General features: G+C 65.6%; 32 protein-coding genes and 1 tRNA gene. 18 read left to right on the forward strand and 15 right to left on the reverse strand.

Translation table 11 applies throughout. The features are described 5' to 3' along the window. Nucleotides 1-56 precede the first annotated feature (56 nt). Nucleotides 57-2,132: a polyphosphate kinase 1 gene (gene ppk1 / locus EA346_RS07065; protein WP_296757028.1), complete on the forward strand. Its 2,076-nt coding sequence runs from the start codon at nucleotides 57-59 to the stop codon at nucleotides 2,130-2,132. 32 nt (nucleotides 2,133-2,164) lie between these two features. On the opposite strand, the gene EA346_RS07070 is transcribed toward ppk1, so the two are convergent. Together EA346_RS07070 and EA346_RS07075 are read right to left on the reverse strand one after the other, a co-directional pair. Further along, nucleotides 2,165-3,691, reverse strand: coding sequence for a Ppx/GppA phosphatase family protein (locus EA346_RS07070; RefSeq protein ID WP_296757031.1), 1,527 nt, complete (start codon nucleotides 3,689-3,691; stop codon nucleotides 2,165-2,167). 8 nt (nucleotides 3,692-3,699) lie between these two features. After that, the gene (locus EA346_RS07075; RefSeq protein WP_296757033.1) at nucleotides 3,700-4,227 is read right to left on the reverse strand and encodes a histidine phosphatase family protein; all 528 of its coding nucleotides are present in this window, start codon (nucleotides 4,225-4,227) and stop codon (nucleotides 3,700-3,702) included. Nucleotides 4,228-4,388: 161 nt separating this feature from the next. Between EA346_RS07075 and egtC the strand changes: the two genes are divergently transcribed. Together egtC and EA346_RS07085 are read left to right on the forward strand one after the other, a co-directional pair. Further along, a complete protein-coding gene (egtC, locus tag EA346_RS07080; protein ID WP_296757034.1) occupies nucleotides 4,389-5,171 on the forward strand; it encodes an ergothioneine biosynthesis protein EgtC in 783 nt (260 codons plus the stop codon). A gap of 123 nt (nucleotides 5,172-5,294) precedes the next feature. Continuing rightward, nucleotides 5,295-6,023 carry an SIMPL domain-containing protein gene (locus EA346_RS07085; RefSeq protein ID WP_296757036.1) on the forward strand — a complete coding sequence of 243 codons (729 nt, stop codon included), beginning with the start codon at nucleotides 5,295-5,297 and terminating at the stop codon, nucleotides 6,021-6,023. A gap of 61 nt (nucleotides 6,024-6,084) precedes the next feature. On the opposite strand, the gene EA346_RS07090 is transcribed toward EA346_RS07085, so the two are convergent. Next, nucleotides 6,085-6,741: a hypothetical protein gene (locus EA346_RS07090; RefSeq protein ID WP_296757038.1), complete on the reverse strand. Its 657-nt coding sequence runs from the start codon at nucleotides 6,739-6,741 to the stop codon at nucleotides 6,085-6,087. 96 nt (nucleotides 6,742-6,837) lie between these two features. Here EA346_RS07090 and EA346_RS07095 point away from each other — a divergent pair, with 96 nt between their 5' ends. Further along, nucleotides 6,838-7,695, forward strand: coding sequence for a tetratricopeptide repeat protein (locus EA346_RS07095; protein WP_296757040.1), 858 nt, complete (start codon nucleotides 6,838-6,840; stop codon nucleotides 7,693-7,695). A gap of 34 nt (nucleotides 7,696-7,729) precedes the next feature. Then, nucleotides 7,730-7,912 (forward strand): PLDc N-terminal domain-containing protein, encoded by a 183-nt coding sequence (locus tag EA346_RS07100; protein ID WP_296757042.1) that lies wholly within the window; start codon nucleotides 7,730-7,732, stop codon nucleotides 7,910-7,912. 159 nt (nucleotides 7,913-8,071) lie between these two features. Here the strand turns inward: EA346_RS07100 and malQ are convergent, their stop codons facing one another. Genes malQ through glgC form a run of 3 tightly spaced genes read right to left on the reverse strand, consistent with a single transcriptional unit; the run spans nucleotide 8,072 to nucleotide 12,547 of the window. Further along, nucleotides 8,072-9,538 (reverse strand): 4-alpha-glucanotransferase, encoded by a 1,467-nt coding sequence (gene malQ / locus EA346_RS07105; RefSeq protein WP_296757090.1) that lies wholly within the window; start codon nucleotides 9,536-9,538, stop codon nucleotides 8,072-8,074. Nucleotides 9,539-9,564: 26 nt separating this feature from the next. Then, complete coding sequence (locus EA346_RS07110; RefSeq protein WP_296757045.1) at nucleotides 9,565-11,292, reverse strand: glycoside hydrolase family 57 protein; 1,728 nt, start codon at nucleotides 11,290-11,292, stop codon at nucleotides 9,565-9,567. After that, nucleotides 11,282-12,547 carry a glucose-1-phosphate adenylyltransferase gene (glgC, locus tag EA346_RS07115; RefSeq protein ID WP_296757047.1) on the reverse strand — a complete coding sequence of 422 codons (1,266 nt, stop codon included), beginning with the start codon at nucleotides 12,545-12,547 and terminating at the stop codon, nucleotides 11,282-11,284. Before glgC ends, EA346_RS07110 begins: the two co-directional genes overlap by 11 nt. Nucleotides 12,548-12,656: 109 nt before the next feature. Here glgC and glgB point away from each other — a divergent pair, with 109 nt between their 5' ends. From glgB to EA346_RS07130, 3 genes are all read left to right on the forward strand, one after another. Next, nucleotides 12,657-14,873 (forward strand): 1,4-alpha-glucan branching protein GlgB, encoded by a 2,217-nt coding sequence (gene glgB, locus EA346_RS07120; protein WP_296757049.1) that lies wholly within the window; start codon nucleotides 12,657-12,659, stop codon nucleotides 14,871-14,873. A 74-nt stretch (nucleotides 14,874-14,947) separates the two neighbouring features. Continuing rightward, nucleotides 14,948-15,023 (forward strand) — tRNA-Ala (locus tag EA346_RS07125). 360 nt (nucleotides 15,024-15,383) lie between these two features. Continuing rightward, nucleotides 15,384-16,115 carry a type II CAAX endopeptidase family protein gene (locus EA346_RS07130; protein WP_296757051.1) on the forward strand — a complete coding sequence of 244 codons (732 nt, stop codon included), beginning with the start codon at nucleotides 15,384-15,386 and terminating at the stop codon, nucleotides 16,113-16,115. Nucleotides 16,116-16,160: 45 nt separating this feature from the next. Here EA346_RS07130 and EA346_RS07135 read toward each other — a convergent pair whose 3' ends face one another. Further along, nucleotides 16,161-16,811 (reverse strand): lysozyme-like domain containing protein, encoded by a 651-nt coding sequence (locus tag EA346_RS07135; RefSeq protein ID WP_296757053.1) that lies wholly within the window; start codon nucleotides 16,809-16,811, stop codon nucleotides 16,161-16,163. A 139-nt stretch (nucleotides 16,812-16,950) separates the two neighbouring features. Then, nucleotides 16,951-18,216: a patatin-like phospholipase family protein gene (locus EA346_RS07140; protein ID WP_296757055.1), complete on the reverse strand. Its 1,266-nt coding sequence runs from the start codon at nucleotides 18,214-18,216 to the stop codon at nucleotides 16,951-16,953. 962 nt (nucleotides 18,217-19,178) lie between these two features. Here EA346_RS07140 and EA346_RS07145 point away from each other — a divergent pair. From EA346_RS07145 to EA346_RS07160, 4 genes are all read left to right on the forward strand, one after another. Further along, complete coding sequence (locus EA346_RS07145) at nucleotides 19,179-21,353, forward strand: glutamine synthetase III (RefSeq protein ID WP_296757057.1); 2,175 nt, start codon at nucleotides 19,179-19,181, stop codon at nucleotides 21,351-21,353. A 120-nt stretch (nucleotides 21,354-21,473) separates the two neighbouring features. Then, nucleotides 21,474-21,677: a hypothetical protein gene (locus EA346_RS07150; RefSeq protein ID WP_296757058.1), complete on the forward strand. Its 204-nt coding sequence runs from the start codon at nucleotides 21,474-21,476 to the stop codon at nucleotides 21,675-21,677. Nucleotides 21,678-21,801: 124 nt separating this feature from the next. Further along, nucleotides 21,802-22,293 (forward strand): DUF1456 family protein, encoded by a 492-nt coding sequence (locus tag EA346_RS07155; RefSeq protein WP_296757061.1) that lies wholly within the window; start codon nucleotides 21,802-21,804, stop codon nucleotides 22,291-22,293. A 134-nt stretch (nucleotides 22,294-22,427) separates the two neighbouring features. Then, nucleotides 22,428-24,062 carry an NAD(P)/FAD-dependent oxidoreductase gene (locus EA346_RS07160; RefSeq protein ID WP_296757063.1) on the forward strand — a complete coding sequence of 545 codons (1,635 nt, stop codon included), beginning with the start codon at nucleotides 22,428-22,430 and terminating at the stop codon, nucleotides 24,060-24,062. Nucleotides 24,063-24,098: 36 nt separating this feature from the next. Here EA346_RS07160 and EA346_RS07165 read toward each other — a convergent pair whose 3' ends face one another. Genes EA346_RS07165 through gltB form a run of 3 tightly spaced genes read right to left on the reverse strand, consistent with a single transcriptional unit; the run spans nucleotide 24,099 to nucleotide 30,623 of the window. After that, nucleotides 24,099-24,545: a CBS domain-containing protein gene (locus tag EA346_RS07165; protein WP_296757065.1), complete on the reverse strand. Its 447-nt coding sequence runs from the start codon at nucleotides 24,543-24,545 to the stop codon at nucleotides 24,099-24,101. A 45-nt stretch (nucleotides 24,546-24,590) separates the two neighbouring features. Next, nucleotides 24,591-26,078, reverse strand: a complete 1,488-nt coding sequence (locus tag EA346_RS07170) for a glutamate synthase subunit beta (protein ID WP_296757068.1) — start codon at nucleotides 26,076-26,078, stop codon at nucleotides 24,591-24,593. A 9-nt stretch (nucleotides 26,079-26,087) separates the two neighbouring features. After that, the gene (gltB, locus tag EA346_RS07175; protein ID WP_296757070.1) at nucleotides 26,088-30,623 is read right to left on the reverse strand and encodes a glutamate synthase large subunit; all 4,536 of its coding nucleotides are present in this window, start codon (nucleotides 30,621-30,623) and stop codon (nucleotides 26,088-26,090) included. A gap of 424 nt (nucleotides 30,624-31,047) precedes the next feature. On the opposite strand from gltB, the gene EA346_RS07180 reads away from it, so the two are divergent. Beyond that, nucleotides 31,048-31,710, forward strand: coding sequence for a class I SAM-dependent methyltransferase (locus EA346_RS07180; RefSeq protein ID WP_296757092.1), 663 nt, complete (start codon nucleotides 31,048-31,050; stop codon nucleotides 31,708-31,710). A gap of 107 nt (nucleotides 31,711-31,817) precedes the next feature. Continuing rightward, a complete protein-coding gene (locus EA346_RS07185; protein WP_296757072.1) occupies nucleotides 31,818-32,213 on the forward strand; it encodes a PilZ domain-containing protein in 396 nt (131 codons plus the stop codon). 109 nt (nucleotides 32,214-32,322) lie between these two features. On the opposite strand, the gene EA346_RS07190 is transcribed toward EA346_RS07185, so the two are convergent. Continuing rightward, on the reverse strand, nucleotides 32,323-32,940 hold the full coding sequence (locus EA346_RS07190; RefSeq protein ID WP_296757074.1) for an outer membrane beta-barrel protein: 618 nt from the start codon (nucleotides 32,938-32,940) through the stop codon (nucleotides 32,323-32,325). 224 nt (nucleotides 32,941-33,164) lie between these two features. Here EA346_RS07190 and EA346_RS07195 point away from each other — a divergent pair, with 224 nt between their 5' ends. The 4 genes from EA346_RS07195 (at nucleotide 33,165) to EA346_RS07210 (ending at nucleotide 37,386) form a co-directional block, all read left to right on the forward strand. Beyond that, entirely contained in the window at nucleotides 33,165-34,526 is a 1,362-nt protein-coding gene (locus EA346_RS07195; protein WP_296757076.1) for a TrpB-like pyridoxal phosphate-dependent enzyme, read from the forward strand. A gap of 169 nt (nucleotides 34,527-34,695) precedes the next feature. Beyond that, nucleotides 34,696-35,502, forward strand: coding sequence for a MotA/TolQ/ExbB proton channel family protein (locus tag EA346_RS07200; RefSeq protein WP_296757079.1), 807 nt, complete (start codon nucleotides 34,696-34,698; stop codon nucleotides 35,500-35,502). After that, nucleotides 35,499-36,515: an OmpA family protein gene (locus EA346_RS07205; RefSeq protein ID WP_296757081.1), complete on the forward strand. Its 1,017-nt coding sequence runs from the start codon at nucleotides 35,499-35,501 to the stop codon at nucleotides 36,513-36,515. Before EA346_RS07200 ends, EA346_RS07205 begins: the two co-directional genes overlap by 4 nt. 97 nt (nucleotides 36,516-36,612) lie before the next feature. After that, the gene (locus EA346_RS07210; protein WP_296757083.1) at nucleotides 36,613-37,386 is read left to right on the forward strand and encodes a DUF4197 domain-containing protein; all 774 of its coding nucleotides are present in this window, start codon (nucleotides 36,613-36,615) and stop codon (nucleotides 37,384-37,386) included. Between the two features lie 58 nt (nucleotides 37,387-37,444). On the opposite strand, the gene EA346_RS07215 is transcribed toward EA346_RS07210, so the two are convergent. The 3 genes from EA346_RS07215 to EA346_RS07225 form a co-directional block, all read right to left on the reverse strand. Beyond that, nucleotides 37,445-41,005 carry a YhaN family protein gene (locus EA346_RS07215; RefSeq protein ID WP_296757084.1) on the reverse strand — a complete coding sequence of 1,187 codons (3,561 nt, stop codon included), beginning with the start codon at nucleotides 41,003-41,005 and terminating at the stop codon, nucleotides 37,445-37,447. 1 nt (nucleotide 41,006) lies between these two features. Further along, nucleotides 41,007-42,284 (reverse strand): DNA repair exonuclease, encoded by a 1,278-nt coding sequence (locus EA346_RS07220; protein WP_296757086.1) that lies wholly within the window; start codon nucleotides 42,282-42,284, stop codon nucleotides 41,007-41,009. A gap of 149 nt (nucleotides 42,285-42,433) precedes the next feature. Beyond that, nucleotides 42,434-43,117: efflux RND transporter permease subunit (locus EA346_RS07225; protein ID WP_296757088.1), on the reverse strand; the 684-nt coding region annotated here is incomplete at its 5' end.

Genomic DNA, 43,117 nt, shown 5'->3' on the forward strand with positions numbered 1-43,117 from the left:
CTATACCTTGTGGCGAAAGTGGTTTAGGCTTCTTGGATTAAGCCACTGATATCGCCATGAACGCCATCGACTTCACCAACCCCGAGCTGTATCTCAACCGCGAGCTGTCGCTGCTCGAGTTCAACCGGCGGGTGCTGGAACTCGCGCTGGACGAGAGCTACCCGCTGCTGGAGAGGCTGCGACTCCTGTGCATCTCCTCGACCAATCTCGACGAGTTCTTCGAGGTGAGGGTGGGTTCCCTGCGCCAGCAGGTGGCGCTCAACGTCCAGGCCCCGGGTCCCGACGGGCTGTCGGCTCAGGAACAGCTGGCGAAGATCAGCGTGATCGCGCACCAGCTCGTCGCCGAGCAGTACCGCACCCTGAACCAGGTGCTGATTCCCGAGCTGGCCGAGAAGGAGATCCGCTTCATCCGGCGCACCCATTGGAACGAGGCGCAGCAGAACTGGCTGAAATCCTTCTTTCAGGAGCAGCTGCAGCCGGTATTGAGCCCGATCGGACTCGATCCTGCGCATCCCTTCCCCCGCGTCCTGAACAAGAGTCTCAACTTCATCGTCACCCTGAAGGGCAAGGATGCCTTCGGACGCGAATCGCGCCGCGCCGTGGTGCAGGCGCCGCGCTCCCTGCCCCGCGTGGTGCGCCTGCCGCGCGAGGTCGCCCAGGGGGACAACGACTTCGTGTTCCTGTCGTCGATCCTGCACGCCCATGTGGGCGAGCTGTTCCAGGGCATGAAGCTCACCGGCTGCTACCAGTTCCGGCTGACGCGCAACTCCGATCTGTTCGTGCGCGAGGAGGAGATCGACGATCTGCTGAACGCCCTCGAAGGCGAGTTGCCGCAGCGCAACTACGGGGAGGCCGTCCGGCTGGAAATCGCGGACAACTGCCCGGAAGACGACGCCCGCTTCCTGCTGGCGCACTTCAACCTGACCGAGAGCGAGTTGTACCAGGTGCACGGGCTGGTGAACCTGAACCGCCTGATCGCCGTGCACGACCTGGTCGACCGTACCGATCTGAAGTTTCCGCCCTTCATCCCCAGCCTGCCCAAGTACCACGGCGCCGGCATCAGCATCTTCGATGCGATCCGCAAACAGGAACTGCTGCTGCACCACCCCTACGAGTCCTTCATGCCGGTGATCGAGTTGGTGCGCCAGGCCGCGCGCGATCCGGCGGTGCTCGCGATCAAGCAGACGCTGTATCGCACCGGGACCCGATCGCAGCTGGTGGAACTGCTGATCGAGGCGGCGCAGTCGGGCAAGGAAGTCACGGTGGTGATCGAGCTGCGCGCGCGCTTCGACGAAGAGGCCAATATCGAACTCGCCAACCGCATGCAGGACGCGGGGGTGCACATCACCTATGGCGTCGTCGGCTACAAGACCCATGCGAAGATGGCCTTGGTGGTACGCCGCGACAACGACCAGATCACCCGCTATGCCCACCTCGGCACCGGCAACTACCATGCCGGCACGGCCAAGGCTTACACGGATTACGGGCTGCTCACCGCCGACCCGGTCATCACCGAGGATGTACACCGGGTTTTCCAGCAACTGACGGGGCTGGGCAAGGTCTCGAAGCTGAAGGATCTACTGCAGGCTCCATTCACTCTGCATGCCGCGATCATCGAGCGGATCGAGCGCGAAACGGCACTCGCCGCTGCCGGCAAGGCCGCCGTGATCTCCGCGCGCATGAACTCGCTGATCGAACCACAGGTCATCCACGCGCTGTACCAGGCCTCCAGTGCCGGGGTACAGGTCAAGCTGCTGGTGCGTGGAATCTGCTGCCTGCGTCCCGGGGTACCGGGGGTCTCGGAGAACATCGAGGTGCGATCGGTGCTTGGGCGCTTCCTCGAACACTCGCGCGTCTTCTACTTCGGCAACGATGGTCAGCCCGAATTATTCATGTCGAGTGCCGACTGGATGCCGCGTAACTTCTTCCGCCGGGTGGAGGTGGCGTTCCCGATCAAGGATCCGAAACTGCGCGAGCGCGCGGCGGAGGAGTCGCTGTTCTCGTACATGCGCGACAACACATCGGCCTGGGTGCTGCAGAAGGACGGCAGCTACCAGCGCCAGTCACCCGCCAACGGCGCGACGCCCTACTCCGTGCAGCACGACCTCCTGGCGAGACTCGCAAACCGGTAACCGGGACCGCTCCCGGTCCGATTGCCAGCGCTTCAACGCGCCTTCAGTGTGAAGCCCAGTCCCGCGATCTGCTCCGCCTCGTTCTCCAGGTCCGCCGCGGTCAGCGGATGGTCCGCGAGCCAATCCGATGCAAATTCGAGGGCGATGCCGTTACGGGTCGCGGTGACCGCCTGGATCGGCACGGCTTCGTCGGTACGCGAACGGTGCAGCAGCACGGCCAGGCGCAGCAGGATGGCGAGCCGGATCAGGCGCTTGCGCCGCGCCTTGGGCTGTTCCTCGAACAGGTTTTCCTGCAGCCGTCGCCGGTGGGCACGCACCAGCAGGGCCATGTCCGACTGCTCCAGGCGCGAGAAACCCGGCAGGTCGGCATGGGTCAGGATGTACTCACCATGCTTGTGATACCGGCTGTGCGCCAGCGCCAACCCGATCTCGTGCAACTCCGCGGCCCAGTTCAGCAGATCGCGCTCACTGTCGCCGAGATTCCAGGTCTCCGCCACGGGCGCGAAGAGACGCTGCGCCTCCGCCATCACGCGGTCGGCATGGGCCGCATCCACGGCGAAGCGCTTGCGCAGGTGGTGACTCGTGCGTCCGCGCACGTCCTCGTGATGGAAACGCCCGAACAGGTCGTGCACCACACCCTCGCGCAGGGCGCCGTCGGAGGTGGTCAGACGCTCGATCCCCAAGCCGCGGAAGGCACCGATGATCACGGCCAGCCCGCCGGCGATCACCGGGCGCCGATCGTCGCTCAGGCCGGACAGGTCCAGGCGGTCGATCTCTCCGACCTCGATCAACTGTGTACGCAGGGATTCAAGCCCGGACAGGCTCATCCCCGGCGTCTTCTCGATGCCGGTCTCGTGCAGGATCCGGTCCAGTGCTAGCAGCGTTCCCGACGAACCCAGGGCCTGTTCCCAGCCCAGGCTCCGGTATGCAGTCACGATCGGCTGCAGCTCCAGCTGCGCGTGCAGTTCGGCCTGGCGGAACCTCCGCGCGGTGATGCGGCCATCGGGGAAATGCAGCGCAGTGAAGGTCACGCAGCCCATCTGCAGGCTTTCCGCGAGCTGCGGCTCGAAGCGCTCCCCAATGATGAATTCCGTGCTGCCGCCGCCGATGTCGATCACCAGCCTGCGGCCGCCATCGTCGGCCAGGCTGTGGGCCACGCCCAGAAAGATCAGCCGAGCCTCCTCGCGCCCGCCGATGATCTCGACCGGGTGCCCCAGCGCCTCCTCGGCGAGTTGCAGGAAGCGGCGCGCCGACCGCGCCTTGCGCAGGGTGTTCGTACCCAGGGCCCGCACACTGCCGAGCGGCAGGGTGCTCAGACGCTGGCCGAACCGACCCAGACACTCCAGCGCCCGTTGCTGGGCCTCCGCGGAGAGCCGGTTCCTGGCATCCAGCCCGCTTGCGAGCCGGACCGTCTCCTTCAGTCGGTCGACCACGATCACCTCGCCCTCGTGCCAGCGCGCGACGATCATGTGAAAGCTGTTCGAACCCAGGTCCACCGCTGCGACGGTGTCGAATCCGCCCTGCCGTCTTCCCGCCCGGTCCGGTTTTTCTGCTGCCATCGTGTCCCCTAGAGCTTTCTCAGACCATACTGCGGAAGTTTCCAGATCAATTCCACAGCGCCCCGGCCCGGCCCATCGGGGATGCGCAGCGCGCAGGCGGCTCCCTTCTCCATCGGCACCGGGGCACCGCGCCCGCAGAGCCACTCTCCCAGCAGCAGGGACAGATCCGGCTCGTGCCCGACCAGTACGCCGGTTTGTCCGCGCCCCAACCGCGGCTGCAGCCACTCTCCCAACGTGCCGGGATCCCAGGGTGGCAGCAGGAAGTCCGGGGCCTCTACCGGCCGGTCGAAAACTTCGGCGATCCCCTCCGCCGTCTGTCGCGCCCGCGTGTACGGGCTGCTCCAAAGGTGGTCCAGCGTACCCAGGAGCCGATGCAGGCCCGCGGCGGCGGCCCGATTGTGTTGCCGACCCTCGGCGGTCAGTGGCCGCTCCCGATCCGGACGCCCCGTCTCCCGGCGGAACCGGTCGGGGTCACCCGCCTGGGCATGCCGGACCAGCACCAGGAGACGTTCGTGTACTTCGGGCATCGTCTTCATCGGCTCCCCTCCCGGTCACTGCGTGAAACATTCCGAGGTGTGGACATCGATCGGTCCTCCTGACGGGACGGCACCCGTGCATCAACACGGCAGGAAAGCTACCATGAATGCCCAAAGCCTGCCGCGCTTCCAGGCCCAGAACCATCAGCCGAGATCCGTCCATGTGCCGCCACGTCGCTTATATCGGCCCGGAATTGTCGCTGCAGGAGATCCTTTTCCTGCCACCGCACAGCCTGGTGCGCCAGGCCAGCGAACCGGAGGAACTGCGTTATGCGCGCCTGAACGCGGACGGCTTCGGCTTCGGCTGGTACGGCGAGGACGACAACGCCGTGGTGTACCGCCGGGCCGACCCCATCTGGCAGGACCCGAACCTCGCCGAACTCGCGCGCAACCTCTATGCCGACCTCTGGCTCGCGGCCGTCCGCAGTGCCTCGCCGGGTTTTGGCGGCGATGTCGTGAATGCCCAACCGTTCGCACTCGGGGACCTGCTGTACAGCCATAACGGCCTGATCGAGGGCTTCCGTCCGGGGATCCGGCGGCAGATCCAGAACATCATCGAGCCGGAGGTCGAGGCGGACATCCTGGGCACGACCGACTCCGAGCATCTCTTCGCACTGATGCGCCAGTATCTGCTCGATGACGCGGATCTGAGCCTCGAGGGCGCGATGATCGAGGCCTTCTCGACGATCGAGTCCTGGCTCGGTTCGGATCGTGCCTTGCTGAACGTGATCCTGACCGATGGCGAACGGCTGGTCGCCAGTCGCCACGCGGTGAACGACGTCAGCCCCAGTCTCTATTACACCAGCGACGACGACAGCTTTCCCGAGGGCGCCGTCGTCATCGCCTCCGAGCCGCTGACCGAGCGCGAGCGCTGGCGCAGCATCCCGGAGGGTCATATCCTCGTGGTGGTGCCGGACGAACCGCCGGAACTGCTCGCACTGTGACGTCCGCCCCGTACCGGCGCACCCGCACAGTGCAGACTTTCACGCCGGCGGTCACTCCAGCGTACGTCTTCCGGGTGTGATCCGACCCGGAAACGCTCATGCCCCCAGACGAGGCTCCCGACCATGTTTCGACTGCCGTTTGCCCTGATCCTCATCGCGATTTTCTGCGCCGGCGCGCCCGTTGCATCGGCCGACGACGGGTCCACCCTGCTCAAGATCACTGCCCATGCCGAAAGCGAGATCGGGAACGACCTGATGACCATGCACCTCAAGGCGGAGCGGCGGGAAACCGAGGTGGCGCAGGCGACGGCCGCGGTCAACCAGCTGATGCGCGATGGTCTCGAGCGCGCGATGCGGGTCCCTTCCATCGAAGCGCGCAGCCTGGGCTACAGCACATCCCCTGTGTACGACCGCGACCGCAGCCGTACCGAGCCGGTTGCCTGGCGGGTCGAGCAGAGTATCGAACTGAAGAGCAGGGATTTCGACAGGCTCACGGAGATGGCGGCCGAACTGCAGGGCCTGGGACTCGCGATCACGCAGATCCACTTTTCCATCAGCCCGGAGACACGCGCGGCGTACCAGCAGGACCTGCTGCTCGAGGCCATCCGGAAGTGGCAGCGCATCGCCCAGGAGATGGGGGCTGCCATCGGCGCCTCGCACATCTTCCCGCGGAAACTCAGGATGGCGGATGACGGATTCCCGATGCCCCGACCGATGCTGGCGATGCGAGCGATGGAAGAGGCCGACGCGGCTCCCGCGCTGGAGGCCGGACGGTCGACGCTGCGGGTCACGGTCTCTGGCGAGGCCCGTGCCTACGGGGCCGCCACACTGCGGACCCTGGACCGCCGCTGAGAGCCCACTCGGATCGTCCCCCGGGGCATGCAACCTCCGGGGATTCCCTGCTCTGCGTCGGTCAGGGCGCCAGCAGCAACTCCAGCTCGCCCTCGCGGACCTCCAGCGCTTCGATGCCCGCGCCGAACCCGCCGAGGCCGCTGGTCGCGAGCAGATCGTTTCCTTTCCAGCCTCCCAGCCAGGCATCCGGCAGGGGGACCCCACCGACACTGATCCCGAGCAACCGCGCCTCGAGCCGCTCATCCCGTGTCAGCAGCTGCAGTCCGGTCCGAACACGCAGGCTGCGTCCCCCGAGCAGGGGCAGGTCCTCGGGCACGTCGATCAGGAAACTCGCGCTGACCTGACCCGGCGACAGCCGTATTGCAGCCCGTCCGGCCAGCGCGGGATCGCGGGCGATCGCGGCGTTGAGTTCACGCTCGGTAAAGCGAATCCTGCGCTCGTCCGGATCCTCGGCATAGATCTCGGGCACCAGGGCGCGATCGGCATCGTCTTCCGGGGCCGGCGACGGCATCGCTTCCGGACGCGGCTCAGCGACCGCGGCATCGCGCAACGCCGCCAGCTTGAGATCCAGTGCCCGCTGCTCCTGCGGCGTCAGGGTCACCGGGACATCGCGCTGGGCCTGCAGCAGATAGGCGATCCAGGCACCCGCCAGGATCAGCAGCAGGACCAACAGGACGACCAGCACCCAGGCCAGGCGTGGCGATCGGTCTGTTTTCACGGGCGGGGTTCTGTCCACGAGTCCTGCACCTATTTTCTGCAGCCTGCGACGGTAAACGGTAGCATAGGACCGTCACATCGGCATTGGAGCGGATTCATGCGCGCGGCCCTCCTCATCGTGTTGGCCTTTCTTTTGGCGACCCCCGGCTACGCCGGCCCACAGGCCTTCAGCCCGGAGGTCGCGGCCGACCTGAGCGCCGAAGAACAGCGGCTCGAAGCCGAACGCCACCTGGCGCTGGAACCACCGGACCTGGTGGAGGCCCGGCGCTGGCTGGAGAGTGCTGCGGAAGGCGGCTCGGTCGAGGCCATGGCGGCGGCCGGCTGGCTCTACGAACAGGGTCTGGGCGTGGAGCCGGATGCCACCCGCGCGCTCGAGTACTACACGCAGGCCTATGAAGCGGGTGAGAACGAATACGGGTTGCGCATCGGCTGGTTGCATATCCAGGGTCTCGGGATGGAGCCGGACCGGGCTGAGGGAGAGGCCTGGTTCCGCCGGGTGATCGAGGAGCGCGACGACAGCGCTGCACGCCTCGCGCTGGGAACGATGCTGATCGCCGACGCCGCCGCCAGCCTGCGTCCCGACCGAGCCATCGAAGCGCGCGATCTGCTCGATCGTGCCCTACAGGACGGCATCACCGAGGCGGCGTACTATCTGGCTCAGATCCACGTCGAAGGGATCGGCAACCTGCCCGCCGACCCGCGGCGCGCCGCCTACTACATGCGGATCGGCGCCGAGGCTGGCAATCCCGAAATGCAGGGCTGGCTGGCCCTGCTGCACGCCCGCGGCGATGGCGTTCCGATGGACCTGGTCGAGGCACACAAGTGGGCCAGTCTCGCGGCGTCGGGAGGAGATACGACCGGTGAACGGCTTCGGCGGGAACTGGCAACCCACCTCGACCAGGCGGAACTGCTCGAGTCCCGGCGCAGGGCACTGCAATGGCTGAACGAGCAATGATTTCTTTTAATCAATTCAGGAAGGAGCCTAATCCATGATTGAAATTTCTGGTCTCCTCGGTCTGGTACTGCTGGTCCTGGTCATCTGGGCCATCGTCAGCACAGTACAGAGCGGCGCCTCCACCGGCACGAAGGTGATCTGGATCGTAGTCCTGGTGCTACTGCCCCTGCTGGGCTTCATCCTCTGGCTGATCTTCGGACCGCGCGCGGGCCGCTAACTTTCATGGTCCTGCGCCACCCCTGACGATGAAAAGCCGCAAACTGTAGGTGGGGTTAGCCCAAAGGGCGTAACCCGACGGGTCTCGCACCCACCTACGGCCGCAAAACAGCGTCGTCCCCGGCACAGCGATCGGCTAACGCGTTTTCCGCAGCGCCGATCAGGTTCCGCGCTTCGGGCGCAGGGCCGTGGTCCGCCCGGTCTCCGTGTTCAGTTCGAGCAGTTCCCCGGCACGATCCGGAGGAACTTCCGCCCAGTCGAAACGCCAGCGCCAGTTGCCCTTGGTGGTTCCCGGAGTGTTCATGCGGTGCGCGCTGCCCAGTTCCAGCGCATCCTGCATCGGGATCACCGCAAGCCGGGCCGGCGATATCATTGCCGCGCGGATCAGCGCCCAAGGCATGGAGGCGCCCTCCGGCTGACCGAGCTTGTCGAGGACCCGGGTCCGGGCCTCCGGCGGTAGCGAATCGAACCAGCCCCGCGTCGTGTCGTTGTCATGCGTGCCCGTATACACCACCCCGCGCTCGACGTGGTGCTCGGGGAGATAGGGATTGTCGGGGCCGCCGTCAAAGGCGAACTGCAGGATCTTCATCCCGGGCAGCCCGTAGCGGTCACGCAGCGCCGTGACCTCGTTGGTGATCACGCCCAGGTCCTCCGCCAGCAGAGGCAGTTCCCCGAAGCGCTGCAGCAGCATCTCGAAGAACGCGGCACCCGGCCCGGGTTTCCATTCTCCACCGATGGCCGTTGGCTCACTCGCGGGAATCGACCAGTAGGCCTCGAAGCCGCGGAAGTGATCGATGCGCAACGCGTCGAGGCCCTCGAGCGCCCAACCGATCCGCCGCAGCCACCAATCGTAGCCATGCTCGGCCATGTAGTCCCAGCGGTAATGCGGATTGCCCCAGCGCTGACCGGTTTCGGAGAAATAATCCGGGGGGACCCCGGCCACCGTGTGCGGCTGGCCGTCCGCGTCCAGGTCGAAGTTCTCCGGATTCGCCCAGACATCGGCGGAGTCGTGGGCGACAAAGATCGGCATGTCGCCGAGCAGAAGAATGTCACGGGCATTGGCCTGGGCGCGCAGCGCCGACCATTGCCGGAAGAAAACGAACTGGGCAAAACGGACCGCTTCCAGCGCCTCTTTTGCCTCCGCACGCAACTGCTCCAGCCGCCCCGGCGAACGATGCAGCAGCGGCTCCGGCCAGGTCCACCAGGGACGGTTGCCTTGCAGCCGCTTGATCACCGCGAACAGGGCGAAGTCTTCCAGCCAGTCGGCCCGGGCCCGGCAGAACTCCAGGTAGTCCGCCCATCCCGCCCCACCCGCCGCCTCCACGGTTGCGCGCGCTTCCGAGAGCGCCTGCCCGATCGGCGCTCGCGCAGAGGCCGCACGGATCCAGCCGTCCTTGACCAGCGCTTCCAGATCGATCAGCCGGGTGTCTCCGGCGAAGGCGGAGACGCAGGCGTACGGGGAACCGTCGGCCTGCGGCGGGTTGATGGGCAGGATCTGCCAGACACTGAAACCGGCTTCCTCCAGCCAGCCGAGGAAACGCCTGGCCTCGGCGCCGATCCGGCCAACCGGTCCCGGACCCGGCAGGGAGGTGGGATGGAGGATCAACCCCGCGCGGCGTTTCTCCATCAGGCAGTTCTGGAGTTCGGTTTGGCTCACGGGTGTGCCTGCCCCCGTCGCATCGTGCCCCCGGTCGCCGGATCGCCACCGCCGGTCGAAAGCACCACCGACAGCGACTCCGGAACCGCGAGACCCGCGCGCTGATACAGCGCTGCCAGGTGCCGTCGATACAAGGCCTCGAAGTCCCCGACCGAGCCCGCCGGATTGTAGGCGCCGAACCACCAGCACCAGTCGGATCCCTCGCAGATCGCCAGCTGCTCCAGCAGCGCATCCGTGTGCAGCTCGGAATGCTGCCGCACCGCGGCATCCACCGCCTGTTTCGCCTCGATCAGGCGATCCCAGCCAAGATTCTTTTCCGGATCGCCGATCCAGGTGGAGAAGGTTCCGTAGACCCAGCTCCCGGCCACGATGGCCGGGAGTTCGGGGGCGCTCCCGGAACGGAGATCGCAGATGTCAGCAAAGGTGCGCAGGTTGATGCGCGGATGGTCGGACAGACGCTCGTAGAGACCCTGCAGGAAATGGAAGCCGTTGTCCGGGTAATACTCCCAAGCGTTCTCGCCGTCGAGGATCACCGACACCACCCCACCCACGGGGGGCGCATCGACGATGTTTTCCAGGTGATGAATGAAGTCGCCCACGGCGTCGCGCGCATGCCAGTCGGCGTACCGGAAGCCGATCGCGTCGGACAGTCCATCGTCCCGGAAGAAGGTGAGCATGCGCGTGCCCGCCAGCCCATAAGGCTGGTGCAGCCAGCCGTCGCGCGGGCCTTTCTCGGCGTCGGGCAGAGCCGCCAGGCTGTTCGCGAGCACGGTCTGGCCGCTCGCCGCCCACGCCAGGCCATATTCATCGAGCAGCTTCAGTGTGGCGGTGCTGATACCGCCTTCAGAAGGCCAGCAGCCTTTCGGAGCGAAGCCGAAGTGCTTCTGAAAGACCGCGAGGCCGCGCTCGATGTGCCAGCGCACCCGTCCCTCGCCGTCCGGGTAGACGCGGTGCGTCGGCAGGATCACGTCCGGCATCGCCTCCTCCGCCGACTCGACATCCAGCAGCAGGGGCATGATCGGGTGAGCGTAGGGGGTGAAGGAGAGTTCGACCCGTCCGGACTCCGCGAGGGCCCGGTAGCGCGGAATGATGTCCCCGAGCACGTATCCGATGAGTTCCAGGAGCTGCCGGCGCGTGCCGGCGTCGTGTCCTTGTTCCTCGGCCAGCCAGCGCTGGACCTCGGGGTTGTCACGACGCACGGTGGCACCGAGCCAGGCCAGGTGATAGCAGGTCGCCAGGTCCAGGAAGAAGGCCGCGTCCAGGTGCCGTAGCAGCACCGGGTCCTCCTGCGCTCGTGCCGCGACCGGCGCCAGGCTGCGAAACAGCGGTATCGTCTCGATCATGCGCGGCGCGTGGGCACGCAGACAGACGCGGATGATCTCTGCCCGGGCAGCGGCATCGGAGGGCACGGACTCCGTCGTCAGCAGCGCCAGGACCGGGTCCGGAATCGGCTCACCGTGATTCAGAAAATCCTGGATGCGCCGGGCGTAATCCGCGATCTGCTCCAGCAGGATCGGCGCGAAGTTCACCACGGCGCGCGCCTCCGGGGCCGCCTCCAGGTGCGCTGCCATATCGGAGTAGTCCTTCATCGCATGGAGGTAGGTCCATGGGAGCGCGTAGGCCTCACGCCCCTGCTCGAAATACTGCGGCTGGTGCATGTGCCAGCACAGCACGACGTCCAGGCGCGGCTTCGGCGCCTCGGTGGCCGTACGCTTAGCGGACATAGCGTGAGAGTTGTCCGAGCATCTCGGGCGTTATCACGCGCACGCCCTTCGGGGAAATGAAGAAGTGCCGGGAATCCTCCTTCTCGTCGACGCCGATCTTCATGCCGTCCGGGATCTGGCAGCCCTTGTCGATCACGCAGCGACGCACCTCGCAGTTCTGTCCGATATGTACGCTGGGCAGAATCACCGAGTCCTGGACCACCGAACCGGCATCGACCTGCACGTCCGAGAACAACAGCGAATGGCGCACGGTGCTGCCGGAGATAATGCAGCCGCCGGAGACCATCGAGTCGATGGCCATGCCGCGCCGGTCGTCGTCATCGAAGACGAACTTCGCCGGGGGCCACTGCTCCTGGTAGGTCCAGATCGGCCACTCGCTGTCGTAGAGATTCAACTCAGGCGTCACGCCGATCAGTTCCAGATTGGCTTCCCAGTAGGAATCCACGGTCCCGACGTCGCGCCAATAGGCCTGCAAGTCGTTCTCATCGTCGCGGAAGGGGTACGCCATCACCTTGTACCGGTCGATGATCCCGGGAATGATGTCCTTGCCGAAATCGTGATTGGAACGGCTGTCGTCCGCATCACGGATCAGGCGCTCGAAGAGGAAGGCGGTATTGAAGACGTAGATGCCCATCGACGCCAGAACGACACCCGGCTTTCCGGGCATCGATGGCGGCTCGTCGGGCTTCTCCAGAAAGTCGGTCACGCGCCCCTTTTCGTCGACCGCCATGACCCCGAACGCGCGCGCCTGCTCCGGATCCACCTCGAGGCAGCCGACCGTCATGTCGGCCCCGCTCTCGACGTGGTAGGCGATCATCTGCCCGTAGTCCATTTTGTAGATGTGATCGCCGGCCAGGATCAGCACGTATTCCGGAGCATGCTGCCGAATGATGTCGATGTTCTGATACACGGCATCCGCGGTGCCGGCGTACCAGGAAGTCTCGATCCGCTGCTGCGCCGGCAGCAACTCGATGAACTCGCCGAACTCACCGCGGAGGAAACTCCAGCCGCGCTGCACGTGCTGGATCAGCGAATGCGCCTTGTACTGGGTCAGCACGCCGATCCGTCGGATTCCCGAGTTGATGCAGTTCGAGAGTGGAAAATCGATGATCCGGAACTTGCCTCCGAACGGGACCGCAGGCTTGGCCCGCCACAGGGTCAGGTGCTTGAGCCGCGAGCCGCGACCACCAGCCAGTATCAGCGCGAGTGTCTCCCGGGTCAGGCGGCTGACGAAGCGTTGCGGTTGGGGATTCATGCGATAATCCTTCGGTCCTTTGATTGAATATCAGTCCACACACTCACTGGACCGGCCACTCACTCTACCGGTATGGTCGGTGCAAACGTCCAGGTGATTCGACATCAGTATGACAACAGCCTTGCACAAATGCATCCGCCCACAAGAGGGGGAACTGGCCCGATTGCGCGAGGCTCGCTGGCACGACCCGCACCGGCTGCTGGGTCGTCACGCGCTGGATCACGAGACCTGCTGTTTCCGGACCTTCCTGCCGCATGCCACCGAGGCCTGGCTCATGGTCAGCACCGGCGAGTCGGCGGCGCTGCATCGGGAACCGATGGCTGCGCAGCCGGATTTTCCGGGCCTGTTCACCTGGACCGGTCCGCTGGCGAGCTGCCCGCTGTACCCGACCGTGCTCTGGGCGGAGGTTAACGGCCGGACGTTACAATTCGTCGATCCCTACAGCTTCCCCCCGCACATCTCCGATTTCGACCTGCACCTGTTCGGCGAGGGGCGCCATTGGCACGTCCACCGCATGCTCGGGGCGCACATCGAGACGCGGGATGGCGTCACCGGCGTCCGCTTCGCGGTCTGGGCACCGGCCGCGGAGCGGGTCAGCGTGGTCGGAGACTTCAATCACTGGGATGGCCGCGTCCATCCAATGACGGTGCACGGCAGCAGCGGGGTCTGGGAACTGTTCATCCCCGGGCTTCCCGACGGAACCCTGTACAAGTACGAGATCCGTAACCGGGATACGGGTCATATTCTATTGAAAAGCGACCCTTACGGCGCTTCTTTCGAGTTACGCCCGAATACGGCGAGCCGGGTCTTCGGCGGCTCCGGTTATGCCTGGAACGACGAGGCGTGGATGCATCGCCGCGATCCCTATGCCTGGAAGCAACGTCCCCTGAGCGTGTACGAGGTGCATCTGGGGTCCTGGCAGCGGGGCGAGGACGGCCGCTTCCTCAGCTACCGGGAGTTGGCCGACCGGCTGATCCCCTACGTGCGTGACCACGGCTTCACCCATATCGAACTGCTCCCCGTCACCGAGCATCCCTTCGACGGATCCTGGGGCTATCAGAGCACCGGTTTCTTCGCCCCGACCTCGCGCCACGGCACACCGGACGATTTTCGCTTCCTGGTCGACCAGGCCCACCAGGCGAACATCGGCGTGCTGCTGGACTGGGTTCCGGGGCACTTCCCCAAGGACAGCTTCGCACTGGCGCGATTCGACGGCACCGCGCTGTACGAACACGAGGATCCGCGCAAGGGCGAACACCGCGACTGGGGTACCCTGATCTTCAATTACGGACGCTCGGAGGTCCGCAATTTCCTGCTCTCCAGCGCCCTGTGCTGGATCGAGGACTTCCATATCGACGGCCTGCGGGTCGACGCCGTCGCATCGATGCTCTACCTCGACTACTCGCGCGAACCAAACGACTGGATCCCGAACGAATACGGCGGCAACGAGAACCTCGAGGCCATCACCTTCCTGCGGGAACTGAACCGGACGATACAGACGAATCATCCCGGCATCCTGATGATCGCCGAGGAATCCACCGCCTGGCCCGGCGTGAGCCGTCCCCCGGAGACCGGGGGGCTCGGTTTCACGATGAAGTGGAACATGGGCTGGATGCACGACACCCTGGAGTACTTCAAGCAGGATCCCGTCTATCGTTCGCACCGCCACAATCAGCTGACCTTCGGCATGCTGTATGCGTACACCGAGAACTTCGTTCTGCCCTTCTCCCACGACGAGGTGGTACACGGCAAGGGCAGTCTGCGCACCCGCATGCCGGGCAACGAATGGCAGCAGCACGCCCAGCTCCGCATGCTGTATGCGTATCAGTGGACTTACCCGGGCAAGAAGCTGCTGTTCATGGGCCAGGAATTCGGCCAGGGCACCGAGTGGGGCGAAGCCGGGCAACTCGACTGGTATGTGCTCGACTATCCCCTGCACAAGGGCCTGCTGAGCCTGGTGCGGGACCTGAACCACCTGTACCGGGACGACCCGGCGCTGCACGAGCGCGACTTCGAGCCGGAGGGTTTCGCGTGGCTGGACTGCGACGACGCCAGCCGCTCGGTACTCAGCTATCTGCGCCGGGGCAGCCACTCCAATCTCATCGTGGTGCTGAATTTCACGCCGGTCGAGCGCTTCAACTACGAGATTCCCGCGCCCCACGCAGGCTATTGGCGGGTGTTGATGAATACCGACTCCGAGTTCTACGGGGGAGCCTCGCGCGGCTCCGGCGGCGCCATGGCCGAGGCACAGCCCTACCGCGGATTCCCCGCGACCCTGCGCCTGGACCTGCCCCCGCTCGCGGTCCTCATCCTGGCCCCGGAATAGGTGCCGGCCACCCGCACGCCACCGGCCATCACCTGCTTCCCCGAAGGCCCCACCACTGCTATCATTCCCCTTTTGGGGCGGTAGCTCAGCTGGGAGAGCGTCGCGTTCGCAATGCGAAGGTCGGGAGTTCGATCCTCCTCCGCTCCACCAATGCATCAATAGAATCAGGCACCTACGGGTGCCTTTTCTTTTCACCCCCACCACCGGGGTCGGACCAAGCCAACCCACTGGTTTTTCTGAACAAATGGCAAAAAAACACCCCCCCATAAGGCCTTAACGGGCCATTTTTGGCATCAAAAACGGCGCCTCAAGGTCGGAACCCCTGCCACGCCCATTCCGGGTGACGATTCGCTACTGACATCGACCGGAAAACTCGATCCCTCCGCCTATGCGACCGTTTTGGGGGTCAAAAAGGACCGTATAAGGCGCCCATTCACCCGTTTTTACACCTATTATTCCATTTGTAACAACGACTTGGCTTGGTCCGACCCCGGGGTTCGCAACGATCGAATGAGAGAGCGAGGTGCTAAGACGAGAGCGCTGGCAGAGGCGCTGACGATTGTCCTCGTCGCGGCGGCTGTGGCGGTCGTGCTGCCGCTGGCGGTCATCACTGCAGTGGCGGCGGCGGGCATCGTGCTCCAGCCGGCGCTCGTGATCGTGCTTTCCATCGTGCTCACCCAGGGCGTGAGCTTCGGGGGTGTGGCGCTGCTTTACCTGGCGCTCCGAAGCGGCAGGATACACGTTCCGCTGAGGTGGCCGACGTCCAACGATCTGCGATGGATAGCCGGAGGCTCGGCGCTTGCGCTCGCTGCACTGAGCGTCGGTTTACTCGTGGTGTCGCTTCTCGGTCTTGGCGTCGGCGAACACCGGATTCATGAGATCGGCGTAGAGCACCCCGAAGTTTTTCTTCTGCTCATACCGCTTTCGTTCCTGCTCATCGGGCCGGGTGAGGAACTCCTGTTTCGCGGCTTGGTACAAGGCCGCCTCCGCCAGGCTTTCGGTGCCGGCGCCTCGATCGCCCTCGCCTCGGTAACGTTTGCGGCTCTGCACGTCGTGGCGCTCAGCGGCCCGCTTGCTGCCCGCCTCACCACGGTGGCCGTACTCGTGTTGCCAAGTCTGGTTTTTGGCCTCGCATACGAACGCAGCGGCAACATCGCGGTGCCGGCGGTGATCCACGGCATTTACAATGCCATACTCTTTGCCGTGAGCTTCGCCGCGATACCGGCCGAGACCGGTGGTTGACCGCGGTTAAGGCTCCCTCAGAACCAGGACGGGTTCGCGTGTGTTCTAGCGGCAGAACGGAGCGAACTGGTAGAACCGACGGCAGCGGAACTCGGATTCGCAGGCGGCCAGCTGGCTCTGGTAGCGGTCGGCGCGCTCGGCGACCTGGCCTGCCGCCCGCTGCACGCCGGGCTTGCTGCGCCAGGTTCCGCGATTGTAGCCGCCCTGGCCCTCGTGATAGGCGAGGTAGAGGTGCTCGGCATTCTGCAGCGAGACCCCTGTCATCCGGTTCGTCCGGACGTTGTACCAGCCGATAAAGTCGGTGGCATGCTTCATGTGTGTGCGTCGCGCGGTCCGGCTGCCGGCATCCGCGCGATACTCGCCCCAGACCGGGTCCTGTGCCTGGGCATACCCATAGGCGGACGAGGGTCGACGCCAGGGCACGATACCCAGCAGGCGCTTGCGATCCGGCCGCACGTGGCTGCGGAACGACGATTCCTGCTGGATGAAGGCCATCTGGGTGGCGATCGGCGTGCCCCACTTCTGCTCGGAGTCCCGGGCGTAGTCATACCAGCGCGGATGTTCGCGAAAGATTTCGCAAAGGTTGTCCTGTTTCGGCGGCGGAGCGGGCCGAAGTGTCGCACAACCGGCAATTAGCCCGATCAGCACCAGTACCAGCAGTGTACGGACCACGGTGGCCCCACAGGGAAATCGCATCTGCTCCGAATCTCCCGATTCAAGGTTCACTCGGGCCGCCAGTATAGCGAACGTTGCCGGGCGCCCCGTCCCGAACCCGCGGGTCCATCGTCTTCGGGAAAGATGGGTATCTTGTTTTTGTGGTGATGCGGGGCTCTGGCTAGCGGGCCTCAGGCAGCACGCCGTCCACCTGCAGCGCGCTGCCCGGAATCTCCGGTGCGAGAACCTCGGTCCGCCAGGATGATGGATCCCGGCCCAACCGTCTTCCTTCTGCGGCAAGCACCTGCATCACCTGTGGGTCGAAAAGCCGCTCTGTCTGGAGTGGCAGCTCGAGATCGTGCGGCACTGCGAGATAAAAGAAATCGGCCTGTGTATCGAGATCGCGCGCGAGCAGTTCGACCCCGAACTGCATGTGCCGGAGTGTCACGCGCATTCCATAGCTCGTCAGCACCTCGGTACTGCGCCTCGCCACCGGCACCCAGGACAACCTGATCAGTTCCGGATCCACGTCGAGAAAACCATTCACGATGATCCAGAACCGCAGCTTCGGCATCGCGGCACCCGGGTTCCGTGCAGTGAACTCGCGAAACACCTGAACGATCTCCTCCCGATCGAGACCCACGAACGCTGCCTGGGCCACGGCTCCGTCCGTGTAGAGAACGCCGTCGATATCCACCGGAGGGAACGCCGCGGGAATGGATGCCGAGGAGAGAAGGATGCTGTGTATCTCGGAAAGGTCCTCCGTCTCCAGCGCATGCACCGCTCTTGGACCCACGTCCCAAATGCGGAAGCGGCCGAGATCCAGGTCCGTGGATCCCAGCAGCAGCTTGCGATGCTCGGCGTGCGCATCGGCAATCTCGCGCACGGTGGCCAGATCCAACTCGGTCGCGATGCGGTCGGCCAATGCCCGATTGTCGAAGAACGACGGCTGCTTCGGCAGGAAGAACAGGAGGCCACGCAGTGTCGCGAGCCGGTCGCTCGCCTCGCGATACAACTGATCGATGCGTTCAATGGAATCATCCGTGCCCAGGAGACTGAACGGCGCGATCAATGCCCCAGTGCTCACCCCTGTTACGAGGTCGAACTCCGGGCGCTGCAACGATGAATCCTGGACCTTGGACCATCCCTGCAGCACACCAACCCCAAAAGCGCCGAACTGTCCTCCGCTGGAGAGCATCAGGACCTCATAGGTGAACGGCTCATCCGTCCCGCCCATCCCCAATTGCTCGGCATGCCGGTATTCCAGCCGCCGGAGCAGCCGTGCCGCAATTTCGTCCCTCTGCGCAAGCGAACGCGCTTCGTGCGCCGTCACGCGCTCTGCGAACGCCTGTTCCGACATCGCACGCGGCGCGGTGCCACAACCGACCACCACTGACGCTGCCAGGAGCAGCGCCAGGGAGCACGCGATCTTCTTGACCAAAGGCATCTTTCAACCACCTTGTTACGGCCCTGTCGGACCAACGGGGCACCGGTCTAACTGTGGCCCAGCCGCTGCAGGACGTCCGCCTGCGTCGTCGCGAACCGGGGTGAACCCGCGCGCAGGTCGTCCCATGCACCGGTTTCTACATATTCGGAAAGGTAAGCGTACCAAGAAAGGATAAGCGAGCTTCTGATGATCATAATCCTCCGCAGGCAAGGGAAGTCACATTGACCGCAGCGAAACGGCCAAAATCTTCGCCTGCAAGGCAGGCTCCTACAAGGGCAAAGGACCCGTGGGAGCGTGCCTTGCGCGCGAAGGGATCCTCTGCGGAGCTTCCGTGATCTTCAGGAGCGAACTTGTCGTCAGATCCCACTGGGTCCTTCCCCGCGCTCCGGCCATTCGCCGGCGGACTCGACCCTTTTGCGCCAGCAGCCATTCTGTGGGTCGAAAGCGGGCGTCCAATGCCTCAAATATCCCGGATTTACGGCTATTTTTTCTCCAACAACCACTAGGCTTGGTCCGAACCCGGGGTCCGGGGTTCCCGGGGTCACCCTTTGCACCAATACCCACGACGGGAAAGCGCGCCAGCCCGGCCCGGATCATTTACGTCCCCCATGTTGTGTCTGAGGGTCAGCTTTGCATCGCGGACCTTGCGGGCGGCGCACTGCAATGGTGCACGCGCTGCCGGGAGAATCGTGGTTGGGCTTGCGGTCTGGCGATACTGCTGTGCTGGAAGTGCATCTGGCGCCGAGGCCGGCTGCCGCCGGAGCCCCTGGCAATAAACCCAAAGGGAACTCTGCAACCAAACACTTACGCCAGAACACGCCCGTTTCATCGGCAGATATGCACACGCACTACAAAAAATAAAATGGGTGCCGCACAGCTATTGGACCGAATTGTGCTTAATCGCTGTCCACCACCATTTTTCCGGACCCGGGGACGGGATTCCGCCAACAGGAAGGTAACCCATGACCGCAAATGCCACCCGGGCCGCAGCTATCACTGCCATCACCAGCCGCAAACCAATGTCGGTAGATTTGCCGCTCCCCCTCAGCAAAATCTGGGCGAGCGACGTGTTCAACCTGGCTACGATGGAGGATTCGCTGTCGAAGAGCGCCTTCAAGGCCATGAAGAATACGGTTCAGACCGGTAGCCCCCTGGACCCAGCGACGGCCGATGTCGTTGCCGCGGCGATGAAGGAATGGGCGATGGCGAAGGGTGCCAAATTCTTTTCCCACATCTTCTACCCGATGACCAATATCACCGCCGAGAAGCATGACGGATTCATCCTGACCAATGCCGATGGTGGGGCCATGACCGAGTTCACCGGAAGCCTGCTGATCAAGGGCGAACCGGACGGCTCTTCGTTCCCGAATGGCAGCTTGCGGATGACCAGTGCCGCCCGCGGCTACACCGCCTGGGATCCCACCAGCCCGGCCTACATCATGCATACGGCCAATGGCGCCACCTTGATGATTCCCAGCGTGTTCATGTCGTGGACCGGCGAGACCCTGGATAAGAAGATTCCCCTGCTGCGGTCCAACGCAGCCATGGACAAGGCCGCTCGGCGCGTGCTGGCCCTGATGGGCGAGACCGATATCGCCCCTCTCAATTCCAGCTGTGGCGCAGAACAGGAATATTTCCTGGTCGATGCCGGGCTTGCCAACAGCCGCCCGGACCTGCTGCTGGCCGGGCGCACGCTGTTTGGTGCGCCGCCCGCCAAGGGCCAGGAATTCGACGACCATTATTTTGGCGCCATTCCAGAACGCGTGCAGGTCTTCATGCAGGACTTTGAAGACAAGTTGTACCGCTTGGGGATTCCGGCCAAGACCCACCACAACGAGGTGGCCCCGGGCCAGTTCGAGATTGCGCCGTATTTTGAAGCAGCCAACGTCGCTGCGGACCACCAGCAGCTGATGATGACCCTGCTCAAGAGCACCGCCAATGCCCACGGGTTTCTCTGCCTGCTGCACGAGAAACCGTTCGCCGGTGTGAATGGATCCGGTAAACACGTCAATTGGTCGGTCGGCAACGCGACACAGGGCAACCTGCTGGATCCGGGCAGTACCCCGAATGACAATCTGAAGTTTCTGCTCTTTTGTGGCGCAGTCATCCGCGGCGTGCACCGGTTTGGACCGCTGCTCAGGGCCGTCATTGCCTCGGCCGCCAATGACCACCGGCTTGGCGCCAACGAGGCGCCCCCGGCCATTCTCTCGGTGTACCTGGGTGACCAGCTGGAGAAGCTCTTCCTGGATATCAAGGCCGGGAAACTGGAGGCTGCTGCCGAGGGCGGGATGATGGATCTGGGGCTTTCGCAGATTCTCCGCTTTGAGCGCGATCCCGGCGACCGCAACCGGACCTCGCCATTCGCCTTTACCGGCAACCGCTTCGAATTCCGCGCGGTGGGTTCCTCGGCCTCCGTCTCGGGGCCGCTGGTCGCGATGAACACCATGCTTGCGGATTCCCTCAACTGGATCGCCGACAAGCTGGAGAAGGCCCTGCCTGCTTCCGTGAACCAGACGGCGGCCGTCATCAGTGTGCTGAAGGAGTTGATCGAAAATCACGGCAATGTGGTGTTCGGCGGCGATGGCTACTCGGCCGAATGGCATCGGCAGGCGGTGGAGGAGAACGGCCTGAAGAATATTCCCACCACCGCCGATGCCCTGCCGGCGCTGTGCGATCCCGAGGTGATCGCGCTGTTCGCCGATACCGGCGTCCTCACCCCGGTGGAACTGCAAAGCCGTTTCGAGGTGTACTCGGAGCAATACATCCTCTCCATCGAGGTGGAAGCGAAGCTCGTGGTGGAGATGGTCAAGACGCTGTTCTACCCGGCGGCCATGCAGTACTTGTCCTCGCTGACGGCCACCAACCTCGGTCTTTCCCAACTCGGCATCGCCCTCGACGACGATACGGTACGGTCGGTCAGCGCAGGGGTGAACCAAATGATGAAGGCAGTCACCAAGCTGTCGAAGGCCATGGCCCGGCACGAGTTCAGCTCGGTCAACGAGCACATGCAGTATTGCGCCTACGAGATCCGTCCGCTGATGGATGCCGTGCGGGTGGAGGTCGACCAGCTGGAAAGCGAAGTCGCCGATGAGCTCTGGCCAGTACCCAAATACCGGGAGTTACTGTTCATCAAGTAGCCACGGCGCGCTGGCAGGGTCGGGTCAAGGGGTCCGGCTGGCCGGCCTTGCCCGCACAATTCCCGGCAATCGGCTAGAGTCTGTGGAGGACACGCCACAACACAGCCGGAGGGAATGCTCATGAGGCTCGAGTACGAACTGATCGAGGATGGATTCGACGACACGACGCACATCCGCACCATGACGGAGCAGGCGGTGATGCCGGGGAAGGGCTGGCTGATCCGCACGACGCTCTATACTCCGCACCATATCACCGCCAGCGTGGTGTTCGTGCCCGCCACCGGTGGGGCTGGAGACGGCCTGTTCGAGCCGATCAGTCCCTGAGGGACCCCGTGTGGGATCGGCCTTCGCGGATCGCCAATAAACGCTCCCGGCTGCGGGAAGACCGACGCAAGCCGCGGTGGACCCGAGGCCGATCCCCCCATGCATTTGTCGATAGAGATCGTTGATGTTGAATAATGATGTCCTGCGCAGCGTGCGCTTCAGCCTCGATGCGAGTGACGCCAGGGTCGCCGAGATCATTCGGCTCTCCGGTGGCGAGGTGGACAAGGACGAAGTCACCGCCTTGCTCAAGAAGGAAAACGAAGAGGGCTATCGCGAGTGCAGTGACGAGCTCCTGGCCCATTTTCTCAACGGCCTGGTGCTCTACCTGCGTGGACCGGACGAAAACCGGCCGCTGCGGCCGATCGAGCTTCCGATCACCAACAACCTGGTGCTGAAGAAGCTGCGTGTGGCCTTTGAACTCCAGGAAGACGACATGCATGCCATCCTGAAGGCAGCGGGGTTTGCGGTGAGCAAGCCCGAATTGAGTGCGGTGTTCCGCAAGCCCGGGAGCAAGAACTACCGTGCCTGCGGCGACCAGCTGTTGCGGAACTTCCTCAAAGGTCTGTCCGAGACCCGCAGAGGGTCCAAGCCCGCGCGCCCGAACCGCGCGGACTGAAGCGGCGGATTCCCTCCAGGCGGCACAACCTCGTGTGAGTGCCGAAGGGGTCGGCCACCCATCCGACAACGAGTCAACCGGGACGGCATTTGGATTGTCCCATAGCATCCACGCCTACCGCGAAGTCGACCCTCATGCTGCGTCTCACCGAAGTCAAGCTCCCGCTCGGTCACCCCGAAGAGGCCCTGCGCGCGACCGTGCTCCGGAGGCTGGCGCTGCCAGCGGAACAGCTCCTCCGCGTGGTGATCCATCGGCGGGGCTACGATGCCCGCAAGCGCAGCGCCATCGCGCTGATCTATACCCTCGATGTGGAAGTGCAGGACGACGCGGCAGTACTGGCGCGGCTGCAGGGCGATCAACGTGTCCGACCCAGCCCGGACATGACCTACCGCTTCGTCGCGCGCGCGCCAGAGGGACTCACTGACCGGCCGGTGGTGATCGGCACCGGCCCCTGCGGTCTGCTGGCGGGCCTGCTGCTGGCGCAGATGGGGTTTCGGCCGATCCTCCTGGAACGCGGAAAGGCAGTGCGCGAACGGACCAGGGACACCTGGGGTCTGTGGCGCAAGGGCGAACTGCATCCCGAATCCAACGTGCAGTTCGGCGAGGGCGGTGCCGGGACCTTTTCCGACGGCAAGCTCTACAGTCAGATCAAGGACCCGCACCACCACGGCCGCAAGGTGCTGGAGGAGTTCGTCCGCGCCGGTGCGCCGCCGGAGATCCTCTATGTCAGCAAGCCGCACATCGGCACCTTCAAGCTGGTGACGATGGTCGAGCACATGCGCGCGAGCATCGAGGCGCTGGGCGGGGAGATCCGCTTCAACAGTCGGGTGGCGGATCTCGAGATCGATGCGGGTCAGGTTCGCGGTGTCGTGCTGGCCGACGGCACGCACATCGCCAGCCGACACGTGGTGCTGGCGGTGGGCCACAGCGCACGCGATACCTTCGGCATGTTGCACGCCCGCGGCGTGTACATCGAGCCAAAAGCCTTCTCGATCGGCCTGCGCATCGAGCATCCACAGTCGCTGATCGACCGCTGCCGTTTCGGCGACCATGCCGGCGACCCCATCCTGGGCGCGGCCGACTACAAGCTGGTGCATCACTGCGCCAACGGTCGCTCGGTCTACAGCTTCTGCATGTGCCCGGGCGGCACCGTGGTGGCCGCCACCTCGGAACCCGGACGGGTGGTCACCAACGGGATGAGCCAGTATTCGCGCAATGAACGCAATGCCAATGCCGCGATCGTCGTCGGGATCACGCCGGCGGATTTTCCCGGCGATGTCACGGCGAATCCGCTCGCCGGCATCGAGTTGCAGGATCACTGGGAGGCGGCGGCCTTTCAATCCGGCGGTGGGCAGTATGCAGCGCCGGCGCAGCGGGTCGGGGATTTCCTGGCCGGGCGTGCCTCAACGGGTCCGGGTTCGGTGCTGCCGTCCTATACGCCGGGGGTGCATTGGACCGATCTCGCCGCCTGTTTGCCGGACTACGCCATCGCCGCCATCCGCGAGGCCCTGCCCGCCTTCGACCGGAAGATCCGCGGCTTCGCGATGGACGACGCGGTCCTGACCGGAGTCGAGACGCGCACCTCGGCACCGATTCGCATCACTCGGGGCCCGGACCGCCAGAGCCTGAATACCCGCGGCCTGTACCCGGCAGGCGAAGGCGCAGGCTACGCTGGTGGCATCCTGTCGGCGGCGGTCGACGGCATCGAAGCGGCGGAGGCCGTGGCGCTGAGCCTGCTCGCACATGCGGATCAGGGGCTGGGACGCTGAGCCACCGAGCGGATCTGGTGGATCCCGGGGGTTATCTCAGTCGGTCACGTCGTCGCCGCGCACCCGGTGAACGTACTCGGGCTCCGGCCCGGTCGATTCGCTCGGGACCAGACCGGACAGCAACTCGATCAACGCATCCAACGCCACGACACCCGAGAGACGCTTGTCGCCGTCGGTCACCAGGAGCCACGGCTGGCCCCGTGTCCTCATCAGCGCCAGCGCCGACGAAAGCGCCGTTTCCGCCGGGCAAACTGCAGGATTGCGGTCACAGATAGCCCACACGGTCACGTCGCCGGGCTGCAACCCGGCACCGCAACCTTTCACGGCCAGATCGCGTTCGCTGACCGATCCCACGAGTTGCCCGCCCTCGACAATCGCGACCACCGGTGCCCCCGCTGTCCGCAGTGCAACACCCGCATCGATCAGCGTCGCCTCGGGCGCAATTGTCGGGACATTGTGCGTCGTGAACTCGCCGATGATCATGCTGCACCTCCAATTCTGGATCCGGATTATCCCGACATGCGGGCCTCAGAGACCGCGCGGCGGGCTGGGCGGATTGGGGGTTTCCAGACTGGGAGGCAGCCGGGATTTCCCCATCAGCCATATATCGATATGCCTTGCGACATCGCGCCCCTCGCCGATGGCCCAGACGACGATCGACTGACCGCGGCTGGCGTCGCCCGCGACGAAGACACCGGGTATGGCCGACATCTTCCGATCGTCGGTCTCCAGCGCCTTGCGTTCGGTCAACGTCAGGCGCCCATCCTGCAACGGTGCTACCTCCGGGCCTTCGAAGCCAATCGCGATCAAGACCAGATCGGCCGGAATCTCGATCCCGCTCTCGAGCACGATTTTCTCGATCCGTCGCCCCTGCCGGTCGCGTTTCCAGTCGACCCGCTCAGCGTCGATGTGGTTCACCTGCCCATCCCCGTCCGAGTCGATAAAGCCGGCGACATTGAGGCTGAAGGCCTCTTCCCCTCCCTCCTCCTGGGCGTAGGTCCTGCGGTAGGTCTGCGGCTGCTGCGGCCAAGGGTTGTCCACCGGACGCTGTTCCGGCGGGCAGGGATTGATGCTCACCTGCACCACCTCCCGGGCACCCTGACGGTGCGCGGTCGCGACACAGTCGGCACCGGTATCCCCGCCGCCGAGCACGACCACGCGCTTGCCGCGGACATCGGTCACTCCGTCCACCGGCCGCCCGGCCTGGCGGCGGTTTTCGGCGGTGAGATAGTCCATTCCAAACAGCACGCCTGACAGATCGCGCCCCGGCACTTGCACATCGCGCTGCCGCAGGGCACCGATGGCGAGGCACACTGCATCGAACTGCGCCTGCAGCTCGGCGATCGAGATATCGACACCGACGTTGACTCCCGTGCGGAACTCGATGCCCTCCTCACGCAGCTGCTGCACGCGACGGGAAACCATGCGCTTCTCGAACTTGAAATCGGGGATGCCGTAGACCATCAGTCCGCCAATCGCATCGTCGCGCTCGAACACCGTGACTGCATGACCCGCGCGATTGAGCTGCTGGGCGGCCGCCAGCCCCGCCGGGCCGCTGCCGACGATCGCCACCCGCTTCCCGGTACGCTCGGCCGGCGGACGGGGGACGATCCAGCCTTTTTCCCAGCCCATGTCGACGATGGCCCGCTCGATGTCCTTGATCGTAACCGCAGCGTCGTTGTACGCGAGCGTGCAGGCCGGTTCGCAGGGGGCGGGACAGGTGTAGCCGGTGAACTCGGGAAAGTTGTTGGTCGCATGCAGCCTTGCCAGCGCCTCCTCCCAGAGATCGCGGTAGACGAGGTCGTTCCACTCCGGAATGAGGTTCCCGATCGGGCAGCCGCCCATACAGGTGGGCACGCCGCAGTCCATGCAGCGCTGCCCCTGGGTGCGCAGCGCTTCCGTATCCCACTCAAACCGGTAGATCTGGCGGTAGTCCTGCGTGCGCGAACGCGCATCGCGGTAGCCGATTGTCCGGCGCGGGTGCTGCAGGAATCCATCGGGGTGATTTTCGGACATGACGGGACCTCATGCAGCCCGGGGTGGGGGACGTACGCGGATATCCTTCCCGGTGGCAAGGTGCTGGGCCACGGCGTCCGCGTAGGCGTCGGGAACCACCTTGACGAAAGCCGCCAGCGACTTCTCCCACTCCGCCAGGATCCGTGCCGCCAGGCTGCTGCCGGTGTAGCTGACGTGGTTCTCCAGCAGGCGTCGAAGCAGCTCGCGGTCGCGGGCGTCCTCCACCGGCTCGATATGCCTGCCGTCCGGGTTCAGGTGCCGCTGCGCCAGCCCCTCCTCGTCGAAGACATAGGCCTCGCCACCGCTCATGCCGGCCCCGAAGTTCCGCCCGATCGGCCCCAGGATCACGGTAACCCCGCCGGTCATGTATTCACACCCATGGTCGCCCACCCCCTCGACGACACTGAGCGCACCGGAGTTGCGCACGCAGAAGCGCTCGGCTCCGCGACCGTTGAAATAGGCCTCGCCCCCAGTGGCACCAAAAAGCGCGACGTTGCCCAAGATCGTGTTCTCGGAAGCCGTGTAACCAGCGTCCGGCGGCGTGCGGACGCTGATGAGGCCACCGGAGAGCCCCTTGCCGGCGTAGTCGTTGGCATCGCCTTCCAGATGCAGCGCGATCCCACGGCAAAGGAAGGCCCCGAAACTTTGTCCGGCGGTCCCCTTGCAGCGCAGGTTGATGGTCCCGGGTGGCAACCCCTCAGCGCCGTGGCGGTGCGTGACCTCATAGCTCAGGAGCGTACCGAAAGTACGGTCGCGGTTGCACAATGCGATCGCAATCTCGACCGGCCGGCGCTCGTCGAGCGCGGCCTCCGCCTGCTCGATGACCCGGTGATCGATCTTGCGATCGAGTCCGTGATTCTGTGCGCGCGTCCTGCGCGGGGCGTCGTCGGACCTCACGCGCCGCAGCAGTTCCGATACATCGGGATGGATGCCCTTGGGATGCGTGATCTGTTTCGCCCGCAGCCTGTCCATCCGCCCGACCATGTCGTCCACGTGGTGGAACCCGAGCGCCGCCATGTGTTCGCGCACCTCGCCGGCGACGAAACGCAGGTAGTTGACGACATGCTCCGCACGACCCTGGAACCGCTCACGCAGACGCGGGTCCTGGGTGGCGATCCCGACCGAGCAGGTATTGCAGTGACACTTGCGCAGCATGATGCAGCCGAGGGCCACCAGCGGCGCCGTGCCGAAACCGTACTCCTCGGCGCCCAGCAAGGCCGCGATCACCACGTCGCGCCCCGTCAGGAACCCCCCGTCGGCGCGTACCGTGATGCGCGACCGCAGGCGGTTGGCCAGCAGCACGCGCTGGGTCTCGGCCAGCCCGAACTCCCAGGGCGCACCCGCGTGCTTGATCGAGGTCTTCAGAGAGGCTCCGGTGCCACCGGAATCACCGCTGATCAGCACCGCGTCGGCGCGCGCCTTGGCAACGCCGGCGGCGATGGTGCCGACATTGGCCTTGGCGACCAGTTTCACGTGGATCTCCGCCGTCGGATTGGCGCACTTCAGGTCGTGGATGAGCTGCTGCAGATCCTCGATCGAATAGATGTCGTGATGCGGCGGCGGCGAGATGAGACCGACGCCGGGGACCGTGAAGCGGACCTGGGCAATGCCCGCGTCCACCTTGCCGCCGGGGAGCTCGCCACCCTCCCCGGGTTTGGACCCCTGCGCCATCTTGATCTCGATCTGCCGGGCCCGGGCCAGGTAATGGGCGGTCACCCCGAAACGGCCGCTCGCCACCTGTTTCATCGAGCACTCGCGCTCGGTGCCGAAGCGCTCGACCTGCTCGCCGCCCTCCCCCGTACCGGACTTGCCGCCGATGCGGTTCATCGCGATCGCGAGCGCCTCGTGGACCTCCTGGCTCAAAGCACCAAACGACATCGAGCCGGTGGAGAAACGCCGCATGATGGACTCGACCGGTTCCACCGTTTCGAGGGGAATCGCCGAATCGGCACTGGTGGCGAACTCCAACAGGCCGCGCAGGTTGAACAGTGCACCGTCCTGCTGGCCGACATGGCGCGCGAAATCGCGATAGGCCTCGGCGTCACTGCTGCGCGCCGCCTGCTGCAGCTTGCCGATCGTGTACGGGTTCCAGTGATGCCGCTCTCCATCGCGGCGCCAGTAGAGATGGCCGCCCGGGTCGAGCGGCAGGTTAGCAATCACCGGCACGCCGAACGCGATCTCGTGGGCCTCGAGGGTTTCCTGCTCCACTTCGTCCAGACCCACTCCCGGAACATGGGCCGTCGTGCCGGTGAAATATTCGTCGATGAACTCGTGGTCCAACCCCATCGACTCGAAGATCTGCGCGCCCTTGTAGCCCTGCAGGGTCGAGATCCCCATCTTCGACATCACCTTCAGGATGCCGCCCTCGAGCGCCCTGCGATACTGCGCCAGTGCCTGTCCGACCTCGCCCTCGATATGGCCCGTTGCCACCATGTCGGCAACGCCCCGGTAGGCCAGCCACGGGTGCACGGCATCGGCCCCGTACCCGATCAGGGTGCAGACGTCGTGCACGGTATGGGGCTCACCCGCATCGAGCACGATCGCGGCACGGGTCCGCAGCCCCTTGCGGATGAGATGATGGTGCAGCGCCGACACCGCGAGCAGACTCGGGATTGCGACGCGCTCGGGTCCGACGGAGCGGTCGCTCAGCAACACGATCCCGCTGCCCGCGCCGATCGCCTGGACGGCGGCATGGCGCATCGCCCGGATCGCCGCGGCCATGGTGTGACCCTTCGGATAGGTGGTGTCGATCCGGCAACCGCGCAGACCATTGCGGTCGATCTGCTCGATCGCCCGTATCTGCGGGCCGCTCAGTATCGGCGAGTCGATGTACAACTGCCGGCAGTGCGCGGCCGTTTCCGCCAGCACATTCTCCCGGGGACCGATCGCGTCTCCGAGCGCAGTCACCAGTGCCTCGCGGATGTAGTCCAGCGGCGGATTCGAAACCTGCGCGAACTGTTGCAGGAAGTAGTGGCTCAGGGGGCGTGGCCGTGACGACAGCACCGCCGGCGGCGTGTCGTTGCCCATCGCCCCGATCGGATCGCTTCCGCTGGTCGCCATGGGCTGTACCAGTACGCGCAGTGCCTCCATGGTGTGGCCGTATGCCCGCTGGTATTCGCCGATGGGGCGCTCTAGCGGCTGCAGGCGGGTGTCCGTCTCGGACGGGTCGACCAGGTCGGCCAGCGACAGGCGCTGGCTCTTGAGCCAGGCCGCGTAGGGGCGTTCGGCGAGTTCGGCGAACACCTGGTCCTCGGGAACGATGCCGCCGCGGCCGGGGTCCAGGACCAATAGCGCTCCCGGTTGCAGCCGGCCCTTCTGCAGCACCTCGCGCGCGGGAACATCCAGCACGCCGGTCTCGCTCGCCATGATCAGGCGCCGATCGCGGGTGATGCTGTACCGGCACGGCCGAAGACCGTTGCGATCCAGTGCGGCCGCGACCTGTTCGCCGTCGGTGGCCACCACCAGCGCCGGCCCGTCCCAGGGCTCCATCAACGCGCTGTGATACGCATAGAAGGCGCGGCGCACCGGGTCCATGTGACGATCCTGTTCCCATGCCTCCGGTATGAGCATGCGCAGCGCATGCGGCAGGCTGCGACCGGCGGCGACCAGCAGTTCGAGCACGTTGTCGAGTTGGGCGCTGTCGCTGAGCCCTTCCCCGGTGAGCGGTTTGATCTTTTCGATATCGGTGCCGAAGTGCGGAGATGCGAGCGTTGCCTCGCGCGCCCGCATCCAGTTCTGGTTACCGCGCAGGGTATTGATTTCCCCGTTATGCACGAGGTAGCGGTACGGATGCGCGAGGTCCCAGGCTCCGAGCGTGTTGGTGGAGAAACGCGCATGCACGAGAACCAGGGCGGAGACGACCCGCCGATCCGAAAGGTCCGGATAATAGGACGCGAGCTGCGCACAGGTCAGCAGGCCCTTGTACACGACCGTCGTGCGCGACAGCGAGCAGATGTAGAAAACTTCTCTGCCGAATCCGACCAGCCCACGGTAGACCGCCTCGTTCTCGATCTCGCGCCGCAGCACATACAGCCTGACGTCCAGCACCGAGGGTTCGAGCGGCTTCGTTGGCCGGACGAAGAACTGCTGGGTCACCGGCTCGCTTTCGAGTGCTGTCTGTCCCAGTCCGCGGTTGTCTGTGGGCACGTCGCGCCAGGCGATCAGGTCGAACCCCCTGCTCCGGCAGCGGCCCGCGACGAGCGCCCGGATCGCGGCCCGGTGGTCCGCATCACGGGGCATGAAGACCTGGCCCACACCGTACTGGTCGGATGCACCGAGCCCGGGCACCACCTCCTGGAAGAACCCGTGCGGCTTCTGCAGCAGCATGCCGGCACCATCTCCGGTGTCCTCCTCGGCGCCCCGCGCACCCCGATGATCGAGGTTCTCCAGGCACTGCAGGCCGTCCAGCACCAGCCGATGGCTTCGGTTGCCGTCCAGATGCGCCAGTACACCCACGCCACAGCTCGAATGACTGGCCGCGAGGAATTGCGCTGTTTCCGGCGCCCCGGCCGATGCCGGAGTACGCGAACTCAGGAACGCTGTCATTTTCAGGCTCCAACCAGACCTGCCGGGGAAGCGTACAAACCCCTGTGCTTACTGTGCGCCCCGACCGAAGCCGAATCAATTCTCCGCAGGGATTCTTGCCCCTTTTCCGGACCGTTGGGGAAGGGACGCCGGCGACGGGCCGCCCCCGGGGCTAGACGCATAGCGGCTTCAGGTACTCACCACGACGACCTCGCTCAGTCGCCCCGGGTCGCAGACCGGCTCGGCTTTTCGCTTGATCGTCTCGGATTTCCCCCGCGTGCGGCAATGGGCATTGCTCGTTGGCCCCTCCACGGAGGATCGCAGCGTGATGCACCCCGGGTGCCCGCGTGTTTTCCGCAGAACCGTGCGGGTACATGGTTGGGCTGGTTTCGACACAATGGGGATTCCGGCGACGACCGGTCGCTTCGTTCAACGGGAGTCCATGATGCGAGGTTTCATTTATGACCGGCTGATCCTGGGACTCACCTCGCAGTGGTATGCCGAGGTGCTGGAGCGCATCCCGGACGGCACGGTGCTGCTCGATGTCGGCATCGGGACGGCGGGTGCGCTGATGGCGAACGCAGGGCGAATCGAGCGCAAAGCGCTGCGCGTGGTGGGCATCGACATTGACCTGGAGTACGTCGAGCGCGCCCGGAAACGGCTTCGGGGGTCGCGGTTGGAGGATCGGGTCGAGGTGCGGCTCGAGTCGGTGTACGAGCATCGGGGCGGACCGTATGACGCGGTCTATTTCTCGGCCAGCTTCATGCTCCTGCCCGATCCCGAACAGGCATTGCGGCATTGCTGCGAGCTGTTGCGCCCCGGCGGGCGGATCTTCTTTACCCAAACGATCCAGGAGCGGCGCTCGCGCTGGATGGAAACGCTCAAGCCGTTGCTCAGGCGGGTGACGACCATCGACTTCGGGCGCGTGACCTACCGCGAAGATTTCGAGGCGCAGATCCGCAGCGCCAGGCTGGAATTGGAGGAATTCTCGGTTCTGGCCCGGCATGGGAATCGGGCTTCGTGCCTGGCCGTGGCAAGACCCGTGGCCGTGGCAAGCCCCGTGAGCCAGGAAAACGGCGAGGACAAGTCGAGACCGGTAGAAGATTGACTCCAGTCTAATATCAAGACTATCGTCCGAAGGCCACCATGGCGAAAAGCAAAGACCATAAGGGAGTTTTAATGTAACGATATTAAAAAAAATTGGAGGAGAACGCGATGGAGAAAAGAAAAAATATGCGCTTGCCGCTCCGACTTCTGGGACACTTGAGTCTGGACGGCATGCAATATCATCCGACGGAAACCCGGGACATCAGCCTGAATGGCGGTCTGTTCCGGCACGCGCTTAACGGGTGTACCAATCGGCAATGCACACTGAATCTGTTCACCGCCGGAACGGATCCATTCTCAATCACCATCGAGGGCTGGACCGTTTATGAGAACGACGCGGGGTGCGGGATCAAGTTCCTCTCGATGGATGCCACCGACTTCCTCGGCCTCAAGGAATTCCTGGCCAAGCAGGTGCTGAATCCTCACGCGATTCATCGCGAATTCCTTGAGGGTCCGCGTCCGCAATTGACCGACCGGATCAGCTTTCTATCGGCATCTTCATAGGAATTCCTGCCCGCCTGAACGGCAGCGAGCCCCGGCACTGTCCGGGGCGTTTTCTTGCCTGCCCCCCCCCTGCGAAACGGGGTTTCGATTAAATGACGGCCGTGCCGAACTAGAAACGGAAGGTCAGGCCCGCCATTGCGTCGATCTGGGTGAGCACATCCCCGTCGTAGCGCACCCGGCAAACGCCACCCTGGGGCCCGGATGCACAGAAAAACTCGCTGTCACCATCGGTGAGGGTCAGATACGCTCTGGTCTCCAGACGGACCTCGACACGCTCCCACAGGGGGATCAGAGCACCTACGCCGATCGAAAAGGACGGACGAGTATCGCTGCCTGAAGCGCCGCCGCTGGCCCGGAGCCAGGTGGCACCCACCCCGGCCGCGAGATAGCTCGAAAACCCGTTCTGGGGCCAGGCTGCCATGCCGCCGAAGTGCAGGTACTGCACAGTCAGGTCCAGATCAGCGCCCTGGAGCCTGGTCTCCTGCCGGCTGTAGATCAGTTCGTACCAGCGATCGGTGGACTCCTCCAGATTCAGCACCAGCGAACCGGCGGCGCCTCCGTTGATATCCAGGCTGCGGCCGCTGTCCGCCTCGTCGAATCCGCCGCCACCCCGGTAACCCGCCATCGGCGTGATCGAAAAACCCGATGGCCCGGCACCCGCTGGGAGCGGCGCCGCAACGACGAGGATTGTGGCAACGACAGCCAGAACGGCGGTGCGCGGTGACATGGGGGTACCGGTTCGAGGAAGCTGCGACGAGTATCCGGCACCGGGCAGCCGGGCGCAATTGTCGCCGCCGACCGGTTATCCTAAGATCTCCGCACGCCGAAACGGCGCCCGTAGCCGCGCGTCCATGCCGTTCCCCGGATGCAATCCGAAATGGCCCGGAGTCAGGGACCAAAGCGCCTGCCAGACCCCGAAAGAAAAGAGTTTCCCAGGAGATACCTGAAGCCATGACCGACTCCGTGAAGTACGTCCTCGACGAACGAGACATCCCGCGGCACTGGTACAACATCGTGGCGGACCTGCCCGTCCCGCCACCGCCGGTACTGCATCCCGGCACCCACCAGCCCGTCACTCCCGACGACCTCGCGCCGATCTTCCCGATGGCCGTGATCGAGCAGGAAGTCAGCCGGGAACGCGAGATCGAGATCCCAGGTCCGGTCCGCGACATCTACCGCCAGTGGCGTCCCTCGCCCCTCTATCGCGCCCGGCGGCTGGAGAAGATGCTCGATACCCCGGCGCGCATCTACTACAAGTACGAGGGCGTCAGCCCGGCCGGCTCGCACAAGCCGAACACCGCCATCGCGCAGGCCTTCTACAACAAGCAGGAAGGCATCAAGCGCATCACCACAGAGACGGGGGCCGGCCAGTGGGGGTCCGCCCTGTCGATCGCCGGCGCGTTCTTCGGCCTGGAGATCGAGGTCTTCATGGTCAAGGTGAGCTTTCAGCAGAAGCCCTACCGGCGCTCGTTCATGGAAACCTTCGGCGCCACCTGCATCGCCAGCCCGTCCGATCTCACCGCGGCCGGGCGCGCCGTTCTGGCGGAACACCCGGACAGCACCGGCAGCCTCGGCATCGCGATCAGCGAAGCGGTGGAGCGCGCGGTACAGCGCGATGACACCAAGTATGCGCTGGGCAGTGTCCTGAACCACGTGATGCTGCACCAGACCGTGATCGGCCTGGAGGCCATGAAGCAGTTCGATCTCGCAGGCGACTATCCCGATGTCGTCATCGCACCCACGGGAGGCGGCAGCAACTTCGCCGGGATCACCTTCCCGTTCCTGGGCGAGCAACTGCGCGGCGGCAGGAAGATCGAACTGATCGCCGTCGAACCCTCCGCGTGCCCTTCCCTGACCCGCGGCAGATATGCCTACGACTTCGGTGATACCGCCCACCTGACGCCGCTGGTCAAGATGCATACGCTGGGCTCGACCTATATGCCGCCGGGCTTCCACGCGGGCGGCCTGCGCTACCACGGCATGGCGCCGCTGGTTTCGCAGGTGACCGACCTCGGGCTGGTGAACCCGCGTGCCTACCAGCAGGTGCAGTGCTTCGAGGCGGGGCTGCAGTTCGCCAAGGCCGAGGGCATCATCCCGGCGCCCGAGGCCAACCACGGGGTGCGCGCCGCCATCGACGAGGCCCTGCGCTGCAAGGAAGAAGGCGTGAGCCGCGCGATCCTGTTCAATCTCTGCGGCCACGGTAATTTCGACATGCAGGCCTACCGCGATTACCTCGACGGAAAATTGATGGATCTGGAGTACGACGACGGCGAGATCGCGATGGCGCTGGCGGGGCTGCCGTCCGTCGCCTGAAGCCCCCGGGTCCACGCAGCCGGGCGGCAGGATCTTGCCGCCCGGTCTTGCCACCGGCGGCAACGATTGAGTCGCATCGGGCCGAAATCCTTCGATTCCACGGCCCAACCCGTACCTGGCACAGCCCCTGCATGGTCTCGGACTGGAGACGATACATGCGGGAGCCGCCATGCGCAGGAAACTCTACTTCGGCCTTTCAATATTGGGCGCGCTTGCGATCGCCGTCCTGCTGTCGCTCAAGATCGGGCTCGCCGGAATCAACCTGCCCGGATTGATCCTGGTGCTTGGCGGCACCTTCCTCGCCTCGATCATCGGCCATTCACCGCGGCCGGTGATCGATCTGCTCCGCCGCGTACCCAGACTGTTCAAGGAACAGGAGGAGCCGGGTACCGATGACTACAAGCCGTTCATGAACGTCGCCGACCGCTACCGCCGGGGCGATATACGCGGCGCCGAGCAAGCAGCGCAGGCCATCAAGGACCCGTTCCTGCGCGGCGGCACCCGGTTGGCATTGGACCCGCACAACGGCGAGGAGCTGGGGCGCATGCTGCAGTGGCGCATGCGGCAGCAGAAGGAACGGGACAACCGCGACATCCGCATCCTCCGCACCATGGCAACCTTTGCCCCCGCCTTCGGGATGCTGGGCACATTGCTGGGCCTGGTCTCGCTGCTGGGCGATCTCGGTCAATCGGGCATGGAATACATCGGCGTGGCCATGGGCTTCGCGCTGATGAGCACCCTCTATGGCCTGCTGGCGGCCAATCTGCTGTTCCGCCCGCTGGCCCTGAAGGTCGAGGATCGATCGCGCAGGCAACTGCTGCACATGAACTTCCTGGTCGATACCATCATGATGCTGTACGAGCGCCAGCACCCGGTCCTGATCGGTGAATTCATGAACTCCGTGCAGCCGGGCCCCGATCCGAAACTGCCGGGCGCGAAACTCCACTCGCTCCCGCTGCAGGGCATGCGCGCATGACCAGCCAGGCACTCGCGCGCCAGGGTGGATGGAGAGCGCCGAAGGCGCGCATCCAGAACCCTGCGCCGGCATGGGCACAGAAGGATCGCGTCGAATTCGAGGAGCACGAAGCGGCGGGGAGTGATGGCGGCTGGACCGTGGGTTACCTGGATGTCCTGCTGATCCTGGTGACCCTGTTTGCCGTGCTGCTCGGGGCGACGCTCCTGCAGATGGATGATCTCCGCTCGCTCCGCGCGAGCGAACCCCAGACGGTTGCCGCAAACCATCCGGCAGCCGAACCGGCGCGGCCATCGGACCCGGTTGCCGACCCGGCACCGGCGAACGGGGCAGCGTCGGATCCAGCGGCTGCGGCGGAAGCGTTGGAGCCGGCACCCGTTGCGCCAGTGGCGGAGACTCCTGTGCCCGTCCAGACGGCGGCGATTGATCCGGAACCCGCTCCGGAAGCGGCCGTGGTCCCAGTCGAAAACAAGGTGACCGAGAGCCTGGTGGCCGCTGAGCCGGTCACGCCGGCGATGGATGCGGAGCCCATCTCCACCGCACTGGCACCGGCGATCCCGGCCGAATTCGCGGTCTTCATGGACCTGGTCGCCGCGTACGGAGAGCCACAGAATCTGGAGTTGCTGCTGGACCAGCACCAGCTGCGCCTCGAAGTGGGCAACGACATCCTCTTTCCCTCCGGCACCGCCGACCTGGCCGGCGCCGGTCGGTCCCTGCTCGCGGAGCTGTCCGATGCCCTGAGCGACGACCGGCTGAAGATCTCCGTCGAAGGCCACACCGACGACGTACCGATCAATACCGCCCGTTTCCCTTCCAACTGGGAGTTGTCGTCGATCCGGGCCACTACGGTAGCGCGGGAACTGATCGCGCTCGGAGTCCCGCAGCAGCGGCTCCGGGTGACAGGCTACGCCGATACACGCCCCCGGGCGGCCAACGACTCTCCGACCAACCGGGCCCTGAATCGGCGCGTGAGCCTCGTCTTGGAAGTCGCGGAGGATCCTCTGCCATCGCAATGAACCCTGTGCGCAAGGCATCAGCCTCTCCGCGCAATCTCCCGATTCAGCGGATGGTGTCGTATCATTGGACCCGGTTCCGAAACGAGCGATGAGTCCCATGAAGATTTTCTCCCGATTTGGCAGCACCGTCCTCTGCCTGGCCGTTGCGGCCTCCCTGCCCGCAGTTGCCCAGGGCAGCTGGGCAGACCGCCTCAAGGGCGGCATCCCTGAGATTCCCACCACACCCAGAGCCGTGGAGCGGGATGCCGAGCCAACGCTTGGGGCCGAGCACGACCAACTGGTCGCGGGGCTGAAAGAGGCCCTGGAGACCGGCAGTCGCCGCGCGATCGAGGTCGCCGGAAAGGAGGGTGGCTTCAAGGACAACCCCAACATCCGGATTCCGATGCCCGGCCTGCTCGACGACGCCAGCGGGATACTGCGCGGCGTCGGCCTCGGACGCCAGGTGGACGAATTCGAGAGCAGCATGAACCGGGCGGCCGAGAAGGCGGCACCCGAGGCCCAGGAAATCATCATCGAGGCCATCCGCGACATGAGCATCGACGATGCGCGCGCGATACTGGTCGGACCCGAGGACGGCGCGACCCGCTTCCTGCGCCGCCGGGCAGGCGATCGCATCGCCGAGAGCTTCCGCCCCATCGTCGCCGAGTCGATGGAAGAGACGGGGGTTACCAAGGCCTTCACCGGGGTGACCGACCAGGTGGGCACCCGGGTACCCGGGATCAGCGCCCTCGACGATCTGGATCTGAACGAGTACGTGACGGGCAAGACCCTCGACGGCGTCTTCACGCTGCTGGCTCAGGAAGAGAAGAAGATCCGCCAGGATCCCGTGGCCCGGACCACGGATCTGCTGCGCGAAGTCTTCGGCAACTGAGCCTGATCTCTCGCGGACCGTTGCGGCCCTGGAGTCCGGCGCCTGCCGGACTCCCACCTCAGCGGCGATGCCCCCCCGAAGCGACCGTGCCCGCGTCGTCGGCGAGATACTCCACGTGGACGGCGCTGCCCAGACGGGCCTGTGCGATCTCGACCAGGTGGCGATGGTGGGTGAAGAACAGCACCTGGGTCTTCGTCGCCAGCTGGCCGAGTACGTCGAAGCCGGCGGAAGAACGCGCGTCGTCGAAGTTGATGAAGAGATCGTCGGCAACGAACGGCATCCCCGGCGCACGCTCGAGGTAGTCCTCGATCGAGGCCAGGCGCAGCGCCAGGAACAACTGATCCGCGGTCCCGGTACTCAGCCCCGGCACCGGCACCTGCTCTGCGTTCGCACGCAGCCCGGTCAGATGGGGCTGATCCCGGTCGTCGTATTCCACGCGCAGCGCGGAAAACGCCCCGTGCGTCAACGTGGCGAAGAGTGCCCCGGCGCGCTCGAGCAGCGGCGCCTGTTTCTCCCGCCGGTAGCGGTCGATGGCCCATTTGAGCAATACCGCCGCGCTGCGTACCCGCACGTAGCGCTCCGCCACCGCGCGCAACTCTGCCAGCGCCTCCTGGCGGCCGGCAGCGGCCCGCGCTGCGGCATCGCCGCCCCCCATCGCCTCGAAGGCGGTGCGCGCGTGGGACCGGACCTCCACCGCCATGTCCCGACGCTGGCGCAACTCGTCCATCTGCGCGACCAGCGTCTCCTGGCGCGCGGCGATCCGGTCGACATCGGCGGCTGCGCATTCCTGCTCGAGTTCAGCCATGGTCAGGCCGTCTCCCTCCTGTTCCAGCCGGCGCTCGGTGGCATCCCTTTCTGCACATATCTGGCGCAGGGTATCGCTGCGTTCGATGGCTTCACGAAGCGCCTCGACCGTCTCCACACCGGCGGCGCCACGGAGACGATCGATGCTCTGGCGTGACGCGTCCAGGACCGTGTCGAGTTCGGCCAGTTCCTTCTCCAGCTTGTCGATCGTGGCCTGCCGGTCCTGCTGGCGCTGACGGACCTCCTGCGCCTCGGCCAGGCGCCGCTCGATCTCCAGAACCGCCTCGTCGGCGGGACTGCCGCTCAAGTCCTCCGCGACCTCGTTCAGGAAGCCGGCCACGTCGCGCTCGAAGTCGGCGGCGTCGCCCAGAATCTTGCCGATGCGATCGTGACGCAGGCTGTCGATCCGTTGCGCCAGATCACGCAGCTGCTCGATGATGTCGACCTGGTGCGCCACTTCCTGCGGGTCCGCCTCGGCAGAAAGCCCGGCTTCCGCCACGGCGCGCCGCCAACGGTCCTGCCAGCCGGACCATACCGACTCGGCCCGAATCCGTTCGTCCCGGCGCCGCTCCCGTTCCTCTTCCGCCTCGCGCAGGCCCTGCTCCGCCGTCTGCCGCTGCCGGGAGGCTTGTTCGTAGCCTTGCAGCAGATCATTCGCCCGCTCCAGCAGGACGGGCAGCGAGCTCGATTCCAGTGCGGACCTGGGCGCACTGTGACCGGCCAGTTCCTCCAGTAACCAGCCCGCCGCCTGACTCTGCTCCGCGTCGTGGCCCGCGAGCCGGACGGCCGCGGCATCGCGAGCCTCCAGCGCCTGCAGCAGTTCATCACGCGTCTCCAGCCACGACAGCATCGCATCGGGACCCAGTGGCTCGATGACGGCGCCTTCCCACGAGGCCTGCCATTCCGCCTGCAGGGCCCGCCCCTCCTCCGCCAGCTGCCCCTGCCGACCCTGCAGGTGCGCCAGGGCCGCCTGATGTTCGTCGATGCCGCGGGCAAGCTCGGCGAGCCGGCCCAGGGACTCGGCGTGCTCGAAACGCCTGTCGGCAATGCGATCTGCGGCGCGCAGGGCTGGCTCGAAGCTGCCAGCGAGGTCCTCCAGTTCCTCGGCGAACTGCCGCTGGGACGCCGCCGGAATCGATGTGCCCCGGATGTGCCGGCGCTGCACCAGGTCCCAGAGAGCGTCCCGATAGCGGCGCGCCTCCGCCAACTGCTCGCCGGTGATCCCGCCCTCGTCCTGGGCGGAGCGCTCGAAGACACCGCGCGCCCGGAGCAACTCCTCCTCGGCCGCCTCGACCTGGCGCCGGTTCTCCCGCTCGCGCTGCTCCCAGTCCTGGCGCCGGTCCCGGTAGCGCTGCACCTCCGCGCGCACCGGCACCCGCATCCGGGCCAGCTCCTCCAGCGACGCCACACCGGGATACAGGTCCTCCTGCAGGCGTGCACAGCGTCGCTGCGCCTCGCGCAACTCGGCTTCCGTCGCACCCGCGCGGCCCGTGACATCACCCATGCTGCGCACCGAACGAATCACTGCCGCAAGTCCCACGGTGTCGCTCACTTCGCCCATGGCCTCCAGGCGTTCGCGCAGGCGCGAACACTGAGACTCCGCGTCACGCAACGCCGCGCCGCTGCTGGTCAGCGCCGATGCGCACTCACCGCGCTCCGCCAGCAGTGCGCGCACCAGCGCGAGCTTGGGACGGGGAGCAATGGCGGCGATCAGGGCATCGACGTCCTCCCCCTGCCAGCCAAGCTCAAGGGCCAGCGTCCGCAGCTGCATCTCCGCCGCGTCGAGCTCTGCCCTGCGCTTGGGCAGGTCCGCCTTCGCCCGGCGGATCTCGATGCGCCGCTCGTGCAGGAGCTGCACGTCCTCGCGCCGCAGCAGGAGGGCCGTATCGCTGGACATGACGGCCAGTTCTTCCCTGGCCTGCCGCAGTTGCCCCGTCAGGGTATCGATGCGGGTCGATGCCTCGAAGACCCTGCGCTCCGCATCGGCGAGCTGCTGGACCGCCGTTTCGGGCAGCGGAACCACAGCCCCGAGCGCGGCGATCCCGGCTTCCAGTTCGGCCCTGCGGCGCACGTCCCGATAGACACGACGGATGCGCGCCAGCCGCCGGTCTTCGGTGACCATATGTTCGTACTCCGCCTCCAGCTCGGCGTGCGCGGCCTCGGCCGCCGCCAGCGCCGACCTTCGTTCCTGCCACTGCGCCGCCGTCAGGGTCTGCTCGCGCAGCTGGCGTTCCGCCTGCTCCAGGCGCTCCGCCGCCTGCGTGTATCGTCGCTTCGCGGATTTCCGCGCTCCCCAGAGGCCGTCCGCCTCCTCTTCCAGCGCCAGCAATCGGTTGCGCAGGCCACCGATCCCCGCCCCGGCGGAGAAGAGCATCTGGCCGATCTCGTCGCGGGCATCCAGTATCTCGCGGCCACCCTGCTCCAGGCGTACGTGGTCGAGGCTGAACATGCGCTCGAAGAAGGAGCGGTCGGCGCCCGCGAGGAAAGGCTGCAGCACGCCATCGCCTCCCGGGAGCGGAAGATCGTCCGGCCCCAGAAGCGTGTCCTTGTTGCCCTTGCGGCGCAGGAATTCCAGCGAGGAATCACCGTCCTCCAGCACGGCGCCGATGCGCATGTCCTTGTAGTCATGAAGAAAATTGAAGGACGACTGCGCCGGTATCCCGAACAGCAGGTCCTCGATCGAGGCCAGCGCGGTGGACTTCCCGGCCTCGTTGGGTCCGAAGATGATGTGGAGGTCACAACCGCTTGCGGGCAGGTCGATCGAACGCCCGGTGAAACGCCCGTAGCGGAGCAGATCCAGACGGCGCAGGCGCACGTCAGTCCTCCTCGGCGGTGAGCCGAGCGGAGAGGAAGGGCAGCACGCCCTCGATCAGCGCCGCGTGATCGCCATCGAGCGCAGCCCGGAGGATCGAGTCCGCCTCGGCATCGGCGCGCACGTCATGCGGCAGGCGCTGCAGCATCTGGCCCGGATCCTCGCCGAGTTGCGCCAGGACTTCGGGGTCCCTGGCGGCCTCCTCCAGCATCCGCTGCAACTCGCCGAGGGCATCACTGCGCGCAGCCAGTACGCGGGCATCGACCACGGGCTGCGTCGCGACCCTGACCTGCTCGACCCAGGCCACGTCCGCGCCCAGGCCCAGCGCGATGGCCCGCGCCTCGGCCAGGAGCTGTTCCTCGCCGGCCACGAGTTCGTCGTGCAGCGCCACCCGTCCGAGCAGCTGCACCCGGCAGGCCAGCAGCCGGCCGTCTCCCTGGCTGCTCACACTCTGCTCGAGCGCGGTGCGGATGCATTCCACCACGGCGGCGAAGCTGTCCGCGGCATCGACCTCCACCGGCAGCAGGCTCCAGCGCACGACGTCGCAGGGGACGATGTCCACGTCGATAATCTGCCTTTCCTCCACCGCCACCAATGCGGCCCCCTTGGCACCGGTCTCGCGGATGTGCCGGCCCTGCAGGTTTCCGGGAAAGACCACGTGCGGCTGCTCGTGGAGGACCTGGAACTGGTGCACGTGCCCCAGCGCCCAGTAGGCATAGCCCTTGGCCACGAGGTCCCCGAGCGCACAGGGCGCGTAATTTTCGTGGCCGCCCATGCCTCCGAGCCCCGTGTGCAGTACGCCGATGTTGAAGGCCCCGGACACGGGTTCGGGATACCCGGGCACCAGGTTGTCCCGGACCTCGCGCTGGCGGAAGCTCTGCCCGTGCAGGGCAACCCCCAGCTCCTCCAGGAGAAAGGTCTGGGGTGCGCGCGTGCCGAAGACACGGACGTTGTCCGGCAGGACCAGCCGGCGCGTGATCTGGCTCTCGGCGTCGTGGTTGCCATGCAGCAGAAAGACGGGAATGCCAGCCTGGTTCAGACGGCCCATCTGGGCCGCGAAGAAGAGCCCGGTCCGGTAATCCCGCCAGTCGCCGTCGTACAGATCCCCGGCAATCACCAGGAAGGCAACCCGCTCCGCGATGGCCCGGCCGACCAGCAGATCAAAGGCCTCCCGGGTCGCGGTACGGATCCGCTCGGCGGCGCTGCCCTCCTGCCCGGACAATCCCCGCAGCGGGCTGTCGAGGTGGATGTCGGCGGCGTGTAAGAATCGAAACGAACTCAAGCCCTACCCCCTGAACACGCGGTGCGGACGAAGCGGACCTGAAGCCACCGCCCTTCGGCCCAAGGGTACCACCGCCGCGCGCGGTTGCATCCCGGCGCGGCCGGCGGTCACCGAGGGGGCACTCGCGTCCTGCCCGCGCGCGCTCCCGTTCAGGCCGGGCGCCCTCCTTTGCGCAGCAGGATCGAGGCGAACGCGGGCAGCAGGACCAGCGCCGCGAGCATGTTCACCAGGAACATGAAGGCCATCAACAGGCCCATGTCGGCCTGGAACTTCAGCGCCGAGAGCATCCAGGTTCCGACACCCACGCTCATGGTCGCTGCGGTGAACATCACCGCAGTGCCCCGCTGGCGCAGGGCCTGGAAGAAGGCCTCGGGCAGGTCGTCGCCGTGGCCGAAGCGGTAGGACATCCGCTCGTAGAGATAGATGCCGTAATCGACGCCGATACCGACCGCGATCGCGAGCACCGGCAGCGTCGACACCTTCAGGCCGATATCGAGCAGCGCCATCAGCGCGCTGCACATCACCGCGACGATGGACAGTGGCAGCACGATGCACAGGGTGGCGCGCCAGGAACGGAATTCCGCGAAGAACAGCAGGCTGATCGCGCCGAAGACCAGCAGCAGCATCGTCACCGCCGCGGCATCCACCGCCTCGTTGGTCGCGGCCATCACGCCCACGTTGCCCGAGGCGAGCAGGAAGTCGAGCCGGTCGGACGGGTTCTGGTCCCGGAAACGCTTCACTTCGTCGACCACGTGGGCGATGGTCGCGCCGTCGTGATCGCGGGTGAAGATCAGGATCTGCATCGCGCTGCAGTCCGTGTTCAGCAGGCCGGT

The sequence above is a fragment of the Thioalkalivibrio sp. genome (assembly GCF_007692535.1).
Lineage (GTDB): Bacteria > Pseudomonadota > Gammaproteobacteria > Ectothiorhodospirales > Ectothiorhodospiraceae > Thioalkalivibrio.

Coding starts and splice junctions, on each gene's coding strand:
- ppk1 (WP_296757028.1), top strand. CDS start 57: ATGAACGCCATCGACTTCACCAACCCCGAGCTGTATCTCAACCGCGAG.
- EA346_RS07070 (WP_296757031.1), bottom strand. CDS start 3,691: ATGGCAGCAGAAAAACCGGACCGGGCGGGAAGACGGCAGGGCGGATTC.
- EA346_RS07075 (WP_296757033.1), bottom strand. CDS start 4,227: ATGAAGACGATGCCCGAAGTACACGAACGTCTCCTGGTGCTGGTCCGG.
- egtC (WP_296757034.1), top strand. CDS start 4,389: ATGTGCCGCCACGTCGCTTATATCGGCCCGGAATTGTCGCTGCAGGAG.
- EA346_RS07085 (WP_296757036.1), top strand. CDS start 5,295: ATGTTTCGACTGCCGTTTGCCCTGATCCTCATCGCGATTTTCTGCGCC.
- EA346_RS07095 (WP_296757040.1), top strand. CDS start 6,838: ATGCGCGCGGCCCTCCTCATCGTGTTGGCCTTTCTTTTGGCGACCCCC.
- EA346_RS07100 (WP_296757042.1), top strand. CDS start 7,730: ATGATTGAAATTTCTGGTCTCCTCGGTCTGGTACTGCTGGTCCTGGTC.
- malQ (WP_296757090.1), bottom strand. CDS start 9,538: ATGGAGAAACGCCGCGCGGGGTTGATCCTCCATCCCACCTCCCTGCCG.
- EA346_RS07110 (WP_296757045.1), bottom strand. CDS start 11,292: ATGTCCGCTAAGCGTACGGCCACCGAGGCGCCGAAGCCGCGCCTGGAC.
- glgC (WP_296757047.1), bottom strand. CDS start 12,547: ATGAATCCCCAACCGCAACGCTTCGTCAGCCGCCTGACCCGGGAGACA.
- glgB (WP_296757049.1), top strand. CDS start 12,657: ATGACAACAGCCTTGCACAAATGCATCCGCCCACAAGAGGGGGAACTG.
- EA346_RS07130 (WP_296757051.1), top strand. CDS start 15,384: ATGAGAGAGCGAGGTGCTAAGACGAGAGCGCTGGCAGAGGCGCTGACG.
- EA346_RS07135 (WP_296757053.1), bottom strand. CDS start 16,811: ATGCGATTTCCCTGTGGGGCCACCGTGGTCCGTACACTGCTGGTACTG.
- EA346_RS07140 (WP_296757055.1), bottom strand. CDS start 18,216: ATGCCTTTGGTCAAGAAGATCGCGTGCTCCCTGGCGCTGCTCCTGGCA.
- EA346_RS07145 (WP_296757057.1), top strand. CDS start 19,179: ATGACCGCAAATGCCACCCGGGCCGCAGCTATCACTGCCATCACCAGC.
- EA346_RS07150 (WP_296757058.1), top strand. CDS start 21,474: ATGAGGCTCGAGTACGAACTGATCGAGGATGGATTCGACGACACGACG.
- EA346_RS07155 (WP_296757061.1), top strand. CDS start 21,802: ATGTTGAATAATGATGTCCTGCGCAGCGTGCGCTTCAGCCTCGATGCG.
- EA346_RS07160 (WP_296757063.1), top strand. CDS start 22,428: ATGCTGCGTCTCACCGAAGTCAAGCTCCCGCTCGGTCACCCCGAAGAG.
- EA346_RS07165 (WP_296757065.1), bottom strand. CDS start 24,545: ATGATCATCGGCGAGTTCACGACGCACAATGTCCCGACAATTGCGCCC.
- EA346_RS07170 (WP_296757068.1), bottom strand. CDS start 26,078: ATGTCCGAAAATCACCCCGATGGATTCCTGCAGCACCCGCGCCGGACA.
- gltB (WP_296757070.1), bottom strand. CDS start 30,623: ATGACAGCGTTCCTGAGTTCGCGTACTCCGGCATCGGCCGGGGCGCCG.
- EA346_RS07180 (WP_296757092.1), top strand. CDS start 31,048: ATGCGAGGTTTCATTTATGACCGGCTGATCCTGGGACTCACCTCGCAG.
- EA346_RS07185 (WP_296757072.1), top strand. CDS start 31,818: ATGGAGAAAAGAAAAAATATGCGCTTGCCGCTCCGACTTCTGGGACAC.
- EA346_RS07190 (WP_296757074.1), bottom strand. CDS start 32,940: ATGTCACCGCGCACCGCCGTTCTGGCTGTCGTTGCCACAATCCTCGTC.
- EA346_RS07195 (WP_296757076.1), top strand. CDS start 33,165: ATGACCGACTCCGTGAAGTACGTCCTCGACGAACGAGACATCCCGCGG.
- EA346_RS07200 (WP_296757079.1), top strand. CDS start 34,696: ATGCGCAGGAAACTCTACTTCGGCCTTTCAATATTGGGCGCGCTTGCG.
- EA346_RS07205 (WP_296757081.1), top strand. CDS start 35,499: ATGACCAGCCAGGCACTCGCGCGCCAGGGTGGATGGAGAGCGCCGAAG.
- EA346_RS07210 (WP_296757083.1), top strand. CDS start 36,613: ATGAAGATTTTCTCCCGATTTGGCAGCACCGTCCTCTGCCTGGCCGTT.